General features: G+C 65.5%; 41 protein-coding genes, 1 tRNA gene and 1 riboswitch (1 of these 43 running past the window's edge). Of the genes, 12 read left to right on the forward strand and 30 right to left on the reverse strand.

Annotated features, from left to right (window positions below):
• The 3 genes from H8S61_RS17280 to H8S61_RS17715 all read right to left on the reverse strand — a co-directional run.
• A partial coding sequence (locus H8S61_RS17280) for a hypothetical protein (RefSeq protein WP_222617686.1) occupies positions 1-244 on the reverse strand: 244 nt, incomplete at its 3' end.
• 327 nt (positions 245-571) lie between these two features.
• A complete protein-coding gene (locus H8S61_RS09535; RefSeq protein WP_186938826.1) occupies positions 572-1,927 on the reverse strand; it encodes a diguanylate cyclase domain-containing protein in 1,356 nt (451 codons plus the stop codon).
• Positions 1,928-2,011: 84 nt separating this feature from the next.
• Positions 2,012-3,442, reverse strand: a complete 1,431-nt coding sequence (locus H8S61_RS17715; RefSeq protein WP_186938827.1) for a helix-turn-helix transcriptional regulator — start codon at positions 3,440-3,442, stop codon at positions 2,012-2,014.
• 176 nt (positions 3,443-3,618) lie between these two features.
• On the opposite strand from H8S61_RS17715, the gene H8S61_RS09545 reads away from it, so the two are divergent.
• Positions 3,619-5,265, forward strand: coding sequence for an FAD-dependent oxidoreductase (locus H8S61_RS09545; protein WP_186938828.1), 1,647 nt, complete (start codon positions 3,619-3,621; stop codon positions 5,263-5,265).
• 217 nt (positions 5,266-5,482) lie between these two features.
• Here the strand turns inward: H8S61_RS09545 and hypD are convergent, their stop codons facing one another.
• From hypD to H8S61_RS09565, 4 genes are all read right to left on the reverse strand, one after another.
• On the reverse strand, positions 5,483-6,568 hold the full coding sequence (hypD, locus tag H8S61_RS09550; protein WP_186939043.1) for a hydrogenase formation protein HypD: 1,086 nt from the start codon (positions 6,566-6,568) through the stop codon (positions 5,483-5,485).
• Positions 6,569-6,630: 62 nt separating this feature from the next.
• Positions 6,631-6,882: a HypC/HybG/HupF family hydrogenase formation chaperone gene (locus tag H8S61_RS09555; protein WP_154332736.1), complete on the reverse strand. Its 252-nt coding sequence runs from the start codon at positions 6,880-6,882 to the stop codon at positions 6,631-6,633.
• Positions 6,873-9,302, reverse strand: coding sequence for a carbamoyltransferase HypF (hypF, locus tag H8S61_RS09560; protein WP_186938829.1), 2,430 nt, complete (start codon positions 9,300-9,302; stop codon positions 6,873-6,875). The genes H8S61_RS09555 and hypF overlap by 10 nt, the downstream gene beginning before the upstream one ends.
• Positions 9,303-9,407: 105 nt before the next feature.
• Positions 9,408-11,126 (reverse strand): phosphoglucose isomerase-related protein, encoded by a 1,719-nt coding sequence (locus H8S61_RS09565; protein WP_154332734.1) that lies wholly within the window; start codon positions 11,124-11,126, stop codon positions 9,408-9,410.
• A gap of 237 nt (positions 11,127-11,363) precedes the next feature.
• On the opposite strand from H8S61_RS09565, the gene ngr reads away from it, so the two are divergent.
• Positions 11,364-12,152: a nigerythrin gene (gene ngr, locus H8S61_RS09570; protein ID WP_186938830.1), complete on the forward strand. Its 789-nt coding sequence runs from the start codon at positions 11,364-11,366 to the stop codon at positions 12,150-12,152.
• A gap of 147 nt (positions 12,153-12,299) precedes the next feature.
• Here ngr and H8S61_RS09575 read toward each other — a convergent pair whose 3' ends face one another.
• The 3 genes from H8S61_RS09575 to H8S61_RS09585 form a co-directional block, all read right to left on the reverse strand.
• Positions 12,300-13,013 carry a LytR/AlgR family response regulator transcription factor gene (locus tag H8S61_RS09575; RefSeq protein WP_009305719.1) on the reverse strand — a complete coding sequence of 238 codons (714 nt, stop codon included), beginning with the start codon at positions 13,011-13,013 and terminating at the stop codon, positions 12,300-12,302.
• Between the two features lie 139 nt (positions 13,014-13,152).
• The gene (locus tag H8S61_RS09580) at positions 13,153-14,040 is read right to left on the reverse strand and encodes a tyrosine-protein phosphatase (RefSeq protein ID WP_186938831.1); all 888 of its coding nucleotides are present in this window, start codon (positions 14,038-14,040) and stop codon (positions 13,153-13,155) included.
• A gap of 118 nt (positions 14,041-14,158) precedes the next feature.
• Positions 14,159-15,580: a Sapep family Mn(2+)-dependent dipeptidase gene (locus tag H8S61_RS09585; RefSeq protein WP_186938832.1), complete on the reverse strand. Its 1,422-nt coding sequence runs from the start codon at positions 15,578-15,580 to the stop codon at positions 14,159-14,161.
• Between the two features lie 212 nt (positions 15,581-15,792).
• Between H8S61_RS09585 and H8S61_RS09590 the strand changes: the two genes are divergently transcribed.
• A tRNA-Leu gene (locus tag H8S61_RS09590) sits at positions 15,793-15,875 on the forward strand.
• Positions 15,876-15,980: 105 nt separating this feature from the next.
• Here H8S61_RS09590 and H8S61_RS09595 read toward each other — a convergent pair.
• The 4 genes from H8S61_RS09595 to H8S61_RS09610 form a co-directional block, all read right to left on the reverse strand.
• Positions 15,981-17,354, reverse strand: coding sequence for a serpin family protein (locus H8S61_RS09595; RefSeq protein ID WP_186938833.1), 1,374 nt, complete (start codon positions 17,352-17,354; stop codon positions 15,981-15,983).
• Between the two features lie 76 nt (positions 17,355-17,430).
• Positions 17,431-17,652 (reverse strand): hypothetical protein, encoded by a 222-nt coding sequence (locus tag H8S61_RS09600; protein WP_154332722.1) that lies wholly within the window; start codon positions 17,650-17,652, stop codon positions 17,431-17,433.
• Between the two features lie 188 nt (positions 17,653-17,840).
• Entirely contained in the window at positions 17,841-19,394 is a 1,554-nt protein-coding gene (locus H8S61_RS09605) for a catalase (protein WP_186938834.1), read from the reverse strand.
• 552 nt (positions 19,395-19,946) lie between these two features.
• Positions 19,947-21,434, reverse strand: coding sequence for a helix-turn-helix domain-containing protein (locus H8S61_RS09610; protein WP_186938835.1), 1,488 nt, complete (start codon positions 21,432-21,434; stop codon positions 19,947-19,949).
• A gap of 243 nt (positions 21,435-21,677) precedes the next feature.
• Here H8S61_RS09610 and H8S61_RS09615 point away from each other — a divergent pair, with 243 nt between their 5' ends.
• Complete coding sequence (locus tag H8S61_RS09615) at positions 21,678-23,609, forward strand: FAD-dependent oxidoreductase (protein ID WP_186938836.1); 1,932 nt, start codon at positions 21,678-21,680, stop codon at positions 23,607-23,609.
• 144 nt (positions 23,610-23,753) lie between these two features.
• On the opposite strand, the gene H8S61_RS09620 is transcribed toward H8S61_RS09615, so the two are convergent.
• From H8S61_RS09620 to H8S61_RS09630, 3 genes are read right to left on the reverse strand one after another with little or no spacing between them, the layout of a single operon-like run.
• Entirely contained in the window at positions 23,754-24,023 is a 270-nt protein-coding gene (locus tag H8S61_RS09620) for an ACT domain-containing protein (RefSeq protein ID WP_186938837.1), read from the reverse strand.
• A gap of 18 nt (positions 24,024-24,041) precedes the next feature.
• Positions 24,042-24,611 carry a GTP cyclohydrolase I FolE gene (folE, locus tag H8S61_RS09625; RefSeq protein WP_160940717.1) on the reverse strand — a complete coding sequence of 190 codons (570 nt, stop codon included), beginning with the start codon at positions 24,609-24,611 and terminating at the stop codon, positions 24,042-24,044.
• A 33-nt stretch (positions 24,612-24,644) separates the two neighbouring features.
• Entirely contained in the window at positions 24,645-25,559 is a 915-nt protein-coding gene (locus H8S61_RS09630; RefSeq protein ID WP_186938838.1) for a LysR family transcriptional regulator, read from the reverse strand.
• Positions 25,560-25,880: 321 nt separating this feature from the next.
• Between H8S61_RS09630 and H8S61_RS09635 the strand changes: the two genes are divergently transcribed.
• Positions 25,881-27,566 carry an FAD-dependent oxidoreductase gene (locus H8S61_RS09635; protein ID WP_186938839.1) on the forward strand — a complete coding sequence of 562 codons (1,686 nt, stop codon included), beginning with the start codon at positions 25,881-25,883 and terminating at the stop codon, positions 27,564-27,566.
• A gap of 74 nt (positions 27,567-27,640) precedes the next feature.
• Positions 27,641-28,261, forward strand: coding sequence for a cytochrome c3 family protein (locus H8S61_RS09640; protein ID WP_186938840.1), 621 nt, complete (start codon positions 27,641-27,643; stop codon positions 28,259-28,261).
• A 54-nt stretch (positions 28,262-28,315) separates the two neighbouring features.
• Here H8S61_RS09640 and H8S61_RS09645 read toward each other — a convergent pair whose 3' ends face one another.
• The gene (locus H8S61_RS09645) at positions 28,316-29,173 is read right to left on the reverse strand and encodes an exodeoxyribonuclease III (protein ID WP_186938841.1); all 858 of its coding nucleotides are present in this window, start codon (positions 29,171-29,173) and stop codon (positions 28,316-28,318) included.
• A 173-nt stretch (positions 29,174-29,346) separates the two neighbouring features.
• On the opposite strand from H8S61_RS09645, the gene H8S61_RS09650 reads away from it, so the two are divergent.
• A complete protein-coding gene (locus H8S61_RS09650) occupies positions 29,347-32,691 on the forward strand; it encodes a metallopeptidase domain-containing protein (RefSeq protein WP_186938842.1) in 3,345 nt (1,114 codons plus the stop codon).
• 1 nt (position 32,692) lies between these two features.
• Here H8S61_RS09650 and rlmH read toward each other — a convergent pair whose 3' ends face one another.
• On the reverse strand, positions 32,693-33,163 hold the full coding sequence (gene rlmH, locus H8S61_RS09655; RefSeq protein ID WP_186938843.1) for a 23S rRNA (pseudouridine(1915)-N(3))-methyltransferase RlmH: 471 nt from the start codon (positions 33,161-33,163) through the stop codon (positions 32,693-32,695).
• Positions 33,164-33,372: 209 nt separating this feature from the next.
• On the opposite strand from rlmH, the gene H8S61_RS09660 reads away from it, so the two are divergent.
• Positions 33,373-34,071, forward strand: a complete 699-nt coding sequence (locus H8S61_RS09660; RefSeq protein WP_186938844.1) for an FxLYD domain-containing protein — start codon at positions 33,373-33,375, stop codon at positions 34,069-34,071.
• A gap of 79 nt (positions 34,072-34,150) precedes the next feature.
• Here the strand turns inward: H8S61_RS09660 and H8S61_RS09665 are convergent, their stop codons facing one another.
• The 7 genes from H8S61_RS09665 to H8S61_RS09695 form a co-directional block, all read right to left on the reverse strand.
• Positions 34,151-35,041: a 4Fe-4S binding protein gene (locus H8S61_RS09665; protein WP_186938845.1), complete on the reverse strand. Its 891-nt coding sequence runs from the start codon at positions 35,039-35,041 to the stop codon at positions 34,151-34,153.
• Complete coding sequence (locus H8S61_RS09670) at positions 35,038-35,787, reverse strand: 4Fe-4S dicluster domain-containing protein (RefSeq protein WP_186938846.1); 750 nt, start codon at positions 35,785-35,787, stop codon at positions 35,038-35,040. Before H8S61_RS09670 ends, H8S61_RS09665 begins: the two co-directional genes overlap by 4 nt.
• 216 nt (positions 35,788-36,003) lie before the next feature.
• Positions 36,004-36,681, reverse strand: a complete 678-nt coding sequence (locus H8S61_RS09675) for a TorD/DmsD family molecular chaperone (protein ID WP_186938847.1) — start codon at positions 36,679-36,681, stop codon at positions 36,004-36,006.
• Positions 36,682-36,884: 203 nt separating this feature from the next.
• Positions 36,885-37,763, reverse strand: coding sequence for a dimethyl sulfoxide reductase anchor subunit family protein (locus tag H8S61_RS09680; protein ID WP_186938848.1), 879 nt, complete (start codon positions 37,761-37,763; stop codon positions 36,885-36,887).
• A gap of 2 nt (positions 37,764-37,765) precedes the next feature.
• Positions 37,766-38,338 carry a 4Fe-4S dicluster domain-containing protein gene (locus H8S61_RS09685; RefSeq protein WP_114555434.1) on the reverse strand — a complete coding sequence of 191 codons (573 nt, stop codon included), beginning with the start codon at positions 38,336-38,338 and terminating at the stop codon, positions 37,766-37,768.
• A 1-nt stretch (position 38,339) separates the two neighbouring features.
• Entirely contained in the window at positions 38,340-41,255 is a 2,916-nt protein-coding gene (locus H8S61_RS09690) for a molybdopterin-containing oxidoreductase family protein (RefSeq protein ID WP_160940729.1), read from the reverse strand.
• 822 nt (positions 41,256-42,077) lie between these two features.
• Complete coding sequence (locus H8S61_RS09695) at positions 42,078-42,305, reverse strand: DUF6485 family protein (RefSeq protein WP_186938849.1); 228 nt, start codon at positions 42,303-42,305, stop codon at positions 42,078-42,080.
• A 278-nt stretch (positions 42,306-42,583) separates the two neighbouring features.
• On the opposite strand from H8S61_RS09695, the gene H8S61_RS09700 reads away from it, so the two are divergent.
• Positions 42,584-43,027 carry a MarR family winged helix-turn-helix transcriptional regulator gene (locus H8S61_RS09700; protein WP_186938850.1) on the forward strand — a complete coding sequence of 148 codons (444 nt, stop codon included), beginning with the start codon at positions 42,584-42,586 and terminating at the stop codon, positions 43,025-43,027.
• On the opposite strand, the gene H8S61_RS09705 is transcribed toward H8S61_RS09700, so the two are convergent.
• Positions 43,024-46,824 (reverse strand): SpaA isopeptide-forming pilin-related protein, encoded by a 3,801-nt coding sequence (locus H8S61_RS09705; protein ID WP_186938851.1) that lies wholly within the window; start codon positions 46,822-46,824, stop codon positions 43,024-43,026. The genes H8S61_RS09700 and H8S61_RS09705 overlap by 4 nt on opposite strands.
• A 243-nt stretch (positions 46,825-47,067) precedes the next feature.
• A riboswitch (glycine riboswitch) is annotated at positions 47,068-47,179 on the forward strand.
• 113 nt (positions 47,180-47,292) lie between these two features.
• Here H8S61_RS09705 and H8S61_RS09710 point away from each other — a divergent pair.
• On the forward strand, positions 47,293-48,810 hold the full coding sequence (locus H8S61_RS09710; protein WP_436231607.1) for an alanine/glycine:cation symporter family protein: 1,518 nt from the start codon (positions 47,293-47,295) through the stop codon (positions 48,808-48,810).
• Positions 48,811-49,185: 375 nt separating this feature from the next.
• On the opposite strand, the gene H8S61_RS09715 is transcribed toward H8S61_RS09710, so the two are convergent.
• Positions 49,186-50,667 (reverse strand): response regulator transcription factor, encoded by a 1,482-nt coding sequence (locus H8S61_RS09715; RefSeq protein WP_186938852.1) that lies wholly within the window; start codon positions 50,665-50,667, stop codon positions 49,186-49,188.
• Positions 50,668-50,843: 176 nt separating this feature from the next.
• On the opposite strand from H8S61_RS09715, the gene H8S61_RS09720 reads away from it, so the two are divergent.
• The gene (locus H8S61_RS09720) at positions 50,844-52,664 is read left to right on the forward strand and encodes a flavocytochrome c (RefSeq protein ID WP_186938853.1); all 1,821 of its coding nucleotides are present in this window, start codon (positions 50,844-50,846) and stop codon (positions 52,662-52,664) included.
• A 456-nt stretch (positions 52,665-53,120) separates the two neighbouring features.
• Entirely contained in the window at positions 53,121-53,726 is a 606-nt protein-coding gene (locus tag H8S61_RS09725; protein WP_186938854.1) for a cytidylate kinase-like family protein, read from the forward strand.
• Between the two features lie 137 nt (positions 53,727-53,863).
• Here the strand turns inward: H8S61_RS09725 and H8S61_RS09730 are convergent, their stop codons facing one another.
• Positions 53,864-54,439 (reverse strand): DUF4238 domain-containing protein, encoded by a 576-nt coding sequence (locus H8S61_RS09730; RefSeq protein ID WP_160940737.1) that lies wholly within the window; start codon positions 54,437-54,439, stop codon positions 53,864-53,866.
• A gap of 10 nt (positions 54,440-54,449) precedes the next feature.
• Positions 54,450-57,671, reverse strand: the 3' portion of a protein-coding gene (locus H8S61_RS09735) for an MBG domain-containing protein (RefSeq protein WP_186938855.1). The gene runs 3,216 nt beyond the window's last position; 3,222 of the gene's 6,438 nt are visible here — the last part of the coding sequence; the start codon falls outside the window, past its right edge; its stop codon occupies positions 54,450-54,452.

Raw genomic sequence — 57,671 nt, forward strand, 5'->3', positions numbered from 1 at the left:
TCGAGTAGTCGCAGCGGCCCACGATCACGCGCTTCAGCGGGTCCCAGTCGTTCCAAGAGCTGACTATCTTCGCCATGACAGTCTCCTTTCTCCGGCAACGCTCCCTGCGCTGCCTATTGGATGGCACAACTACAAACTGCAGCTTTGCTGGAGAGAGAGCCGCGGCTTTTGAGCCCGCCGTGGCAAGTCTTTCCAGATTTGCCGATGAGCCAGTTATACCATCTTTTTTGTTCATCTGCAACATGAAATTACGTGGACATTTGAGCAAAACGAATAAGCAAATTGTTCAAATGCACAAAAATGTTAAGCAGCAAGGTTTTCGACTTTATGCAGTTTTTAGCCCGATATTGGATATTATCCGCAATTGATTCCCTCGTTCTGTATAACGATGGAAACAAACGGAAAAGTCATGCACGGAGCGTCTCGAACATGAGTGCGCAACCGAACATATGACATGCACAACCAACTGCACAAGTTCTCCGTCAGGAAATTTTCTTACAATATTTTGTCATCGAAACTTGACCATTCCCGCCCCCGCGAACGAATGTTTCACGTGAAACATCCGGACGGATCAGAGCTGTGCGGAGGCAGACGCCTTTTCCGCGCGCTTGTCGCGATACATGTTCTCGTCCGCGCAATGCAAGAGCGCATCGTAATCCGCGCCGTCGTCAGGGAAGAGCGCGACGCCGATGCCGGCGGTGAGGGAGCGCACGGCCTCGTCCAACGCGATGGGTTTGCCGATCGTCATGCGAAGACCGGCCACGAGTGCGTCCACGTCGTCCGGCCCGACATCGCGCCGCGCCACCACGAATTCGTCGCCGCCCATGCGCACGATGGCGTCGGCATCGTCGAACGCGGCGCGCAGGCGATCCGCCATGTGCACGAGCAACCGGTCGCCTTGTCGATGGCCCAAGGTGTCGTTGACCTCTTTGAACCCGTTGAGATCGAGATAGCAGACAGCGAAACTCCTGCTCTCGTCGGCGCACCAGCGCTCGAGCTCTTCCGCAAGCCACCGGCGATTGTGCAAACCGGTAAGCTCGTCGGACGTGGCCAGCGTATGCAGCACGTGGCGCTTGATCTGCATCTGGCGGACGACGATGGCCAACAGCAGGCTCATGGCCAAGCCAAACAAACCGGTGGCGAGCAGCATGTTGCGATCGAGCCAGCCGTCTTTCGGTACCAGCCGCAGCGTCCAGTCGTGGTTCGGCACGCTCACGCCGTATTCGACCGCATCGTTCCCAGGCGGCACCTGCGAAGACGCGATGGAAAGCCGCTCGCCCGCATCGGAGGAGGTATACAGCTCGTAGTTGTAGCCCGCTTCCTCCAAGTCGGACAAATCGATGGGGTCGAGCGCTTGCGGCAGGTCGAGCACGACCACCACGAACCCCCAGAACGCCTCGTTGTCGCCCTCGCCGAAGAACACCGGGTTGCGTGCGACCAGACCCAGACCTCCCTGGAGCAGCTCGTAGGGGCCGGAAAGCGTGATCTGCCTCGTCTCGACGGCCAGCAGCGCATCCTCACGGCGTTCGGGGTTGTCGAATACGCTCGTGTTGAGCGTCGCCTCGTTTCCCTCGCGTGGATAGACGTACGTCACCACGCCTTCGGGCAGGTATTGGATGGCGCGAACGCCCGTCCCCTCGTTCAGCGATATGGCCAAGCTGGTGAAGGTGTCTTCCGACAACGAACCGCCCTCGGCGATGATCATAGCCTCGAGCACGTCGGTTTTATGGAACAAGCTGGTGAGCACCGACTCGATGCGCGCGCTGTATACCTGATCGGTATGGAGCGCGTCCTCTTTGCGGCGCGTCACGTCGTCCCACGCGAAATACGCTACGACGCAGATGACCAGCGCCGTGCAGATAGCGAAGGTGGCAGGGTGCAACGGCAGCATCCGCTTGCACGATTGCTCGCGTCCCCTTCGCGCCACGTCATCCCCTCCCACACCCCTGCCGTCATGAAAGGTAAGGGTAACACATCTCGCGAGCGAAAGGACCCGCCCGCAGCTCGCGCGTCATCCGTCCCTTTCGGCGGCTTCGGAATCCTCGGCGAGGAGGAGGTCGAACATCTCCTGGCGGCCGTGCACGTTCAACTTGGTATATATATGTGAAATGTGCGTTTTCACCGTGCCCTCGGACAGTACCAGCTCCTCGCTGATGAACGCGCGCGAGCGGCCCTGGGCCAGCATCATGAACACTTCCGTCTCGCGCGGCGACAGGCCCGCCCGCTCGGCAATCTCGCCGCGCCGATCGACGATCAGCTCGGGAGGCGTTGCGGGACGCTCCTCTCCCCCGCCGCGATCGATTAGCCAGATGACAAGCATGACCAGCACGAACGCAACCAACAGCACAGCGGCGTTGCTCATCACGCCCAGGCTGAAGAACCACGCCACCCAGATGATGGAAACCGCGTCGTAGAACCCCGTCGACAGGCCCACCACGCGAAACCTCGACGCGCCTCCCAGGCGGATGGCGGTGACGACCAGCGTCCAGAACAGCGCGTGGGCGAGCGCCTCCACCGCGGTGATGAACACTTCGGCGGCGGCCGAGACGATCCCCTGCGAAGGCGGCGTGAGCGCCGATACGAAAAACGCGATGAGCACCACGAGGAACGCGGGCATGAACCTGCGGTTGAGGTGGATCTTCGTGCGCTTGGCCAGCACGACGTAGGACAGGCCCACCAGCACGGCGATCATGCTGATCGTTCCGACGACGATGGGCATGGCTCCCATGAACTGGTTGAGCGGGTCGCCGAAGAATCCGAGCGGCGTCAGCACGCGCGTGGTTGCCACGGCCAGCGCGGCCGCGAGAATCTGCGGGGCCACGTAGCGATACGAGGCCGGCGCGTCGGGCGCGGGTACCCACTCGTCAAGGTCCGTGCGCGTGCGCGGGCCGCGCTCCCCCGCCTCCGCCAGGGCAGCGATGGCGAACGGCAGCACGATGGCGAGTCCCACCTGCGCAGCCTCGGAAAGCGCGCCGGTGAACACCTGCACGAGCGCCGTCTTCAGGGCAAGGCTTGCCACGATGCCCCCGATGGCGCACGACATGCTCTGCGTCTCCGCCAGGATGCCGCAGAACAGGAAGGTGAACCACGCATAGCCCGCGCCCGCGACGATGATGCCCAGCAGGGCGATCGCCTCGGGTTGGAAAAAGGCCTGCTGCGCGGCGACGGCAAAGGCCATGGTGCCGAACGAGGCGGCCAAGGGCATGCAGAAGAACAGGATGCGCCTCGAGCGCTCGAAGGCGCGCGGGAACGCCGCCATGGCAGCCGACAAAAGCAGCAGCCCCACCAGCCAGTAGATTCTCATATTGCCGAGGCCCACCAGCCCCGAATACGACTGCGCGAACCCTGCCGAATGGCCGAACAGGTCGGCCCACGCGGCCAGCAGGGCCCAGCCCACGGCGATGCACCACGCGGTGCGGTAGTGTTTGATGGCGCTTAACACCGATCCCTCCCAACAGCTTCGGACGCCCCATCATACACCGGCCGACAACCGGCGCACCATCGTCCGTTTTGGGGATGCGCCTCATCAGCCTAAATCTGCCGTTTCGCCGATAGGCAAGGCGCGAGCGAACGGCGATGATCGGGCCGTAGTTGTTCCACCGTACGCAAGGAGGGGTTATGAGCACCAGAGAGAACATGATCGCGGGTCCGGCGCAGACGCGCCGCGGGTTCGTGAAAACCGCCGGCATTGCGCTTGCGGGCGCGGCCGCCATGGGGCTGGCCGGATGCGCGCCGTCGGGCGGCACGGACACAGCCGCAAGCGCCGCCGACACCGGCGCGTGGGACGAGGAGTTCGACGTCATCGTGGTGGGCGGCGGCATCGCGGGACACGCCGCGGCGCTGACCGTCGCGACCGAGGGAAACGGAGCGACGTGCCTGCTCATCGAGAAGGGCGCAACGCCGAGCGGCAACAGCCCGTTCTGCAAGGGCGACGCCATCTGGACGAAGGAGCCCGACGTTTTCGCCTCCTACCTCAAGGAGCTGGCGCACGGCACCACGCCTGACGACGTGCTGGAAGCCTATGCGCAGGGGCTCGGCTGGGTGTACGACTGGGTCATCGAGATGGGCGCCAACAAGGACGAGATGAGCATCACCGAGCCCACGTCCGACCCCGAGGAACGCAACGCCGAATACCACGAGCTTGAGAATTCGTACGCGTTCGGGTACTTCGCCATCGGCAAGAGCAAGGACGTGGAGGTCAAGGGACCCAACCATGTGCAGGTGTTCCTCGAAGAGGCGGTTGCCCAGCACGGCGACGTGGTGGACTACCGCACCGGCACGCCGCTGGTCGACCTCGTGCAGGACGCCGAAACCGGCGCCGTTACGGGCATCGTCGCGGGCGAAAAGGACCGGAAGCGCATCCGCGCGAAGCGCGGCGTCATCATGTGCCTGGGCGGGTTCGAGCACAATCCCGAGATGATGCAGAACTACCTCGGCCAGGGCGAGGCCGTCCCCGCCGCCGGATCGCTGAACACCGGCGACGGCCATCGCATCTGCGCGCAGATCGGCGCGGATTTCTGGCACATGAACAACGTCGCCGGATTCTGGATGGCCGGACGCGACCTCGAGAACACCGCGTACACGAACCCGCCCATCTTCAAGCCCGCGCCCAAGGGCTTCGGCATCACCGTGGGCACCAACGGCCGCCGCTTCTACATGGATTGGGACGGCTACAACGTGCGCGAGAAGTACCCGTACCTGTCCGACATGAGCGTGCACGTGGGCTCGCGCCACGGCCACATGCAGTTCGGCGGCGAATGGCCGCATTTGCCCATGCCGTCGAAGGCGTGGTTCGTGTTCGACGCCGACGGTTTGGCGCAGGGCGCTATCCCGCCGTCGGAGTCGGGTGAAACGCCCGACGAGAAGGGGTACGCGTACACTGCCGACACCATCGAGGAGCTTGCCGCGCTGATGGAAGTGCCGGTCGACGAGCTGGTGACCACGGTCGATCAGTGGAACGAGTGCTGCGAAAACGGCAAGGACATCTTCTTCCACCGCCCCGAAAGCACGCTCGTGCCCGTGAAGACCCCGCCGTTCTACGCGCAGCTGTGCGCGCCGTCGTTCCTCAACACCGACGGCGGCCCCGTGCGCGCTGCCAACGGCGCGATTCTCGACTACGACGGCAATCCCATCCCCGGCCTGTACTCCGCCGGCGAGTTCGGCTCCATCTGGGGCCACTACTACGAGGGCGGCGGCAACGTGGCCGAGTGCCTCGTGTTCGGCCGCATCTCGGCGCAGAGCGCCATCGCAGCGGCAGCCGAATAGGCCCAGGGGCGCCCGGCGGGCCGCACCCTCCCCCTTCGCCAGGCGCCCCACGCGGTCCCCGAAAGCCGCAGCCCCCGAAAGCGACGCTTTCGGGGGCCGGTTTGCTGTTGCAGAACGAATGTTTCACGTGAAACACTCGGCGAACGCGAAACGGGCCCCTCGATGAGGGGCCCGTCGGGATGAGCGGGGCGCAGCCCGGTACGAGAAGCGCCCTCCCTCAGTAGTAGCGGTAGTAGGCGGCGCAGCTGCCTTCGCTGGACACCATGCAGGGGCCCACGGGGTTCTCGGGGGTGCACACCGTACGGAACAGCGGGCACTCGTTGGGGGCCATGATGCCGCGCAGGACGTCGCCGCAGCGGCAGCCTTTCGGGTCCTGCGTGGGCTCGATGTCGGGCTGGAAGCGGCGCACGGCGTCGAACTGCGCGAACTCTTCGCGGATGCGGTAGCCCGAGCCGGGAATCTCGCCCAGGCCGCGCCACAGCGCGGTGCACGTCTCGAACACCTCGTCGATGGCGGCCAGCGCCACGGGGTTGCCCTCGGGCATGACGCCGCGCGCGTAGGCGATCTCGATCTCGGCACGGCCCTCGTGCAGCTGGCGCATGATCATGGCGATGCCCTGCAGCACGTCGACCGGCTCGAACCCGGTGATGACGCCGGGGATGCCGTACTTCTCGGCCAGGAATTGATAGGGCTTGGCGCCGATGATGGTGCTCACGTGGCCGGGCAGGATGAGCGCGTCCACCTTGAGCTTCGGGTCGTTGATGATGGCTTCCAGCGCGCCGGGCATGTTCTTGTGAGCGCCGAACACGCTGAAGTTCTTGAGGCCGACCGCGGCCGCGCGCTTGATGGACATGGCCACAAGCGGCGTGGTGGTCTCGAAGCCCACGCCCACGAACACGATTTCGCGCTGGGGGTTCTGCTCGGCCAGCGTGAGCGCATCGAGCGGCGAGTACACGATCTGCACGCTGCGGCCCGCCGCCTGCTCGGCCAGCAGGCTGGACGTAGAGCCCGGCACGCGCGTCATGTCGCCGAACGTGGCGATGGTGACGTTCGGGACGCGGGCGAGCGCGATGACCGTGTCGATGTCCCTGTTCGAGGTCACGCACACGGGGCAGCCCGGGCCGGACGCGAGGCGCGTGCCCTCGGGCATGAGGTTGCGGATGCCGTTGCGCGCGATGGCGACGGTGTGGGTGCCGCACACCTCCATGAGCGTGGCGCCGCCCTCGGGCGACAGCTTCGCGATGGACTCGATGAGGCCGCGCGCGAGCTGCGGGTCTTTGAACGCCGCCAGCTCGGAGGCCATCGTGGCCGCGTCCACCGTGCGCGCGATATGCGACGCGGTGGCGGCCGCGTCGGCGGTGCCCATCACAGCACCTCGCCGAGGGGGATATCGTCACCCGCCAGCTCGGGGAACTGCTTGATGAGGTCGATGGTCTCCTGAGCGTAGTCGGGATCCACCACCTCGATGGAGAACCCGGCGTGCACGAGCACGAAATCGCCGACGTTCGCCTGGGGCGTGAGGTCGATGGAGATGTCGCGCGTGACGCCGAGGATATCCACCGTAGCCAGGTGGTTGTCCTTCATCTCGGTTACTTTTGCAGGTATGGCTAAGCACATGGCTGTTCTCCTTCTTCGTTGTTCGAGGCCCATGCTACCACAGCTTGGCCGAAGGAAATGCAGCCGTCGTTGGGCGGTAGGTCGCGGTTGACGGCCACCGTGAAGCCGGCGGCCTCGAGCGCGGCCAGCGCATGCTCGAGCAGGTAGCGGTTCATGAATACGCCGCCGGACAGCGCGAGCGTGTCGATGTCGTACAAGCTGCGCACAAGCTCGGCCGCCGTGACGATGGCCTGCACGAACGCATCGTGGAAGCGGCGCGCGATGACGCCGACGGGCACGCCGGCCGCCAGGTCGTCGAGGAGCGCGGCGAACACCGGAGCCGCGTCGAACAGCACGACCGAGGTGTCCTGCGCCGTGCTGGTGGAGGTTGCGGTGTTTTTGAGCACCCCTATTTCGTAGGCGTCTTCCCCTGTTGCGCCGCGCGCGGCATCCGCCGGATCGTCGATGGCCGCTTCCAGCAGGATGGCCGGCTCCCCCTCGTAGGTGGGCTCCACGCAGATGCCCAGCAGCGCGCTGGCCGCGTCGAACAGGCGACCGACGGACGAGGTCATGGGCGTGTTGATGCCGCGGTCGATCATCTGCTCGCACACGGCCGCCTGCTCGCCGAGCGCGGCCAGCGCCTCGGCGGCCCCGGGATGTTCCAGCAGGTCGAACGCCCACAGCACGCCGTAGGCCATGCGCAGCGGATGCTTCACCGCCGCCGCGCCGCCCGGCATGGGCACGTAGGCGAAGTTCGCGAACCGCTCGAACGCGGAGAGGTTGCTGAGCAGCACCTCGCCGCCCCAGATAGCCCCGTCCACGCCGTAGCCCGTGCCGTCGAACGCGATGCCGCACACGGGGCCGGTCAGGCCGTGCTCCCCCATCACCGACACGACGTGCGCGTGGTGGTGCTGCACCTCGGTCACGGGGAGCCTCTGATCGTGCGCCCACTTCGACGTGAGGTACTCGGGATGCAGGTCGCAGGCGATGCGTGCGGGCCTGATCTCGAACAGCGTCTCGTATCGATCCTTGGCCTGGAGCCATGCGTCGTAGGTCTCGGCGTTCTCGAGGTCGCCGATGTGCTGCGAGACGAACGCCTCGGCGTCGCGCGTGAGCGCGAACGTGTTCTTCTGCTCGGGGCCGGTGGCGAAGAGGGAGCCCGCGGCGCAGGCACCCTCGTGCGGCGGCATCGCCAGCGGCAGCGGCGCGTATCCTCGGGCCCTGCGGATGAACTGGACCGCTTCGCCGGCGCTGCCCGCCTCGATGACGCGCACCACCGAATCGTCGTAGCGGGCGCGGATGGCGCGGTTGTGGCCGAGGAACGCGTCGGCCACGCCGAACAGCTTCGCGTAGGCATCCTCGTCGTCGATGACGATGGGCTCGTCATGGATGTTGCCCGACGTCATCACCAGCATCCCGGCACCGCCGGCCTCCGCGAAGTCGTGCAGCAGCAGGTGCTGGATGGGCGTGTAGGGCAGCATGACGCCCAGCTCGGGCAGCGCGTCGGCCAACCCGGGAGCGAACGCGGCGTCGGCGCGCTTGCGCAACAGCACGATGGGGCGCTGCGTGGCCGCGAGGATGCCCTCCTCCGCTTCGTTCACTTCGCAGAAGCGGCGCACGTCCGCCACGTCGCCCATCATCACCGCGAACGCCTTGCCCTCGCGACGCTTGCGCGCGCGCAGCAGCGCCACGGCCTGGGGGTTCGACGCATCGCACACCAGATGGAAGCCGCCCAGCCCCTTCACGGCCAGGATCTTCCCGTCCAGCAGCAACTCGACGGCGCGCGCCAGGATGGCGTCGCTCTCCTCGCGCGTGGCGCCCCACGTCGTCGGACCGAGCGGCGCGTCGATGGCGCCGCCCTCGTGCTCGCGCCAGCTGATGTGCGGCCCGCACTCGAAACACGCGTCGGGTTGCGCGTGGAAGCGGCGGTCGAGCGGGTCGCCGTACTCGCGCGCGCAGCGTTCGCACATGGGGAATTCCTTCATCGACGTGCTCTTGCGATCGTAGGGCAGCTTCTCGATGATGGTGAAGCGCGGCCCGCAGTTCGTGCAGTTGATGAACGGGTAGCGATAGCGCCGATCGTTCGGGTTGAACAGCTCGCGAGCGCAATCGTCGCAGGTGGCGAGGTCGGGCGATACCAGCGTGGTCTTCTCCACCGCGCCCGCGTCGGAGAAGCGGATCTCGAACGAGTCGAAATCCTCCAGCGGCACCTCCTTGAGCGTCACCTCCTCCACGCGCGAGGCGGCCGGCGGGTTCTCGGACAGCTCGATGACGAACTCGTCGAGCAGCTTCGTCTCGGCTTCGGCGTGGATGAACACGCCGTCGGTGGCGTTGAGCACCCAGCCGTCGATCAGGTACTTCTTCGCCAGCCGATAGACGAAGGGGCGGAACCCGACGCCCTGCACGATGCCTTTGACCTGAATATCGAGCGCTTCCTTCATATGCACGCCTCCGCGTTGTACCGTCGCCAGTGTCGTCGTCAATCTACGAGGGCGGCTCAACGGCCGCCCTCGGGGTATAGCGTTATCGTGTCGCGCCGTCATCCATTACGCCGACGGGGCTTCCATCGTTTCCAGGATGCCGCAGATCACTTCGGCAAGCTTGCGCAACGTGACGCCCGAGTTGTCGGGCAGGTGCAGATGCACCACGCGACGACCGCGTTCGGCCAACGTCACGAGGTCGCCCGAGGCCTGCGCCTTCGCCAGCGAGCCCAGGCTTTCGGCCTCGTCCTTCAGCGGGATGTCCTTCAGCTCGTCAGCCGACAGGATGAGGAACACGCCGCAGTTCGGGCCGCCCTTGTGCAGCTGCCCGGTGGAATGCAGGTAGCGCGGGCCCACTTCGAGGCAGGATACCACGCCGCGCTTCTCGGCCACGCCGTGGCGGATGGTTTCCAGCGCCTCGCGTCGGCCCTCGCCCGTGAACGGCAGGAACGCGTTGAGCGCGAAGAAATCGCCCGGCTGGATGCTGCCCAGCAACGCGCGCAGCGCGCCGCGCGTGTCGGTGCAATCCTTGAAGCACGGGGACAGGCGCACCTCGACCTCGCCCATGTGGACGTCGTCGATGAAATCCTGGATGAAATCGGGCTCGGGCTGGCCTTCTTTGAGGATGTCGAGCACCACGGCCTTCGCCGACGCCACGTCGGGCTGGTCGAAGGGGCAGAGCTTCATGAGGTAGCCGCACATGGCGATGGCGTATTCCCACATCACGAAGTGCTCGGCAAGCTCTTCCACCGAATCGATCTTGTAGTTGGCGCGCGGGATGGCCGGGTCGATGTAGGACAGGCTCATCTCGAAGTTGCGACGCTCGTCCCACAGGTCGGTGCGCGTGAGGTACATGATGACGCTGCGGTCGCCCGGGTCCTTCGTCAGCAGCAGCGAGTCGATCTCGATGTTCGGCAGGATGCCCTGGCCGTCCTTGCCCAGGCTCTCGGCCACCAGCTGCTCGATCCACAGGCCCAGCACGCGGCCGCGCTTCGGCGTGAGGAACGTGAACTTGTTGCGGCCCTGCAGGTAGTTGTCGTACAGGAACGACGCCAGGCCGATGGCCGGGTTGTCGATGGCATCCTCGCTGCACTGGCGCTCGGCGTCGATGGCGTGCGCCATGAACTCTTCGAGGTCGATGCCCACGAGCGCTGCCGGCAGCAGGCCGAACACGGAAAGCGCCGAGAAGCGCCCGCCCACCGTGGGCTCGCCGGAGAACACCGCGGCCCAGCCCTCTTCGCGCGCCTGGCGCTCCAGCATGGAACCGGGGTCGGTGATGGCCACGAGGTGCTGCACGAGCTCCTCTTCGCTGATGCGGTCGGCCACCGCGTCGCGCACGGCGCGCAGGGCGAGGCGCGGCTCGATGGTGCCGCCGCTCTTCGAGGAGATCACGAACAGGGTCGTCTCGGGCTTCGCCTCGGCCAGGATGGCGCGCACGCGCACAGGCGAGTCGGAGTCGAGCGTTTTGAACGTGATCTTCGACGAGTCGGGCTTGTTGTATTTGGTGATGGTCATGGGTGCCTGCGTGGAGCCGCCCTGGCCGATGAGGACGACCGTTTTCAGCCCTTGGGCGATGATCGAGTCGGCGAAGTCTTGAATATCACGCAGGGAGTACGGCGGATTGCTGGCAAGATCCGTCCACCCCATGTACTGCTCGGAGCAGGAACGCGCTTCGTCGGAGAAGCCGTACAGGCTCGCATCCTTGTCATGGATGCGGCTGGCAACGCAGTCCTTCACGAGTATTTTCGCGGAAGGATACAGTTTTTCTACATCACCGGATAGCATACAACCTTCTTTCAGCGTAATTCCCTTCATTCTAGCAAACGGCACCGGGGGCTGGCCATCGTGTTTGCGCTTGTGACGGAGTTGTGGACAAAACGTGTGCGCAGAAGGGAGCGGGGCGAAGCGGAACCATGATCCCGTCCGTGGTAATTCACTATTGATTATCATTCTTAATTGATATATAGTATCGATTATCAGATGGGCTGGAGAGGAGCTCATCGGGAAGACGAGGGAGGAATCATGTCCGATATCACGAGAAGGAACCTGCTGAAGGGTGCTGCCGTCAGCGCCGCTTCGATTTCCGCGCTGGGCCTGTTGGCCGCATGCGGCGCCGAGCCGAAGGCCGACGCCACCACCGAGCCCGCAGCCGATACCTCGACCAAGACCGACGCCGGCGCCGGCAGCGAGTACGTCGCCGAGGTGCTTGATCCGCAGGCCATGCCCGATGCGACCACCGCCAGCAACTTCAACATCATCTACGACAGCACGACCACCGTGGGCACCACCTACGAGAACCTCATGACGGCGATCGCGGGCGAGACGGGCGCCACCACGAAGTACGAGGCGTTCTCCAAGGTAGCCAAGAACGAAGGCTTCGACGTGCTGGCCCGCCTGTTCCAGTGCACGGCCGACGCCGAGAAGATCCACATCGGGCTCGAGTACGATCTGGCGAAGGAGATCGACCCCGCCACCGAGAAGCCCGAGCCTCCCACGGTCGAGGAGCACGAGAGCGACATCAACCTGATCTCCGGCGCCAACGGCGAGATCTACGAGACGTCGGACATGTACCCCTCCTTCATCAAGAAGGCGCAGGAAGAGGGCAACAACAAGGCCGTGCAGGTGTTCACCCGCGCCAAGCTCGCCGAAGCCTACCACGCGAAGCTATACATGGACGCGTACACCACCATCGACACCCCCTTCGACGGCAAGTACTACCTGTGCCCCATCTGCGGCTACATCCACAAGGGCGAGAATTTCGTCGCCTGCCCCATCTGCCTGGCCCCCAAGTCGTCCTTCACGGCGTACTAGGCCAACGCCGCCGAAACCGCAAAGCGCCCGAGCAAACGCTCGGGCGCTTTTTCGTGCGAAGACGAATGTTTCACGTGAAACATTCGTTCGTACCTAGCAAAAAGGCCGGCGTCTGCCGGCCTTTGTTCGAGATTCGATGCGGTTTTGTTACAGTCCTAGGGCCTTCTTCAGGGCGGAGACGCGGCGGCGGGAGACCGGGATCTTCTCGTCCACGGCGTTCAGCGTGAGCAGCAGCGTGCCGCCCGACACCGATTCGATCTCCTCCACCATCGACAGGTTCACCAGGTAGCCGCGGTGCACGCGGAAGAACCCGTGGCCGTCGAGGCGCTTCTCCAGCTGGGCCAGGCTGACCGTGGAGAAGTAGCGATCCGTGTCCGTCTGCAGGTACGCGTAATCGTCGCGCGCCATGACGAAGCGGATCTTGTCGATGCCGATGAGGATCTTCTTGCCGCCCTTTTCGACGGGGATGCGCTCGGACTTCTGCGCCTGCACGTGCAGCGACACGTGCTCGCGCACACGCGAGATGGCCTGCGACAGGCGCTCGGTCTCGACCGGCTTCACCAGGTAGTCGATGGCGTTCACCTTGAACGCGTCCAACGCGAACTCGCTGTACGCCGTCACGAACACCACCGCAGGCGGGAATTTGAGGTGCTGCAACGCCTCGGCCAGCTGCAAGCCCGTCGCTTCGGGCATGTTGACGTCGAGGAACATCACGTCGCACGGATATTCCTTCAGCTTCTCGATGGCCTCGCGCACGCTGGCAGCTTCGGCGACAACCTCGGTCTGCCCCAGTTCGTCAAGCAGGAACTTCAGCTCTGAACGCGCAGGAGCCTCGTCATCGACGATCATCGCTTTCAACACCTAAGCCTCCTACCTTCCGTACGTTTTCTTTCGCTCATTATAAGTCATAGAGCGCCGAAACCGGCCAAAAGCCGAAAGATAGGAACAACCAAACCGACGAAAGACCATCAACCGCCGTTGACCATCGGCAAACCTGCCGTTACCCGCGCGGGTCGTCCGTGAGGTAGCGGGCGCGCAGGGCCGCGCGCTTCTCGTCGGTGACGTTCAGCTGGTCGCGCACGTAGGCATCGAGGCTGCCGTACTGCTTCTCCACGGCATCGAGCGCGGAGCGCAAGAAACGCGGGTCGGCGGAGTTGATCACGTGGATGCTCTTGTCCAGCTTGTCGCCCAGGCCGAACGAGGCCAGCGCGTCCATGATGTTCTGCGTCTCGGACTCCACGTACTTGTTCGTGACCAGGTAGTCCTGCTCGATGGCCTCGCGCGTGACGCCCAGCACGTACAGCAGCAGCGCGGCGGCCAGGCCGGCGCGGTCCTTGCCGATGGTGCAGTGCCACAGCACCGAGCCCTCGTCGGTGGCCAGCACGTCGTCGAAGAACTGCGCGAAGCCGCGCTGGCTCTGCTCGTCCAGCATCATGCGCTCGTACACTTCCTCCATGATGCTGGCCGGGTTCTTCTGCACCGTGCGCAGCATTTTGAGCGCCTGCATCATACCGCCTTCGCGCGTGACGCCGAACGTGGAGGTGCTCAGCACCGGCGCATCCACGAAACGCACGCCCATCAGGCCGTCCTCCGGGTCGGGATGCTCCTTGCGCTCCTCTTCGGTGCGCAGGTCGACAACCGTGCGCACGTGGTAGTCGTCCAACAGCACCTCGAGGTCGCGGGTGGTGGCGTGGTCGAGCGCGCCCGAGCGCAGCAGGCGCGCGTGCTTCACGTAGCGGCCGTCGTCCGTGGGCAGGCCGCCCACGTCGCGCGTGTTGGGAAGGCCCTCCAGCACGATGCGGCCGCCTTCCTCGTTCTCGAGGCCTTCGGCCGGAGCGATGCCGATGGCAGGGGCAAAATCGGTGGGGACGGTATCGAATTCGGGCATGCGAACCACCTTTCAAAAGCAGAAACGCCCGAACCGGGCGCTTGTCGGCCGACGGGCCGCCGGGAAGGACGCGGCGCCCCGGCAGCGCGCGGCCGCCGGGGCGCTCGTACGGAAATCGTTACTGCAGGTCGAGCTGCATGAGCTTATCGAGCGTGAGCGCGTAGATCTTGAAGGACTGCTTGAGCAGGTCCTCGCTGACGCCCTCGTCGGGGCCGTGCATCATGCCGACCCATTCCGGATCCTTGATCCACGGCTTCTCGGGGCCGAAGCTGGCGCCGCTCTTGAACTCGCGCGCGTACGTGCCGCCACCCATCGTGAACGGCTTGGCGTCCTCGCCCGTGGCCTCGTTGTAGGCGTTCAGCAGCGCCTGGATCACCGGGCTGTCCGGTTTCACGAGGAAGGGCACCATGAGCAGCGTGTTCTCGAACGTGCCGCCGATCTCGTCGGTGAGCTGGCGCAGGCGCTCGCTGATCTCGTCGGCCGTGATGGATGTGGGGAAGCGGCTGTCGAGCGTCTGCACGAAGCGGTCGTCCTCGATCTTGATGGTGCCGCCGATGACGGTGAGCGGGCCGAAGTACTCGTCGGAGCTCTTGATGCCGATGCCGCTGCCGTCGGTGTGGTTGAGCAGCTTCTGGTCGAGCTCGAAGAACGCGCGCTCGTCGGCGGTGCACAGGTCGTGCTCCAGCAGGTAGTCCACGATGAGCCCGATGGCGTTCACGCCCTCGTCGGGAGTGGAAGCGTGCGCGCCCTTGCCGGCGGCGGTGAGCTTCGCGCGGCCTTCGCCGTCGGCCGTCACGGTGATGCGGTCGGTGTTCGGCAGGCTGGCGGCGTCGGCCTTCACCACGGCCTCGGCGATGCCGGGCACCGCGTTCGTGGCCGCGCCGCCCGTGAACTCGAGCACCACGCGATCGGCGATGGGCTTGCTGGCGATCGTGCCGTCGTAGCCGCCCTTCTCGCCGTAGCACACGGGGAACTCGGCGTCGGGCGTGAACAGGAACGCCGGGTCCTCGTAGTGCTTGTGGTAGTACGCGACGTCGGCCATGCCCGATTCCTCGTTCGCGCCGAACAGGAAGCGGATGGTGTAGGGGAACGGCGGCACCTCGCCGGCGTCCTGCAGATCCTTCCAGAACTTCATGGCGTGCAGCGCCACCACGCTGGGGCCCTTGTCGTCGAGCGTGCCGCGGCCGACGAGGTAGCCTTCCTTGCGCGTGACCGCGTACGGCTCGAAGGTCCAGCCGGGACCGGCGGGAACCACGTCCATGTGGCCGATGATGCCCAGCTGCGTGTCGCTTTCGCCGGGGAAGTCGGCGAACCCGATGTAGCCCTCGGCGTCGTGGGTCGCGAAGCCCATGTCGCCCGCCAGCTTGAGCGCCGCGGTGAGCGCTTCTTTCGGGCCGGGGCCGAACGGCGCGCCCTCCGCTGCCTTGTCCAGCTCTTCGAAGCTGGGGATACGGACGAGCGTCGTGATATCGTCGACCATCGTCTCCCAGTTGTCCTCGAGGTACGCGTCGATTTTCTTGGTCAGTTCTTCGTGCTCCATAGGTGCCTCCCGACTCTCAAGTGCGCGTGCGGTACGTGAAACCGGCGCAGCCACCTGGCCGCGCGGCGAAGATCATTCCATTATGACCGTTGCCGAATCGACACGCCAGGGCATCATGCATATGTTGAGCGATTGTCGCCGAAGGTTTGTCTCCCCTGCGCGGCATTTTGTCCTCGACGGGCACCGGGGCATCCGGTATACTTTCACGGTGCGCCCGAGTGGCGGAATGGCAGACGCGGCGGTCTCAAAAACCGTTGTCCTAGACGTGCGGGTTCAAATCCCGCCTCGGGCACCATCCGCATATGAAAAGCCCCAGTTCATTGAGCTGGGGCTTTTTTGTAGAGCGGGGAGGCTCGTGCGGCGAGCGCGCCCGGGCGGGGCGGAACGGGCCCGGGCGCGCTTACGCCTCCACGGCCGGGTTGCCGCATACGCCGACGAACAGGGGGATGCCCTGCGACGACGTGATTTGGAACAGGAACGGACGGTCGAGCCGCAGCTCCACTTCCTCGCCCTCGGGAGCCATCGCGGACATCTCGCTGATGCCGATGTTCGTGTAGGCGCTGGCTTCGGCGCCCTCTTCGTCCCAGGTGATGTGGCTTTCCTGCTTGACCATGGAGACGTACGCCGGCGTGGACGTGAGGTTCGAGAAATCGGCCCGGTCGTCGAACGCCGCCTGCACGCCCAGCCGCTCGAGCGCCGGGATCAGGTCGAATTCGGTGTCGAACGCGGCTTTCGGCACCACGTAGGTGATGAAGCCGTACTCGTCCTCGTTGGCGTCCACGGCGAAAGCCGCGGCCAGGCGCTGCTCGTCGGACAGCAGGTCGTCCACCGACACGCCCTCGTTCGGCAGGACGAACGTCATCATGGCGCCGCCCGTGAACGCGAGGCTGGCGCGCAGGAAGTCGTCGGTTTGGCGATACCCTTGCAGCGAGTCGATGCGCTGCGTCATGAAGTCGGTTTCGACATCGCCCTCGGCGGCGTGGAACGTGGCGGGCGCGGTGTTCTCCGCATCGAACGTGTCCGTCCAGCTGCCCTTGAAGCACACGGTGTTGATGATGGATAGCAGCAGATCGCTCTCGGTTTTCACCTGGGGCTCGATGGTGCCGCCCGTGTTCTCGGAAATCCACGCGGCCATGGCCTGGTCGGTGGCCTCGGTGCCGAATTCCACCGAGAACGGCGTGGCGTAGAACTGGCCGGTGGCGGTGTCGATGAACGATTGCTCGAAGGGATTGCCCTTCGCCATCCAGATGGAGTTCGCCAGGTCGACCGTGGAGAAGGGATCGGTCGCCAGCACGCGGAACAGGTTGCCGCACTGCTCGGGCACGTTCGCGCCAGCGGGCGCGCCCAGCAGCGCGTCGATCTCGTCGCGCGTCTGGCCCGCGGCGCCTTCGTTGGCGAGCGCCAGGGCGTAGTACAGGCTGAGCGGGGAGTACATGCGGTTCGCCGGATCGATCTCGCCGGCGCCGTTCGCGACGCTGGCGTCGTCGCTCAAAGCGGCGGCCGAGCTGCGGTACGCGAACGTCGACAGCGACTCCACGAACGATTGGTCGAGAGGGTTCTGCTCGAGCGCGTCGAGCCATGCATCGGGATTATCCTCGGACGCTTTCTGCGGCATGACCGGCTGCGCCACCGCGAACTCGCTGGTCGGCTGCTGCGTCCCGCATGCGCTGAGCACCGCGCTTGCCGCCAGCAACGCCACGAGCGCCGCGACCAGCGCGGCTGCCTTCCACGTGAGGCCGTCGCCTCGGTTCGCCTGTCGCTCCTGTCGCTCCATGGTGCTCCCTCCATCCGGCCCGTTCGATCCGTCAAAGGGTACCACGATCGAGCAGGCCGAATTATCGGGAAAGCCGCTAAAAAAGCATGCCCAGGAACGCCGCGATGCCGCCCGTGACCGTCATGATGACCCACACGATAAGCCAGAACAGGCAGCCGAACCAGGCGAACAGCTTGCCGCCCTCGCTCCAGCCCCAACCGTCCTTGCCCATGAACCACGCGGCCAGCACGCCCAGCAACCCGCCGAACAGGCCCACGCAAAAGTAGCCGAACTTGGCCAACCCAGATATTTCGCGCATCGGAGACTCCTTTCACTGATGAAAAGAAGATAGTAGCCCCGACGCACGCCGCGCGGGCGACGATGCGCAATCCGTGACGAAGCCGATCACCCGTCGGTTACCGCCCGAAACGAAACGGGCCGCTTCTGCAAGAGGGATGAGCAGAAGCGGCCGTATGCGGAATAGCTTGGTTGGGTTGCGCTCGAGCGCTAGGCGCGCACCTCGCCGCCCTTCTTGCGGGCGGGGACCTGCTGGCCGGTGGCGGCCATGCGCTCCTCGTGGGTCATCTGCGCCAGCTCGTGCACGCGGTTCGCGTCCACGCCCAGCGCCTCGGCCAGGCGATCGCCGTACTCGGGATCGGCCTTGTAGCAGTGGGCTGCGTGGCGCAGGCGGATGTTCTCCGTGACGCCGTCCATGTTCGCGGCCGTGTTCGAGATGAGCACCGCGCGCTGCGGCTCTTCCATCAGGCGATAGAGGTCGCCCGGCTGGTAGAACGTGTCGTCGGTCGGATCGTCGGCGGGATCCCATGCGTCCATCGGGCCGAACAGGTCCAGCGGCGGCTCGGCCGCGTCGGCCTGCTGCTGCCACTGCCCGTAGCTGTTGGGCTCGTAGCCGATGGTGTCGCCGAAGTTGCCGTCTGTGCGCATCATGCCGTCGCGATGGAACTCGGCGTAGGGGCAGCGCGGCTTGTTCACCGGGATGTGGTTGTGGTTCACGCCCAGGCGGTAGCGCTGCGCGTCGCCGTACGCGAACAGGCGGCCCTGCAGCAGCTTGTCGGGCGACAGGCCGATGCCCGGCACGAGGTGCGTCGGCGCGAACGCGGCCTGCTCGACCTCGGCGAAGTAGTTCTGCGGGTTGCGGTTCAGCTCCAGCTCGCCCACCTCGATGAGCGGGAACTCCTTGTGGCTCCACGTCTTCGTGATGTCGAACGGGTTCTCCTTGTAGTTCTTCGCGGTGGCCTCGTCCATCACCTGGATGGAGAACGTCCACTTCGGGAACTCGCCGCGCTCGATGGCGTTGAACAGGTCGCGCTGGTGGCTCTCGCGGTCGCCCGCGATGATCTGGCCGGCTTCCTCGTCGGTGAGGTTCTTGATGCCCTGCTGCGTGCGCAGGTGGAACTTCACCCACACGCGCTCGTTGTCCTCGTTGATCAGGCTGTACGTATGACTGCCGAAGCCGTGCATGTGACGGTAGCTGGCGGGGATGCCGCGGTCGGACATGACGATGGTCACCTGGTGCAGCGCCTCGGGCAGGCTGGACCAGAAGTCCCAGTTGGCCTGCGCGGAGTGCATGTTGGTGTGCGGGTCGCGCTTCACCACGTGGTTGAGGTCGATGAACTTCTTGGGATCGCGCAGGAAGAACACGGGCGTGTTGTTGCCCACGAGGTCCCAGTTGCCGTCGGGCGTGTAGAACTTCATGGCGAAGCCGCGGATGTCGCGCTCGGCGTCGGCCGCGCCGCGCTCGCCGGCCACGGTGGAGAAGCGGACGAACGCCTCGGTCTCCGCGCCGGGCTGGAACACCTTCGCCTTCGTGTACGCGCTGATGTCGCCGGTCACCTTGAACGTGCCGTACGCGCCCGAGCCCTTCGCGTGCATGCGTCGCTCGGGGATGACCTCGCGGTCGAAGTGCGCCAGCTTCTCGATCATCCAGTTGTCCTGGAGCATCATGGGGCCGCGCTCGCCCGCGGTCAGGGTGTGGTTGTTATCGGCGACAGGGTTGCCCACTTCGTTCGTGAGCTTCGTGGTATCGAATTCGTTGGCCATGGCGTGACCCTTTCCCTCTTGCCGCCTCATGCGCGGCGGGTTGTTTGATGAGGGCTACGATACCGGTTCGATTTCTGAAATGGAATACTAATTGATACTAATTCTCATTAAAGTCATAACTTGTAGTTCGGAGCCGCTAGAAGGGGCGCTGCGGGCATCGAACTTCGGACGGCCATCGCAGGCGTGGCCCCAAATGAGCACCTATGACAATTTTGACTGGTGATTTCGACTGCGTACGCCGCGCTATCGGAAACATCGCTCGCATAAGGCCAGGTCAGAAAATTCTTTCGTTGCTGCGGCGTGAGTTAGCCGTAACAAACTTTGTCATAGCTGCCCATTTGGGGCCACGGCGGACGTTTGCCTTGCGCCACGAGTCGGCGCAGCACGCGCCCCTATCTCCTCAACCGCAATTCTGCACCAGACGAACGAATGTTTCACGTGAAACATCCTGGTATGGCGATCGCAGGCCGCGTGCGTCGAGGATCGGCGGGGGGATCCTTCGGATCGCACGCGCGATCTCGCGCCGCGGGGTGCACCGCAACGCGCCCATCCCTAGTCGCCGCGCAGCATCTCGTCCAGCTCGGTGCGGCTGTGGATGCCGAGCTTCTGGTAGATGCGACGGGTGTGCGACTTGAAGGTGCCGTTCGCGATGTAGAGCTCGCGCTCGATGTCGGCGGCGCTTTTGCCCAGCGCCAGCAGCTGGAACACTTCCTTCTCGCGGGGGCTCAGGCGGTACCGCTCGCCCAGCTCGGTGCAGCGCGCGGCGAATCGGCCCTGCTCGTCGCCGTCCTGCGCCAGCTTCCCCACGCCGAAGAACGACGCGCCCCACCGCGAGTACTCGCGCTCGGACAGCAGCACCATGCTGGCCACCACCACGAGGATCACGAGCGGCACCGACACGGCCGCGTCGTCGGGCATCACCGGGATGACCCCCTCCGCCATGCCAGCCGACACGAGGTGGCCGCCCACGCTGGCAAACATCACCAGCTCCTCGATGCCGCACAGCAGCACGGCCGAGACGCCGTAGCGATGCGACAGGTCGCACAGCAGCACCGTCAGCATGAGGAACATGAGCGCATAGCCCGCCGACACCAGCACGTCGGACACCGCGCTGTTCGACGAGAACGACAGCAGCGTGGCCAGCAACCCGCACACCATCAGCACGAACGGCGTGCGGTACACCCGCGTGAAATCGAACTTGTGCGAGAAGAAGTACGACACGATGAACAGGATGGCCGAGGCCAGCATCACGCCGAAGATGAACAGGTCGTTCTGGAACGTCGGCGCGCCCTGCTTCACGCCCAAGACGAACTCGTACACGCCCAGGACGATGACGAGCTTCCACGGGAAGCGCAGCTTGCCCCACGTGCGCTTCGGCAAATCCACGAGGGGAATCTTCGCGAAACCCACCTTAAGGCACGCGAACGACAGCAACGGCAGCACGAGCAGGGCCACCACCAGGCGCGACTCGCCCATACCGAAGGTCATCCACCCGATGACCGACCCCAGGAAGAACGCGCCCGACACGTACAGCACGATTTGCAGCGAGTTGAGGCACGCTTGCAGCTCGGCCCATTGCAGGATGGACAACGCCGCTCCCACGCCGGCCAAGAGCGCGCTTGCCACGATGAGCGGGAAGGCCGCCGACGCCGACGCGCCCGCAGCTCCCGGCGAGGCGACCGCCAGCTCGTACAGCAGCACCGACGCCACCATGCACGCGGGCGCCACGATCACGACCGCGCGGCGCCGATACAGCGGCGCCAGCTTCCGCGCCGCCACCACGCAGACGATGAACACGGGCAGCATCCCCAGGCTCATGAGGTCTTGGCCGAACCACGGGCTGTCGGGATAGAGTGCGGCGAACCGCGCGAACGATATGTCGTCCCACGCGCGCACGAACGCGAAGCCGAAGAAGCACAGCGACAGATAGCGCAGATCGGCGATGCGCCGTTGCGCGTCGTGCAGCAGGTCGACCGGGGCGTCCTGCTCCCCCGCTCGCTCCCCTCCGCGCTCCCCTGTATGGCCTTCGGCTGTCTGCATGCTGGCATTGTACCAAACGCGCCACCCGGTCGCGCAGCCGGGTGGCGCTTTCTCCAAAAACAGACTCCCACCTGCGCAGTTTACAGTTCGGGTTACAAAGTTCATACGCGGTTTCATCCTCGCAAAGCATTGCCGCGACCGCCGGGCGGGCGTACCTTCTGGTCATTCGCCAGGGAGGGCGACGGCGGCCGGCCGGAACGCAGGTCGGCCGAACCAATCAGGAGAGACAGGAAGAGGAGCATCATGAACGAACTCGGACTCACGCGCCGCAGCTTTATGAAGACCCTGACCGTAGCCGGCGTATCGGTTGCCGTCTTCGGCCTTTCGGGCTGCGCGCCCACCGCCAGCGCGTCGACGAAGGGCTTCAAGGCCGGCACGTACACCGCTTCGGGCCAGGGCAAGTTCGGCCCTGTGCACGTGGAGACCACGTTCAGCGAGGACGCGTTGACCGCCGTCGCCGTCACGAAGCACGAGGAGACGAAGTTCATCTCCGACGCCGCCATCGAGCGCATCCCCGCGGCCATCGTGGAGCACCAGTCCCTCGACGTCGACGTCATCACGGGCGCGTCGCTGACCAGCATGGCCATCAAGAACGCCGTCACCGACTGCGTGAAGCAGGCCGGCGGCAAGAAGAACGCGCTAGCGGGATCGTACGTGCCGCCCGCGCCGTCCACCGCCGTCGAGGAGCTTGACGCCGACGTGGTCATCGTGGGTTCGGGCGCTTCGGGAACCGTCGCCGCGCTGACCGCCGCCCGCCTGGGCGCGAAGAAGGTCGTCGTGCTGGAGAAGAGCTGCACCATCGGCGGCAACGCGCTGGTGTCCGGCGGCTATCTGGAGTACGTCAACGCCCCCGACGAGCTGCGCGAGAAGATGACCGACAGCTACACGAACGAGCTGGCCGACGAGCTGGCGCAGGCCCCCTCCGTGATGACGCCCGAGCAGTTCGCGCTGCTCCAGGCCGATTACGATGCCTGGAAAGCCTCGGGCAGCGACAAGGTGTTCGACTCCATCTACCTGCACGCGCTGCAGTACAAGCTGCAAGGCGAGGGCGAGTACGACGAGATGCTGCGCACGGCCGAGAACATCGCCGACCTCGACGACTGGCTGGTGTCCGAAGGCTTCCAGTTCAAAGACCTGTGCGGCATCGTGGGCTACTCGTGGCCGCGCTGGACGTCGCCGAAGGAAGGCGTGTGCGGCCAGGGTTACTTCATGTTCTACCAGGACACTATCGAGAAGAACGACTACCCGGTGGAGATCTACCTGAACACGCCCGCGAACGAGCTGATCATCGAGAACGGCGAAGTGGTGGGCGCCGTGGCCACGGGCCCCGACGGCACCACGTACCGCGTGCGCGGCGAGAAGGGCGTCATCCTGGCGACGGGCGGCTTCTCGGGCAACCCCGACATGCTGCGCGAGTACAACACCATGTGGCCGTTCAAGGAAGGTACCGACATTCCTACGACGAACGCATACGGCCACACGGGCGACGGCATCACGATGGGCCTGGCCGCAGGCGGCACCGTGGCGCTCATGGACACCCAGATGCCCTTCCCCTTCGCCGACTGCAAGAACTCCACCGACGAGACCACCGTGGGCGACGACATCGACTGCGCCATCGTCAACAAGGAGGGCAAGCGCTTCATGGACGAGGTGAAGGACCGCTACACGATGACGCAGCACATCATGGAGCAGACCGACCAGATGATGTTCATGATCTCGGATGCCGACACTTGCCGCGTGAACGGCGACGTCAACCGCTACGGCCACAGCCTGCAAAGCCTCATCGACCAGGGGCAGCTCTACCGCGCCGACACCATCGAGGAGCTGGGCGAGCAGATCGGCTGCGGCGGCGCGGCGCTGGCGGCAACCATTGAGCGCTACAACGAGCTATGCCGCGCGGGCGAGGACCCCGACTTCGGGCGCACCACGTTCTCCGAGGAGAGCCCCATCGAGAACCTGCCGTTCTACGCGAGCCCCCGCACCTGGGCCATGCACATCACCGTGGGCGGCCTGAACGTGGACATCTACGATAGCTACCAGGTGCTCGACGAAAGCGGCGCAGCCATCCCCGGCCTGCGCGCCATCGGCGAGACCATCATCGGCAGCTGCGGCATCGGCGTGCAGGGCGAGGGCTTCGCCGTGGCGAACGCCCTGTTCGGCCCCGCCGCCGCGTAGCCGCAACCCCGCTTACCCGCGCGCCGCGCACCACGGCGCATCCCCTCCCGAAGCGCATCGACCGGGTCCCCCAGGACCGGGCCGATGCGCTTTTTGCGTGTGGGGCACGGAGGGGGGCTCACGTCCCTCCCGCGTTTCCGTGCGCTAGATCTTGTACATGAACTGGAAGACGTCTTCGCGTTGGATGATGATCTGGACGCCGAGGGACTCGCCCACGGCCTCGAGCTTCTCCTGCACCGCGTTGAAGTCGGCCTTCTCGGGGTCGAGCGTGGTCAGCATGGTCATCGAGAAGATGTCGTCCAGGATGGTCTGGCTGATGTCGTCGATGTTCGCGCCGCATGCGGCAAGCGCCGCGGCAACCTCGGCGACGATGCCGCTGCGATCCTTGCCCAGAACGGAGACTACACACTTCATTGGTTGGTTCCTTTCCGTTTAATGTCTGCGTGCGAAGATGAGCGACAGCGCTTCGGCGCGCGTCGCCTGGCTTTTCTCGAAGGCGCCGCGAACGGCGCTCGTCATGGTTTTCGCGCCCGGCTTCTTCACGCCGCGCATGCTCATGCACATGTGCTCGGCCTCCAACACCACGATCACGCCCTGCGGATGCAGCTGCTCGATCAGAGTGTCGGCGATTTGCGAGGTCAGGCGCTCCTGCACCTGCGGGCGCTTCGCGAATGCGTCCACCAGGCGCGCGAGCTTCGACAGGCCGCAGATGCGCCCGTCGACCGCCGGGATGTACGCCACGTGCGCCACGCCGAAGAACGGCACCAGATGATGCTCGCACATGGAATAGAACGGGATGTCGCGCACGAGGACCATTTCCTCGTGATGCTCGTCGAACGTGGTTTCGAAATGCTCGGCGGGGTCTTCGGTGAGCCCGGCGAACACCTCCTCGTACATCTTCGCCACGCGCTCGGGGGTTTTCAGCAGCCCCTCACGCTGGGGATCCTCCCCCACGCCCTCGAGAATGAGCCGCACGCCCTCTTCGATTTTCGCTCTATCCATGACCATCTTTCTATCGTCGTGTGTCGCCGTGCATCATACCACGAGCGGGCCGTCGGCTTCGCTTTCTTCGCTCATGAGCACAATGCCGTCGAAGAGCTGCAACACGCTCTCGTTCTCCTCGTCCTCGCGACGAACCACGCACACGTCGAACGCATCCGACCGATCGTCGAGCGGCCGGACGACGATGTCGCCGCCGTAGCGCGCGTAGCCGGGGAAGTGGACGCCGAACACCAAGCCGTCTTCCGAGCTGGGAAAGCACATCGCCCCCGCCTCAAGATGCTCCAAACGGGCCGCGATGCCGTGCCCTCGGCACACGCGCAGCACGAACTCGTGATAGGCCTCGCGCTCTTCCTCGGGATAGGTCAACAGGTGCTCGTTCACCATATCGCGGAACAACAGGGGCGATTTCTCAGCGAGCGGGTGCGCGCTATGGCACGCGATGCCGAAGGGCACGTCGAACAAGTGCCGGTAGCATAACCCGGCGACATCGTCTTCGTAGCGGAACGCCAGGGCGATATCGGCGCGCCGGTCAAGCAGGCGCTCGTGGCAATCCCGCACGCCGGTGTCGGCCATAACCAGCCGCACGTCCATACCCCGTGCGCACAGACGCGCTTGCGCCATCGTGGCAAGCGACAGCATGTGCTCGTTGATGAGCGGGCCGACAACCCGGACGGTCGTCTCGGAATCATGCTGGCGGCTGCGTCCCTCGCGCACGGCGGTATCGTACTTCTCGACCACGTCGCGCAAGCCGTCGATCCACAGTTCGCCGCCCGCAGTCAGTTCCACCCGCGACGTCGTACGGTCGAACACGCGGAAGCCGATCTCGCGCTCAACCGCCGCAACGTGCTTGCTCAGCGTCGATTGCGTGATGTACAGCCGCTCGGCAGCCTTGCTGAAATTCAGCTCGTCGGCAAGCGTGATGAGTTCGCGACAATACGAGATATCCATGGTACCTCCCCTTGAAGGCACGTCCGGCCCGAACCCGGACCGCCCTCTCATCGCACGCGGCGATTCCCCTCGCTCCATGATACACGACCGCATGCGCTTCGTGTCGCCAAGCGCGCCGTTGGGGTTATTCCGATTCGGCTTCGGCTTATGACCGTTCGGAAAGAAACGTGGAAACCCAGTTCCATCTGGCATTATTCCGCCATTGCCTCAACCCATGCCCCATCGTCGCTTCCGCTCCCGCGGGGGCGCTTGGTACGGTGGGGACATCGGGATCGGGTCGGCGGCAGCTGCCTCGATCAAACCGAACAAAAGGAGGAAGGTATGAGCACGAGGGAAAGCAAGCGAAACCAGGGGATATCGCGTCGCAGCTTCTTGATGGGAGGCACCCTTGCAGCGGCAAGCGTCGCAGCGGCGGGACTCGCCGGGTGCAGCGGGGGCGGCAGCGCGGGGCCGAACGGCAACCTGCCCGAGTCGTGGGATGTCGAAGCCGACGTGGTGATCGTAGGGCTGGGCGCCGCCGGGCTGTCTGCCGCCATCGCAGCGAAGAACGCGGGCGTCGAGCACGTCCTCTGCCTGGAAGTGGCGCCCGAGGAGCTGTCGGGCGGCACCACGCGCGTATCCGGCGACATGCTGATGATCCCCGAAGACGTGGAGAGCGCCATCACCTACCAAACGGAGCTCAACGCAGGATACAAGGTTCCCGAAGACTGGATGCGCGCATGGGCCGAGGGCGTATGCGGCAATATGGAATGGCTGACCGACGAGCTGGGCTACGACCTGCAGCCCGCAACCGCAGCGGCACCCGAGTTCCCCGGCATCCCCGGAGGCGACAAGGTCAAGACGTACTACGTGGACGGCATCTGCGGCATGTCCTCGCTGTGGATCCCCCTGCGCGACACCGCCGAAGAGCTGGGCATCGAGGTCATGTACGAGATGCGCGCCACCGAGCTCATCTACCACTACGAGACGAAGGAAGTGTACGGCCTCGTTGCCGGCGACAAGTACGTGAAGGCCAAGAAGGGCGTCGTGCTTGCGTGCGGCGGTTTCGCCGCGAACCCCGAAATGATGTCGAACTACGGGGTGTCGCTGGGCTGCGCCAACTCGCTTGTATGCGGCAGCCCCTACAACGTGGGCGACGGCGTGAAGATGGCGCAACAGATCGGCGCTGACCTCTGGCACATGAACAGCTACGCGGCGGCCAGCACCTGCGTACGCGCGGTGTCGCCCGATTCGACCATCTGCAATATCCCCTACCCCATGGGCTACGACTACATCTACGTCGACGGCGAGGGCAAGCGTTTCATGTACGAGGAAACGCGCGGCCTGGCGCGCCACGGCAAGATCAAGGAGCGCGGCGTGTGGCCGCTCATGGTGGTTCCCGACAAGTCTCATCTGATTCTGGGCGCAGGGGCCGGATCGAAGGACATCTTGGGCGCCATCACGTACATGGCCTGGTCGGTGATCATGGAAACCGGCAAGACCACGAACCAGGAGCTCATCGACGCCGGCATCATGGTGAAGGCCGACACCGTCGAAGAACTGGCGAAGAAGATCGACCAGCCGGTGGAGGTGCTCAAGAACACCATCGAAACGTACAACCAGCACTGCGCCGAAGGCAAAGACCCAGACTTCGGACGCGGCGAGGCGGTGCACGACGACTACTTCTTCAACGCCTCGGATGCCTCGACGGCCTACGGCGAGGGCGAAACGTCCAGCGACGACACCGTCATCATCAAGCCGTTCGACCTCGTTCCGCTCGAGCCGCCGTTCTACGCCATCGAAATCGGCCTGGGCATGCTGAACACGCAGGGCGGCGCGAAGCGCAACGGCGCGTGCGAAGTGCTCGACCTCAAGGGCGACCCCATCCCTCGCCTGTATTCAGCTGGCGAGTTCGGCACCATCTACGGCTACATGTACAACGGCGGCGGAAACATCAGCGAAGCCGTCGCTTCCGGACGCGTTGCCGGCCAAGGCTGCGCCGCGCTCGACGCATGGGATGCCAAGTAGACACCCCGCCCGCCAGGAGGCCGGCGAACCTCCCTCCCTCTCGTCGGCCTCCTGGCATATCCGAAGGAGTTTCCATGACCGCATTCACCCCACCGATCCGCCGAACCGCCGTGCTGACGCTCGTCGTCTGCGGACTGACGCTTTGCCTGGTCGCGTGCGCGCCACAAGGAGAAGGCGCGCCGCCAGCCAGCGACGACGCCGCCCCCACGGCGGCCGAATTCACCTGGTCGAAGGATAGCGATTGCGCCACCTGCCACGAGACCGACGTCGCATCGTTCGACGATGCCGCATGCGCAGCCTCGCAGCACGCCTCGCTCAAGGACAACTGCCTGACCTGCCACGACGACGTTGCCGGACTCGAGGAGGCCCACCAGAAGGTGACGCTCGACTCGCAGAAGAAGAAGGCGACGCTCAAGAAAACCGCCGTGTCGGAAGACATCTGCCTCACCTGCCACGACAAGACCGAGCTCGCCGTCGCAACCGCGGCAAGCACCGCCCTCACCGACAAGAACGGTCTCACCGTGAACCCGCACGATCTGCCGGTCAACGACGACCATGCCGAAGCCGGCACCACCTGTTCGTCGTGCCACAAGCTGCACACGTCCGAAAGCGCGACGGAAACCGCGCCCGCCGTGTGCCGCAACTGCCATCACGCCGACGTCTACGAATGCAACACCTGCCACGCCGAGAAGTAAGCAAGGAGCCCCGCCTGGGGCTCCTTTTCGAGCAGCTTCACATCGATTTCGCCCCTACAGCTCCAGCTCGATGCCAACCGGGCAGTGGTCGCTGCCGTAGACTTCGTCGTAGATGCAGGCGCTGGCGATCTTCGGGGCCAGCTCGTCGCTGACCAGGAAGTAGTCGATGCGCCATCCCGCGTTCGTCTGGCGCGCCTTGAAGCGGTAGCTCCACCACGAGTACGCGCCCGTCACGTCGGGATGCAGGTGGCGGAACGAGTCGACGAACCCGACTTCCAGCAGGTCGGTGAACTTGCCGCGCTCCTCGTCCGAGAAGCCGGCCTTGCCGCGGTTCGGACCCGGGTTCTTGAGGTCGATCTCCTGGTGCGCCACGTTGAAGTCGCCGCACATGACGACGGGCTTCGGGTCGGCCGTCTCACCCGGCTGCGTCAACGGCAGCTCGGAGATGGTCACGTGCCCCTCGCCCTTCGCCGGACGCTCCACCGGCACGCCGGCGGGCAGCACGCCCTCTTCGAGCCCCTTGCAGAAGTCGCGGAACGCGTCGTCCCACTCCATGCGGTGGTCGATGCGCGCCAGCTCGTTCTGCGCGTTCGGCGTGTACACGTCCACGAACCAGAACTTCGGGAACTCGAGCGCCACGATGCGCCCCTCGGTGTCGAGATGCGGGAAGCCCAGGCCGTGCAGCGCCTGCAGCGGCTCCTCCTTGCAGAAGATCGCGGTGCCGGAGTAGCCCTTCTTCTCGGCATAGCTCCAATACTCGCGGTACTGCGGCAGGTCGAGCGTCGCCTGGCCCTCTTGTAGCTTCGTTTCCTGCAAGGCCACGATGTCGGCGTCGATGTCGCACACGATGTCCTCGAAGCCCTTGTTGAGCACGGCGCGCAGGCCGTTGACGTTCCACGAGATGAAGCGCATAGGTTCCTCCTCCGTCGCCCCGCGACGATTCCCGGTTTTGCGACCAGTATAGCGGAACGACGGCGCGCATCCACCCGCGCGCGGACGCGCGGCCGATCCTCGATGGCGCAGTGGTGAAAGCATGAGCATTCGCGTACTATATACGGGATCGTCATACGAACGAAGGAGATCGCATGCTTCGAACCGTACGCCTCGCGACGCTGTCGGCCGCCGCCTCGATCGTCATCGTCCTCGCGAGCCTCACCGTGCCGCTGAGCGCCTACGCCTCGGAAGAGCCGCTCTCGCCGTGCGTCGCAACCGACGAGCAGCGCACGACGTATGCCGAGGACGGCACGCTGGAGGAGCGCACCGCGTTCCAGGAAGGCCTCGACAACGACGAGCCCACCGCGGGCCTCATCCAGCAGGCCATCGCGCGCGAGCAGGCGAGCAACGGCATCGCCACGAACGCGGTTCCCGGCAACGACGGCGGCATGGCCACCGTGGGCAAGGCGCACGTGCTGGCGCTGCGCGTGTCGTTCCCCGACAAGAAGTTCGAGGCGGGCGACACGCTCGAAGCGCTCCAGGCGCTCATCGGCCCGCGCAACGAGGGAGAAGCCGCGCTGCCGAGCGCCGGGCCCTACCCCTACGAGAGCCTGCACGCCTACTACCAGCGCGCATCGTACGGAACGCTGACCATCACCGGCGAGGCCGTCGACTACGAGGCGCAGCACGAGCGCGACTACTACACCGCCAACATCGGGCAGCTGTACAAGGAAGCGCTCGACCATCTCGAGGCCTCGGGAGTCGACCTCGCGCAGTTCGACGCGAACGGCGACGGCCGCATCGACGCCGTCTACCTGCACTTCGCGGGCGCCGATACCGGCTGGGGCAGCGTGTGGTGGAGCAACGAGCAGGTGCTGAACGTGCCCGACACCACGTATGCGAACGGCACCGTGCAGCTGTGGAACGCCGTCGCGCTGGCGAACCCGTGCGACACGGCATGGGCCGCGCAAACCATGATCCACGAGACAGGGCACGTGCTGGGCCTGCCCGATTACTACCAGTACGCCAGCCAGCAGGGAGGCTCGACGGGACGGACGGGCATCCTCACCTTCGACATCATGATGCTGAACCAGGGCGACCACAACGGCTTCTCGAAATGGATGCTGGGATGGCTGCCCGAGAGCAAGATCACCCGCGTGTTCGCGAACGAGGACGGCATCGACGTCAAACGCGACGGCGCCGTGGTGCAGCACGTGGACCCCGCGGAGGACGGCAGCTCGTCCGTGGAGCAGGCGCTCGCGGCGTTCACGTCGGACGACCTGCGCGAAACGGGCGGCATCATCGTGGTGGCGAACGAGGACGAGAGCATGTTCTCGTCCTACTATCTGCTGCAATACGACCAGTTCGCCAGCAACCAAAGCGTGTACTACGGAGGCGCGCAGGGCACCGAGAACATCCCGCTCCCCTCGGGATTCCGCCTGTACCGCGTGCAGGCCGAGGTGGGCTCCGGCGGAGGCTACCTCGTGCACTCGAACGCCTACGGCACCACGCACGACCAGCTCATCGAGCTGGTCGACCCCGACATGAGCGAGCCCCATACGGAAACCAGCTCGCTCATCCCCTCGGCCATCGGCTCGGACGAGTACGGTTGCATGCTCTACGAGGGCGACGGGGTGTCGCCGCAGGGGTATCCCTCCACGAACTTCTACGAGAACGCCAACGTCGGCTTCACCGGACTGACCATCTCGGTCACGGAAAGCGAGGCCGCCCAGGGCACGGTTGCCATCTCGTACTCGAACGCCGACAAGCCCGCCGATCCCGTCGACTTCACCCTCACGCCCACGTTCGACGCGGTGTCGAACGTCTGCACGCTCACCTTCGAAGCCTCGCTCGCGCCGAGGCTGACCACGCCGCTTCCGGCCGCGACGCAGCTCATCGTGGACGGGCAGCACCACGCCCTCTACGACATCGCGGTGGACGGCACCACCGTGAGCCTTTCCTGCCTGCTCGACGCCGGCAGCATCGGGCCGTCGTCCACGTGCGAGATCGTCTTCCCCGCCGGCCTGTTCACGCTGTCCCGCACGAACGAGGGCACCATGTACTCGCCGGAGATTCGCCTGCCGCTCAAGGCCGACGCATCGCTGACCGCCGTCAGCCGCTCGGGCGCCTACCAGGGCACCGAGTACACCGATGGCCTCGTTGCCACAAGCAACGTGTTCACCAGCCCGAACGGCACGAAGCGCTTCTTCCAGATCGCCGACGGCACGCTGCGGCTGCACACCCTCGACGCCGACGATCCCGTGCGCGTGGCCTCGCGCACGATCGAGGGGGTGAGCATCCCCGCAACGATCGAGCGCGCATCGATCAACGCCACCCCGCTGTCCGACACCAGCGCGTTCGCCATCGTGTCCGCGCAGTACGGACCCGGCACGGGATACTGGATCGACCTCGAAAGCGGCACGGTGACGGCCTCGCATCCCTTCGAGCAGACCTCCACGCAGCCGTGCACCGCCAGCGGCACGACCGTCCTCGTGGTCACGTACCATTACGGACCGGAGCGCGGTCAGCTGGTCACCGCGCTGACGCCGCGTGAAGACGGCTCGGTGCAAGCGCGTTACGGCTGGACGAACGCGCAATCGACCGCCTCCGTCGACGCCGGCACGCTCGCCTTCGGCTTCGCGAACGCGCAGGGCGACACGATGGAAGAAGCGCGGATCGTGCCAACGGGAACCATCGTCGAAGCGCTGCGCGACGGCGCCACGAGCCCCGAAGACGCTCCGTTGGCGGGCGAGCTGTGCACGCCCGAGCGCGCAGAGGCCACGCTGCCGCTGCACGAGAGCCGCGCGATGCAGGACGTACAGCGCGCCGGCGCTCGCTACTACGCGCTGATGGGGCCGGAATTCTCCTCCACGGCGGAGACGTCGAACCTGCTCATCCGCTTCGACGACGGGGGTGTCGAGCAGGCGCGCGCCGACGTCAAGGCAAGCGGGGGCGCACAGTACCAGCAGCTGAGCGTCGCCCGCTACGGCACCGTGGCGCTGACGGCGCGCACCGAGCTGGCGAAGCCGAAGGTCACACGCTCCGACGTGCTGTTCTGCGACGCGAACCTGCAACCGCTCTCCACGCTGACCACGGCGTCGAACGGCGTGGGCGCTTGGCTCGACGACGGAAGCTGGCTGAGCGTGGGCCTGAGCCTGGAAGCGTCTTCGGGGCCCAAGGGGTCGCCCGAGGAAGCGGAGGCCGTCGGGGCGACCGAAGGCGGGGGAACCGACGACCGCCTGCGCGTGATCTACGCGATCACTGAGCAGCTGGACAAGGAGCCGGCGAAGCCGGACGACCCGGACGACCCGGCGAAGCCGGAGGAGCCCGCGGGGCCGGGCGAGGACCCGCAACCGCTTCCGAAGCCGGACGGCGCGGGCGACGATGCGGCGCACAAGCTCGCGCCCACCGGCGACCCCACCGGCCCGCTCGCGCTTGCAGCGCTGGTCGCGACGCTGGTTGCCGGCGGCGCGCTCGCGCGCGAACGCTCCCGGTAGGTCACTTGTGGTACGGCTCGCCGCGCGAGATCTTCTGCGCGCGGTAGAGCTGTTCCAACAGCACGACGCGCGCCAGGTTGTGCGGCAGCGTGACGGGGCCGAACGACAGCGTCTCGTCGGCGCGCTGCCGCACCGCGGCGCTCACGCCGTCGGAGCCGCCGATGACGAATGCGATGTCGCTCGTGCCGTTCAGCTTGAGCGCGTCGATGCGCTGCGAGAAGCCTTCGCTCGAGCGCTGCTTGCCGTCGATGGCCAGCAGCAGCACATGCGTCGCAGGCGCGAGCGCGGCGAGGATGGCGGCGCCCTCGCGGTCGCGCGCCGCGTCCACCCCGCCCGCGCGAGCAGGGTCGATGTCGGCGATCTCGCGCACCTCGGTCTTCGCGTACGGTTGCATGCGCTTGAGGTACTCGGCGCACGCGTCCGTCCAGAACTTCTCCTTCAGCTTCCCCACCGCCACAATGGTGAACTTCACGCCGCACCCCTTCTCCCGCCCGCCCCGCGCTTCAATGCTAGCCATGATACCCGAACGGGGGCGGCATGGACGGCGACGCAAACGCGTTTGGGATGGTTCTGCTTTCGCCGAATCGCCAGCTGCGGGGCTTGACGGCTCTCCTACGATGAGCGGGTCATGTCGATACGCGCCCTCGCACGAGCGGCGCTGCTACCCTTCGAGGAGGGACTATGAAGAGAATCGTCGCATTGGGAGCGGCGGCTGCCCTGGCCGCAACGCTGGCCGGCTGCGCGAGCCCATCCGGTCAGGAACCCGCCGACAGCGCTCCGAACGCGTCCGAGCAGCAGGCGAACCAAGCCCCTGCGCAGGAGAACAAGCTGACGGTGGTGGACTCGGGATGGTCCGCCGACGAGCAAGGCTACGTCCACTACGGCATCATCATCAAGAACGAGGGCGCCCAGGGCGCGCTGTTCCCCGTCATCAAGGTGACGGGCAAGGATGCCGACGGCGCCGTCATCTCGTCCGACGAGCAGACGCTCATGAAAATCAACCCGGGCCAGGAGCTTGCCTGGGGCGGCCAGGCGGGCAACGGCACCGCGCCGGCCACCGTCGAATTCGAGCTGAGCGTCGGCTCGAGCAACTGGCAGGATGCCGATGCGGCCGAGCCGATGTTCGAGGTGAGCGGGCTCAGCGCGCAGGACAGCGGCTACGGCACCGTGAACTTCGTCGGCGAGGTGACCAACCTGACCGACGCCGACAGGGACCAAGCGGCCGTCGTCGTGCTGCTGCGCGATGAAGCGGGCGCGATCGTCGGCGGCTACACCAGCTTCGTCTCCAACGTGCCCGCCGGCGGCACCACGTCCTTCGACGTGCTGGGCTACGGCGTGCCGGCCTACGACGCGATCGAAGGTTCGGCGCAGCCCTGGTAGGGCGCCCCGCGTCGTCGCGCCACCGATCGCACCGAAAGCCGCCCGCGGGCGGCTTTCGTGCGTTGAGGAGGGAATGCGCCTAGCGCTCGATCGCAGGCTCTTCCGGGTCGAGCGCTGCGGGGGACGCCTCCGGCTTCGGGGCACCCGCCTTCAGCTTGATGGACTTCGTGGGGCAGTTCTCCACGCAGTCGAGGCAGAACGTGCAGCTGTCCAGCGTCGCGGTGCCGGGGTGCGCCACGTCGATGTCCTCGGGGCACACCGTGGAGCAGGTGCGGCAACCCTCCTTCGAGATGCAGGTGGAGCAGTCGGCCTGCGGACGGGCGCCAAAGCCGAGCTTCGCGCGCGCCTTGCCCACGAGCCCGAAGAAGAAGCCGAGCGGGCAGATGGACGAGCACCAGCGCTTGAACAGGAACAACTCCGCCAGCAGCATGAGCGGGAAGACGATCAGCTCCCAGCCCGGCTGCAGCAGCACGAACACGCGGTTGAGCGCCCACAGCGTGCCGAACACAAGCCCGATGGGGCACAGCAGGCAGAACACGGGAAACCCGACGGCTATGGACACGACGAGCAGGACGGCCAGGACGAGGCCCTGGGTCCTCAGGCTCGCACCCGACGCGGAAGCGCACGATGCGCAACCCGCCGCTCGGTCGCTCAGGGGCGCCTTGCCGCTTCTGCCGAGGATGCCGCGCGGCGTGTGGCCGCCGAAAATGTTCTTGAGCAGCTGCGAGGGGCACAGCCACGAGCAGAACGCGCGCCCGATGAGGAACACGATGACGAGCACGGCCAGCACGCCCGGCAGCAGGCCCCAGGGAACGGAGCCGGACGCCGCCGCGATTTGCACGAACCCCACAGGACACAGCGCGCACAGCGTGCCGATGGCGGCGCTGCCGTCGAGATGCGCGGCCACGACCGCCAGGACGAGCACGCCCGCGGCGACGAGGATGCGGATGGTGCGCATGCGCGTCTTCATGAGATGCCTCCCGCCTCGCGCGTCGCGTCCGGCCCGTCGGGATGGACGCCCTTCGTATGGGGAGCGGCCTCGCTGCCCCGCGGCACCGCGACCGTGCGCTTCGATGCCAGTTCGGCGCTGGGCACGGCGCCCGTCGCCTGCGCCGCCTCGCTCGCGCGCGACACCACCACGATGCCGCGGTCGGAGGCCGCCGCGTTGTACGCGCGCAGCGACGCCGAGGGGCACACCTGCTCGCATTTGCCGCAGCCGTCGCAGTACTCGGGATGCACGACCGGGCGGTCGTGGTCGTCGAGTGTGATGGCCCCTTCGACCGGGCACTCGTCCTTGCACACGGTGCAGCCGGCCCAGTCCCAGGCCACGCACGCGTCCTTCACCACCACGGCCACGCCGAGGTCGCGCTCCGCCGGACCGCCGTACGCGAGCGCGCCGGTGGGGCACGCATCGACGCACTGCATGCAGAAGTCGCAGCACCCGTTGCGGAACGACAGCATGGGCGTGCCGTACGCCACGAGGCTCTCCGCCAGCGGAACCGGCGTCACGATGCCGTACGGGCACGCTTGCAGGCACTTCTGGCAGCGGTCGCACGCAGCAACCACCTCGGCGCCCGAGGACGCGCCGGGCGGCCGCACGAACGCGGCGTCGGCCTGGCGCGACACGGCGCCGAACCCGCCGACGCCCACCATCGCCGCGCCCACGGCCCCCGCAGCGAAGAACCCGCGCCGGGAAATCTGCTCCACTCCGATCATCCCCTCACGTACTTACTTGCAGCTTCGATGTTTCACGTGAAACACGCTCGACCGTCGGTCGGATCGGCCGAATCTGGCACAAATTTACGGTTTAGGCGCAAATTCCGTCCGCTTTCGACTAAAAATGAACCGCAAGTCCGCATAATGCCTGGTCGCCATTTTTCACTCGTCTTTTTACGTGCCCAAACCGTAAATTTGTGCCACGAACGCAGGACGCTACTCCACCACATCCGCGAGGGCGGCCGCGTCGGCACGCAGGTACGCCTCGGTGAACGTCGCCAAGTGGAAGTAGAAGCCGCCCTCGGCAGCTTTCCGCACGTCGGCGGCGAAGCGCTCGATCCAGTTCAGCAGATGCTCTTGCACGAACGCGAGCTGCACCCGCAGCTGGCGCTCGGCCCCCGCCTCGTCGCCGGCGCGCAGCGCCTCCACGGCGCGCCCGCACAACAGCGCCATGAACGCGAGCTCGACGGCCAGGTGGTCCTCCGGCTCCTTGAACCCGGGGTTCTTCGCGAAGCCCGCCCCGCGGTAGACGCGCAGCACCTCGCTGTAGGCATCCTGCATCATGAGGCCGCCCTCGCTCGTGTACACCGACTCGTACGGGAAGGCCTTCTGCGCCGTGCGCGGGCCCATGCCGAAGAACGCGCGGTCGAACACGACGGCCAGCTGCTCGAGCGCGTCCTCGTCGCAATCGGCGAGGTCGGTCTGGAGCGCGGCGAAGCCGTCGGCCAGCGCCGGGTCGTCGGAGGCGAGCGACGCCTCCCCCGCCAGCGTCTCGGCGAACGCGGCGTCGATCTCGGTCTCGTAGCAGCGCGACAGCAGCGCGTACACGCGGCTGCGGTTCTCGCAGAAGTCGATGAGGTTCTCAACGAGTTCGGCAGGCATGGTCTGGTTCATGATTGGTTCTCCTCTTTCTCGTTCTTGGCGCGCTACGGTCTTGCGCACTGGCAGTGCCTCGCGCGCCGACCGTCCAACCCGCAAGTCGTTCGATCGGCGCGCAGCGGCGAAACTCCGCCGACAAGCCAGCCTTCGGGCGCGCCACAGAAAAGGGCGGCGCGCCGGGGAAGGGAGGGGAATCCCCGGCGCGCCCCGGCCCTACATCAGTGGTAGATGAACTGCTCCACGCTGGTTCCCACGGCATACATCACGATGCGCAGGACGATGGTGCCGATGGCGGTGCAGGCGCAGGCGGCGAACATATACATCGCCAGCTGATTCGGCGACACGGTGCCCGAGGAGCCTTCGCCCTTCGTCGCCTGGACGCAGGCGAGCACGGTCAGCGCAACCGGCACCACGATGCCGATCACCACGACGCCGGTCCAGAACATCAGCGCCATGTCGCCCGAGATCAAACGCTCGATGGAGCGCGAGGGGGCCTGGTACGGCGCGATGGCGATCCACACCACGTACGCAACCGCCGTCACCGCCATGATGATGACTCCGGCCAGCGCCAGCTTCAGCGCGAAGCCGCCCTCTTCGGAAGCCTTGCCGCGCAGCAGCACGAGGCCGGCCATCAGCGTCATGCCCAAAGCCAGGCCGGCGCCCAAGAACATCAGCGGCAACGCGACGCTATCCCAAGCGGGACGCGCGGCGATCAGGTACGACGCGCCCGCCACGAACGGCAGCACGAGGCCGATGACGCCGCCCAGGATGCCGAACACCTTCGACACGCCGGGGTAGTCCTTCTTCGCCAGGATGAGGTACACCAAAGCGACGATGCCCATGATGGCGACGACGAACAGCTCCTTCGACAGCCCGGAGCCCAGGTTGCCCAGCAGATGCGTCGCGCGCTCCGGGTGCCCCATGTGCAGCACCGACACGCAGCCGCCCACGGCCAGGCAGATGAAGGCGATCAAAGCCCCCGTGAACCGCACTTCGCGAAACTTGCCGCGCAGCTCGCCCACGGCCAGGAATACGAACGAACCCGACGTGACGCCCAACAGCACGCTGAAAATCAGAAGTGGCCACTGGATTTCCATGGTTACTCATCTCCCTTCCAGGCGCACTTGTCCATGGCGTAGTCCACGCCCGGATGGTTCCCCACGTCCTTCAGCTTGTAGGTCTTCTTGGACGCGCGCAGCTTCGACACGTCGGACTCGGGATCGTCCAGATCGCCGAATTTGCGCGCCTGTCCGGGGCAGTGCTTCACGCACGCCGGCTTCTCGCCCTTGTCGATGAGGTGCGCGCACATCGTGCACTTCTCGATGACGCCCTTGTCCTTGCCCTCGTCGTAGGTGCGCACGCCGTAGGGGCAGGCCATGACGCAGTACTGGCAGCCGATGCACTTGCTGTGGTCCACCAGCACCACGCCGTCCTCGCGCTTGTAGCTGGCGCCGGTGGGGCACACGTGCACGCACTCCGGGTCGTCGCAATGTTGGCACGACACGGGCAGGTAGTACATCTCCAGGTCGGGATAGGTTCCCGAAGGGCCCACCGTCAGCACCTTGTTGTAGAACGTGCCCAGCCCCACGTTGTTCTCCTGCTTGCACACGACGGCGCAGGAGTGGCAGCCGATGCAGCTATCGAGGTCGATATCAATAATGTGGCGAGTCATGTTACTTCGCACCCCCCTTCGTCACCTGCGTCACGCCGTCCTGCTGGTCGTCGGCGGCCAGCGCCTCAGCGGTCAGCGGCAGGAATATCTTGAGGTCTTCCGAGTTCATGCAGATGTTCTTCGGCGCACCGTCGTCGGCCTTGTACACCTTGCACAGGCCGCCGAAGTTGTCGGTGCCCACGGCGGGGTCGTAGGGGCCGTTGTTCTCGAACAGCACGTTGCAGTTGCTGTCGAACGCGCCATGCAGATCGTCGGTGGCCTCGCGCTCGGGGAACCACCAGTCGTGCTCCACGTGGATCATGCCCGGCTTGATGGCCTCGGTGAGGTTCGCGCGCTGCTTGATGCGGTCGACGTACGTCTCGATGTACACCCAATCGTCCTGCTCGATGCCGTGCTCGGCGGCGGTGGCGGGGTTGATGTCCATCGTCGGGAACATGTGCACCTCGCGCAGCCACGGGCTGTTGCGGTATTCCGTGTGGAAGAACGCGTGGCTACGGCCGCCGGTGATCAGCGTGTACGGGTACTCGTCCAGCAGGTCGGGGCGCGACAGCTTCGTGATGGGCGGCTCGATGTACATGGGCAGGGCGCCGTTTCCGTACAGCAGCAGGTCCTCGCTCCACAGCTCCATCTTGCCGTTGTCGGACTGCGGATGCGGAGGGATCACCTTTCCGTCCGGCGTCTGAGCGCCGGGGAAGCGGTAGACCGAGCCCATCTTGTTGCCGCGGTACATGGTGTTGAAGCCGGGGCGGAAGTCGCTCGTCTTGCGCATGAAGCCCGTCTCGTACTTCGGCGCGTTCTTCACCGTGGCCATCTCCACGCCGGTCACGCTGACGCGCTCGCGGAAGTCCTCGAAGCTCGCGCAGCTCAGCTGCGGCGGAAGCGTCTCGGGGCCCTTCACCATGTAGTCGAAGAACTCGTACTTGTCCTTCCAGTACATGTCCACGCCCATGTACTCGGCGAACTCGAAGCAGATGTCCATGTCGTCGCGGCACTCGCCGAGCGGCTCGTGGAACGGCTGGCGGATGAGGTAGGTGTGGCTGGTCGGGTAGCCGTGGCCGGAGTGCGCCCACTCCACGCGATCGACCTCGTTGGGATGCGCGGCCGGCAGGATGATGTCGGCCAGCTCGCCCGACGGCGTCATATACAGGTCGACGTTCACGAAGAAGTCGAGGTTCTTGAAGCCTTCGACGATCTCGTGGCCGCCCTCGATGGAGAGGATGGGCTCGGACGTCTGCTGCCAGTAACCGTAGATCTGGAACGGGTCGCCCTTCGCCATGGCCTTCGTCGTGGCCGCGCCGAAACCGCCCTGCTGGCCGTAGATGACCTGGCCGCCGGAGTTCTGCTTCGTCTGCTTGAGCTCGCCGGTGGCGTCGTCGGCCACGAGAATGTCCTGGTAGCCGGTGTTCTGGCACACGGACAGCTTCTTGATGTTCATGGCCGTTTCCTTGCGGCGCTGGCCCATGCGGCCCTTCTGGTTCGGCACGACGTCGAACATGAAGGAGTCGTAGCCGGTGGCGGGCTCGCGGCCGATGTTCTGGCCGCCCTTCGAGTCGAAGTTGCCGGCGAGCGCCATCATGATGGTGAACGCCTGCGAGATGCCAGACGTGTTGATGGAGAACTCCACCTTCTGGCCGCGCGTGAAGCATGCGTGCGGACTGGCGCCGATGTAGGCGTCGATGGCTTCCTTGATTTTGTCCTCGGGAAGCTCGCAGAATTCGGCGGCGCGCTCGATGGTCCACGGGGTGACGTGCTCGACCAGGATATCCCAGCTCGTGCGGTACGTCTTGCCGTTGATCTCGTGGCTGCCGGACAGCGCGGGCTTCGCGTCGGCCACGATGTTGCCCTCGGCGTCGAGCCACTGGAAGGCCTTCGGACCGCCCACGCCCTTCGTGTTCTGCCAGTCGCCGGACCAGAAGATCAGCTGGTCGCTGTTCTCGTCCCACGCGGCGTACAGCTCTTCGTTGCCGTCCTCCTTGAGGTACGATTCGCGCAGCTGGTAGCCCGTGCCGTTGCCGTCGGCGTCCTTCTCGTCGATGAAGAACGGGGCGTTCGTGTACATGCGCGCGAACTCGGTGGCGCACTTGTCCGACTTGATGATCTCGTTGATGAACGCCAGCACCAGCGCCATGTCGGAGCCGGGGCGGATGGGCAGCCAGATGTCGGCCTTGGAGGCGGTGCAGGTGAAACGCGGGTCGACGCAGACGATCTTCGCGCCGCGCTCCTGCGCGCGCTTAACGGTGAGCCAGTCGTAGTAGCCGCGGCTGCGCTCCTGGCGGCACCAGATGACGATGCAGTCGGTGTTGTTGCCGTCCCAGCCGGTGTACTGCGTCTCGTCGCCGTACAGGCGCTGGCTGGAGAAGTACGAGCCCACCCAGCACAGATTGCCCACGCCGAACGTGGCCGTGGAGCCCAGCTCAAGCCACAGTTTGTTGATGGCCTGGAACTGCAGCATGTCGCGGCCCGTGCCGTACTGGTGCGCGATGGTGTGCCAGCCGTGCTCCTCGCCGATCTTGGTGAAGCGGTCGGCCGCTTCCTGGTAGGCCTCTTCCCACGTGATGCGCTTCCACTGGCCGGAGCCCTTCTCGCCAACGCGCTTCTGCGGGTAGCGCACGCGCAGCGGGTTGTACAGCTCCTGCGGGATGGCGAAGCAGCGCCCGCACAACGTGCCCTCGCTGAAGAGGTCGGGGTTGCCCTCGATCTTCACGAGGCGGCCGTCTTTGACGTGCCCGAACAACGCGCAGCGGCCGTAGCACTGACGGCACGCGCTCGGGATGATCTTCACGTCGTCGGACGAGGTGGTTGCGCCCGCTGCCTCGTCGGCTGCGGCGGTGGTGGCCGACGCGCCGAGCAGCAGCGTGGAAGCGGTCGCGACGGCCGAAGCCTTCACGAAGCCTCGGCGGCTCATCTTTAGTGACATCTCTCCTCCTTTTGCCTCACTCTGCATGGTGGGTTCGGAGAGTTGGATGGGGCGTGCGCCGTCGAAGAAATCCCCCCTCGAAGCGCCCCCGCACTGCAAGTTCCCCCGCTCGTCCCCCATTACTTGCATTGCTAACTATATCAGGTGATATTATTAGTGCAATGATTTTTAGCTATCTTTATAAAGAATAGTCGTGAGCACGGTGAAGAGAACGAGTTAACCGTAGCGAACAGGTAAAACCGCACAGATGTTTCACGTGAAACATCCGTGCTCGCCGTGCGGGGAGGGGCCCCTTTGTTCGCGCGGGCCGATCGCGCGCGGCGCCCGTTGCGAGTCGGTGCCGAACGCGCCTCCCGGCTCGCAAGCGCCGTCCGCGCCAAGAGGGAGCATCGTACGGATGTTTCACGTGAAACATCCGGGTTGTCATCCTGAGCGAGCGAAGCGAGTCGAAGGATCCCGCGCGGCCACAACGGGGGCGTCACGGCTGGCGCCGCGCGAGGCATTCATTCTGGTCGATTCTTCGGCGCGAAACCCGCTTGCGAGCGAGCGCAAGACGCTTCGCGAGCGCCCGCGCCAGCAAAAACGCAAATGATGGCAGTTTTTGCACGATATTCGCCGTCCCTCAAGGGTTTCGTCAGCAAGCGACATACTTCGCAAGGGACAGACCAGGGGAAACCCTTCAAGCCTTAATCCGAAGGTCTCGCCGAACCCATCGCCGACGCTCCAAAACGGCGAATATCGTGCAAAAACTGCCAAATATCGGGAATTCTCTGGCGCGGGAACCGAAGCCGAACGGCTTTCCGAATCACCGATGTTCTCGTTCTACTCCGCAGCCGCTTCCGCAGGATTCGCGTGGTGCTTCAGATAGAAGTCCACGAATCCCTGCAGCGAGAAATCCCGCACGTCGTCCACATCGTCGCTGACCGCCTTGAACATGCAGGCGGGCATCTTCCCTTTCTCCAGGTTGTCCTTGATGCACGGGTCGCATCCTTCGTCGTGATTCGACGGATGGCGGGGGCATTGCACAACAGGGCAGGTGCAGAAGCTCATGGTCGTCCTCTCTTTTGATCGTGGACATAGTGTATTGCATGATGGACCCCATGCGAAAAAGAGGACATTCCTGAGTTTCCCGGTGTTATTTCGTCGTACCGGCGGCGTGGTTTTTGGGCGCACGGGGCGCAAAGAAGTTGACGGATTATTGTCAGTTGTGATTAATTGAGCAGGTACTTTATAGTCCTTATCGCCGTTCAGCGTGGCCAGCGCAGCGTGCGGAGCCCTTCCGCTCGCCCCTCCCCACCTTCGCGCGACATGCCAGAAGCAGGTCAAGAATGATCAACCAGCATAACAGCCTCATCGGATTCCTCGTATACGACGCCCAGCGTGCCATTGCCAAATCGCTTGAAACCGCTTTGAAGCCCTACGACATCACGCCTGGCCAGTGGAACCTCATCAACCAGCTGGACAGCGCGGGCGAGCTTTCGCAGAAGCAGCTGGCCGAACGCACGCGCAAGGAGCAGGCCACCATCACGCGCTACCTGGACACGCTCGAGCGCAAGGGCCTCGTGGTGCGCAACCAGCACAAGTCCGATCGGCGCGCCCACGCCATCTCGGTGACCGACAAGGCGCACGAGCTGGTCATGGCCGTGCAACCGATCACCGTCGACGCGGCGGACCGCCTGATCGAGGGCATCGACCAGGCGGATATAGACACGTTCGTCGCCGTGCTGGCGAAGCTCAAAGAGAACGCCGACAACTTCACTAAGGACAACTAGCGGCGACGGGCTCGACGGCGGGCCACCAGCAACGCCGTGGCGAGAGCGCCTACCGCGAGCGCGCCCAGCACACCCAGCACCGCGAAGGGAACCGCGTCACCCGTGCGGGCGATTGAGGCCATGGGCGAAATCTTGCTGGGCGGATTCGACGTCGACGGTTGCGTGGTCGACGGAGTGCCCGGCGTCGTGGGATTCGTCGGGTCGGTGGGATCGGTCGGATCCGTAGGGTCGACCGGGTCCACCGGGTCGGGCGGCACCGGGGCGTTCTTCATGGTGAGCTCGGCCTTTGACGGCTGACCCACCGCCACGGCGAATTCCACCGGCGTTTCGTCGAGGACGTAGCCCTCGGGGGCGGCCGTCTCCACGAAGCGGTAGGAGCCGACCGGGAGGTTCGCGACCTCGATGATGCCCTGCTCGTCGGTCACGAGGGCGTCGTGGCCGTCCACCACGGCCCACGTGTCGTCAGCTAGGCGCTGCTCAAGCTTGAACGTCGCGCCGGGAAGCACGGTCGCCGGCTCGTCGGCATCGACCTTCGTGAGCAGCGCGCCGCCCAGCACCGGGGTCTTCTTGTTCGTGGCCGTCACGGCGGCCGTGTAGTCGGGCGTGTCCTCGGCCAGGGTGAACTCCACCGGGGCGGTTTCCAGCTCGTAGCTCTCGGGCGGCGTCAGCTCGATGAAGCGGTACGCTCCCATCGGCAGGTCCGTCACCGTGATCAGGCCGTTCCCGTCGGTGGTCAGGCGCTCCGAGCCCTGCACGACCTTCCAGCCGTCGGCCGTCCGGGCCTCGAGCTTGAACACGGCGCCCGGCAGAACGGTCGTCGGCGAATCCGCGTCGACCTTCGTCAGCACCACCTTGCCCACCGGCGGCTCCTTCGCGTTCTCCGCCGTGATGTTCACGACGATGGGCGCCGGCGCCGCGGCATCGATGGCGAACTCGCGCGGCGTCTCGTCCAGCACGTAGCCCTCGGGAGCGGCGGTCTCCACGAAGCGGTACGAGCCCACCGGGAGGTCGGCCACCGTGACGAGGCCGTCGCCGTCGGTCACGAGGGCGTCGTGGCCGGGGACCGTCTCCCAGGAGTCGTCGGCGAGCCGCTGCTCCAATTTGAACGTCGCGCCGGGAAGCGTGGCGTCGGGGTTCTCTTCGTCCACCTTCGTCAGCACCGCCTTTCCGAAAACGGGGGTCTTGGTATTCGTCGCCGTCACGGCGGCCGTCAGCTCAGGCGCGTCCGCCGTCAGCTCGAACTCCACCGGGGAGGTTTCCAGCTCGTAGCCCTCGGGGGCCGAAAGCTCGACGAAGCGGTACGTCCCCATCGTCAGGTCGGCGACCTCGATCAGGCCGTTCCCGTCGGTGGTCAGGCTCTCCGAGCCCGCCACCGGCTCCCAGCCGTCGGCGGTCCGGGCCTCGAGCTTGAACACGGCGCCCGGCAGAACGGTCGTCGGCGAATCCGCGTCGACCTTCGTGAGCACCACCTTGCCCACCGGCGGCTCCTTCGCGTTCTCCGCCGTGATGTTCACGACGATGGGCGCCGGCGCCGCGGCGTCGATGGCGAACTCGCGAGGCGTCTCGTCGAGGACGTAGCCCTCGGGGGCGGCGGTCTCCACGAAGCGGTAGGAGCCGACCGGGAGGTCCGTCACCGTGATCAGGCCGTCGCCGCCGGTCACGAGCGCGTCGTGGCTCGGGACCGTCTCCCACGTGTCGTCAGCCAGCCGCTGCTCCAGCTTGAACGTCGCGCCGGGCAGCACCGTCCCCGGCGCGTCGGCGTCCACCTTCTTCAGCACGGCTCCACCCAGCACCGGGCTCTTCGCGTTCGTCGCCGTCACGGCAACCTCCAGCCCCGGCGCGTCCGCCGTCAGCTCGAACTCCACCGGTTCCGTCTCCAGCTCGTAGCCCTCGGGGGCCGACACCTCCACGAACCGGTACGTCCCCATCGTCAGGCCTTCCACCGTGATCAGGCCGTTCCCGTCGGTCACCAACGCGTCGTGCCCGGGCACGTCAACCCACGAGCCGTCGCCAGCGCGTTCCTCCAGCTTGAACGTCGCGCCCGGCAGCACGGCCCCCGGCGCGTCCGCGTCCACCTTCGTGAGCACCACCTTGCCCAGCACGGGGCTCTTCGAGTTCTTCGCCGACACCGCCACGGTGTGGTTCGGCGTGGCCGACGTGATGGCGAACTCAACCGGCTCCGATTCCATGACGTAGCCCGCAGGCGGCTCCAGCTCGACGAAGCGGTACTGGCCCAGCAGCAGCCCCGTCACCGTGATCAGGCCGTCGGGGTCGGTCGTCAAGCGCTCCGAGCCGGCAACCGTCGCCCACGAGTTATCGGGCTGCATCTTCTCCAACTTGAACACCGCGCCCGGCAGCGTGATGCCGGCATCGCCCGCGTCAACCTTGGTCAGCACGGCCTTGCCGTCCCTGACCTCCACGCCGCCCGAGATCACGGTAAAGTGCGCGGCGCCCGACGACTGCTCCGACGAGCTGTCACCGTACGTCAGCGTGGCGGTGTTGTCGTACTGGCCGGTTTCGGACGCGTCGGTGCGCAGCTCGATGATGAACGACGTGAAGTCGCCCTTGTTCGGGCCCGACGCGCTGAAGTACTTCATGATGATGGCCTTCTGCGCAGGCGTGACGCCCTTCTGGTCAAGGAGCTGGGAAAGCCCCAGCTCGCCCTGGCCGTTCAGGATCTTGCCGATGTTGAGCGCGCTCGAGCCGTCGCCCGTGGGCACGTTGCCGAAGCCGATGTACACCACGCGGTTCTCCCACACGCCGATGGTGGGATCGGCCGCGAACCGCACGCTGTTGGCGAACTCGTCCTGCGTCATGCCGTCGGCCGCCGACTTGTCAACCAGCGCGAACAGGTCGGTGAGGGGGTACGCCGCATACTGCTCGGTCTGCGCCTCGCCCGCATCGGTCGTGGCCACGATGGGCATGTACACCACCACGCCGCTTGACGTGATGGCCTGGCCGCCCTGCAACTCGTCGGTCAGCAGCAGGTTGCGCTGCTGCGGCGAGGGATCCGAGCCGCCCGCCGCGTAGCCCGCGTACGCGTTCACGATGTTATCCAAGTTCACGCCGATGTCCCATACAATCTGGTTCTGGCCTGCAACCTGCGAGCCGTACTTCAGCAGCGGCGTCCCGGGCAGCGGCCCGGTCGAGGGCGGATCGACGTTGATCGACGGCAGCAGCTCGCCGTTCACCTCGAACACGATGTCGTCGCCCGTGCCGGTCACGTAGCCCTCGAGCGAGAAAAACCCGCTGTGCAGCGACGGGAACTCCGCGCCCTCGGCCGAAAGCGTCGTGACGATGGTGATGGCTTTGCCGGGAATCATCGAGCCGTTCGCGTCGCGGTTTCCGTTGACCACGTACGAGCCGATGACTTTCGACGTGCCCGGATCGACGAGGTCGACGGGCCCGAAGTCGCTGGCGAGGAAGTGGTCCTCGCCGTTGATGGTGAAGGTGAACGTGTCGTTCGCATTCACATCGGTCATGTCGGGAATGCTCCAGTCGATGTAGATGCGCACGTACGCTCCGCTGGTCAACGTGGTGCCAGCAGGAATATCCTGCCAGGTGCTGCCCGATTTCTTCTGCAGCTTGATGCCGTCGATGGAAACCTTGTCGGTGACGTCCATGGCCGCGCGCGGCGTGGGCGTGTCGTCGGCGACGTCGGGCGTCGCTTCCTCGGCGAACGCCGGCGAGCGGAACGCCAGCAGGCACAGGACGACCAACCCCATCAGCACGAAGAACGCGCGCAAGCGCCCCGCGCGCGAAGGCGGACAGGTGGGAACAGTCGGCTGGGGAGCCATACAGGACCTCCTCTTTGAAATGTTGTATTGGCAGCAACAATACGGAGGACGGTCCCGTCCGCAGCTGAGGCTCGCGAACGGTGCCCTGCCCGTAGCGGCCCCGCAACCATCCCGCAACAATTCCCGATTTCCAGAAATGTCAAACAACGGCTTAACAACGGATGCGTTCCTTGCTACAATCAGCTGCACAATTTCATAGCGTCACCCCGTTGATGCGTCCTGGATCGAAAGAAACAGGGCGTGGAAGGGGCCTCTGGAGAATCCCGACCATCGGATCGGGTGCCGAAGGGGCAAGGCGCATCGCCGCGAAGGCGATGCCGCTGAAACTCTCAGGCAAAAGGACAGAGCAAAGCTAGGCTTGTCGCGCGAGCATGAACGCACGCCTTCCCTCACATCCTCCAGAACAGCCACGTCGTACACGGGTTTCGCAGAAGTTGCCCGTACGAAGTTGGTTGAAGGAGGAACGTGGTGGAAGGCTTTTTTAGTATGATCAACGATGGGCTCGTCGCTATAGACGACTTCATCTGGGGCGTGCCGCTCATGGTGTTGATCCTGTTCGGCGGCATTTTGCTCACCGTTCGCCTGCGAGGCGTGCAGTTCCGGCAGCTGCCGCGCGCGCTGCGCTACATGATCAAGAACGAGACCGGCGGCGAAGGCGAAGTGACCAGCTTCGGCGCGCTGTGCACGGCCCTGTCAGCCACCATCGGCACCGGCAACATCGTCGGCGTGGCCACGGCCATCGTGGCCGGCGGCCCCGGCGCGATGTTCTGGATGTGGCTGGCAGCGCTGTTCGGCATGGCGACGAAGTTCTCCGAGGGCCTGCTTGCCGTGAAGTACCGCAGCGTCGACAAGAAGACCGGCCACGTGCTGGGCGGCCCGTTCTACTACATCGAGCGCGGCATGGGCAAGAACTGGCGCTGGCTGGCGAAGGTGTTCGCGTTCTTCGGCATGTGCGTGGGCCTGTTCGGCATCGGTACGTTCACGCAGGTCAACTCTATCTCCAGCGCGATCACCGGGTTCTTCGACCCCGAGAAGAGCGCAACCGTGAACATCCTGGGCATGGACTACTCCATCTTCACCGTCATCGGCTCCATCGTGCTGGCCGTGCTGGTGGGCCTCGTGGTCATCGGCGGCTTGAAGCGCATCGCGAAGGTGTCCGAGCGCGTCATCCCCGCCATGGTGGTGCTGTACGTTGGCTTCTCGCTGATCCTCATCGTCACGAACCTCGACAAGATTCCCGGCGCGTTCGCCACCATCTTCCAGAGCGCGTTCGGCCTGCAGGCAGCCGCGGGCGGCATGCTGGGCGCCATCATCATCGCCATGCAGAAGGGCATCGCGCGCGGCATCTTCTCGAACGAGGCCGGCCTGGGCTCCGCGCCCATCGCCGCCGCTGCCGCGCAGACGAAGGAGCCGGTGCGCCAGGGCCTCGTGTCCATGACCGGCACGTTCCTGGACACCATCGTGGTGTGCTCGATGACCGGCCTCGCGCTGGTCATGACGGGCGCGTACCAGATCCCCGGCCTCGAAGGCGCGGCCGTGACCACTGCCGCATTTCAGGCGGGCCTGCCGTTCATCCCCGGCGAAGTGGTATCATTCGTATTGATGGCGTGCTTGGTGCTGTTCGGCTTCACCACGATCCTGGGCTGGGACTACTACGGCGAGCGCTGCCTCGAGTACTTCAGCAACGGTTCGATGAAGGCCGTGAAGACGTACCGCTGGCTGTACATCGCCGCCGTGTTCATCGGCCCCTACATGACCGTGGCCGCCGTGTGGACCATCGCCGACATCTTCAACGGCCTGATGGCGTTGCCGAACATGATCGCTCTCATCGCGCTGTCCGGCGTGGTGGTGAAGGAGACGAAGGACTACTTCGCGCGTCTGGCCGCCGCCGGCAACGAGGACGAGATGGCGCCGCATCTGCCCGGCGACAACTGGGACATCCCGCCCATCGACCCGCTGGACGACCGTTTGGGAGCGGCCAACTAACCCACTCCGCGCGTCAAGCGCGCAACAGCAGAGAGCACCCCCTCGGATCGCAACCCCGAGGGGGTGCTCTTGCGTTGGGGGGGGGGCGAAGCGCGCAGTTCGACACGCTCGACACGCAAATTCCCGCGAAGTAACCAATTTTGACGTTTTGCGACCTTTTGGCCCTGTCACGGGGCCGACCACGTTTTGCGTTATCCGCAAAACAGCAGGTCATTCGCACATGTGATAAAAGCGGCCGTGTTCATTCGGAGTTCAAAGGCTCATGAAAGGTCGCAAAACGTCAAAATTGGTTACTTCGCGGGAAATCCCGTGCCGAACCACGCGCGCCCCCACGCGAAGCGTTCGTTCGCGAAGCAGCAAACGCGCTCGACGCCCCTACCCCGTCTGCTGTTCCTCGTCCTCCCAGCCTTGCGAGGCGGGGCGGCGGCCCTTGCGCACCGGCTTCTCCACGTCGTTGAGCAGCTCGAACAGCTCGTTCTTGCTGTGGATGTTGAACTTGCGGTAAATATGGTTGATGTGCGCCTTCACGGTGCCCTGCGAAACGTACAGCACGTCCTCGATCTCGGCCACGGTGTCGCCCTGGGCGATAAGCTGCAGCACCTCTTCCTCGCGCGGGCTGAGGTTGTACGCGTGCGACAGGTCGGACACGCGGATGGCCATCCGCCCCTCGGCCGACGCGCTCCCCATCGGGTCGTCCTTCAGCACGATGCCCCACTTCGCCGACAGCCCGCGTTCGGTGAAGAAGATCACGACGAACGTCAGCACCACGGCAACCGCCACGCCGCCGTACAGCACCGACGTGGCCTCCTCGCCCAGGTTCGCCGACGCGCCGGCGAACGCGAGCCATCCCACCAGCTCCACCACGTAGCGGATGCCGCGCTCGATGCCGTTGATCCACACCGCGTTCACGCCGAACCGGTACGTGATGTTGCTCATGACGATCATGATGTACATGGACAGCATGGTGTAGCCCGCGTCGTAGCACAGCGCCATGATCTGCGCGTTCGTCCCGAACGTGGGCATCACGAACAGGAAGCCCACGATGAACAGCGGAAACGCCAGCTGGTAGATAGTGTCGAAGTTGAACCAGCGCGAGGCAGACAGCACGCCGAAGAACACGAGCGCCGTCACGAACATCGCGCCCAGCACGTTGCCCGGCACCAGCAGCTGCGTCGGCAGCGCGCCGAAGCCGCCCGCGAATGTGCACACCGCCATCAGCAGGATGGGCTTCCAGGGGATGGTCTTCGGGTCGCCCTCGTTCATGGCCGGCGGCAAGTCGCGCTCGGGCAGGCGCCGCATGCTCGAGCGCACGCACGCGAGGCACACGAGCGGCAGCACGATGGAGAAGAACGCGAGGTACGGCACCGACATGCCCATGAACAGCCACTTCACCACTTCGCCCACGAAGATGGCCATGGCGTGGTACAGCGCCACCCGCATGGGGTTGAGCGAGCCGTAGAACTCGGCCCACATGAGGATGAGCGACCCGAGGCCACCGCCCGCCGCCAGCAGGCCCGCCACCTTGAGCGCCGGCGACGGCACCACGAAGCACGCCAGCACGATGAGCGCCGATCCGCCCACCATGCACGCGCCCGTCAGCAGCACCGCCGTGCGGTTCGCCCATAGCGGCGTCACGCGGCGCGCCGCGAAGGCCAGCGCCAGCGACACGATGCCGATGGCCCCTTCGAACAGGAAGTAGTCGAACACCGAGATGGTGGGGAACGCGTCGTAGCGGAAGAACGTCGCGAGCCATGCGCGGTAGAACCCCACCCCGAAGAACACGAAGGGGATAGCCGCCACGCGCAGCAACACGGCTTTCCACCGATCGACGAACCCTTGTTGCGCTTTCTGAGCCACGCTCCTCCCCTCAATCGCCCTCCCATGATACCCAAGAAAGGCCAGCTTGCAAGAGGGTTATAGCGCGGGTTAAGCATTTAACCCGGACGGACAATTGTCCGAAACCTCCAAACGCGTAGGCTGGCATCAGCGCTTGATCAGGGATAAGGCGCACCAACGTAAGGGAGGAAAGTATCATGGAACGTTTTTCTCGTAGGCAGTTCATCACCGGCGGCGCCGTGGCCGTATTGGGCGGCACGCTCGCTTTGGCCGGGTGCGCGCCCAGCGGATCGTCCGACGCGAAGGGCTCGTCGAACGGCTCGGGCGCAGGCAGCTCCGCCGGCGTGGGATCGGGCATGGGCAAGCACGGGCAGTTCGACGTGGAGGTCATGGTCACCGACGGCAACCTCGACCGCATCACCGTCCTCAACTCGCGCGAGACGCCGGGCATGGGCGACGTGGCCATGGAAGAGCTCACGCAGCTGATCGTGGACAACCAGACGCTCAACGTGGATACCGTGTCGGGCGCCACGCTGTCCAGCATGGCGTTCATCGGCGCCGTAGGCGACGCGCTCGACCAGGCCGGTCAGAAATCGAGCGACTGGAAGAAGCGCGACAAGGCCACGCCTGCGCAGGCCGAGCTGCCCGCGTCCACCGACGTCGTGGTCATCGGCGGCGGCGGTGCCGGCTTCGCGGCGGCCATCACGGCGGCCAACGAGGGCAAGAACGTCGTGTTGCTGGAGAAGATGGGCGTGTTCGGCGGCGACACCGCGCTGTCCGGCGGCGAGATGGCCGCGCCCGGCAACTGGATACAGGTGCAGGAGGGCATCGCCGACAGCCCCGACGCGCTGGCGAAGGACATGCTGGACGGCGGCGACAACGCGGGCGACCCGGCCCTCGTGCAGATCATCGCCGAAGGCGCGCTGGACAGCTCGCAGTGGCTCACGTTCGAGGGCGGCATCTCGTGGAAGCACGACCTCATGCAGTTCGGCGGCCACAACACGAAGCGCTCGATCATCCCCATCACCCACAGCGGCAGCGAGATGACCACGAAGTTGACGAAGCGCGCCGGCGAAATCGACACGCTGACGCTGGCGAAGAACACGCCCGCCGTGGAGCTGGTGAAGAGCGGCGACGCCATCACCGGCGTGAAGGTGAAGAACAACGTCACCGGCGCCGAGTCCACCATCGCGTGCAAGGCCGTGGTGCTGGCCAGCGGCGGCTTCGGCTCCAACATCGACATGCGCGTGAAGTACAACCCGGCGATGGACGACTCCATCCTGTCCACCGACTCGGTGGGCGCCACGGGCGACGGCATTACCATGGGCGAGGCCGCGGGCGCGAACCTCATCGACATGCAGTACATCCAAACCTACCCGGTGTGCGACCCCGAAACCGGCTCGCTGCTGTACGTGGGCGACGTGCGCCTCGAGAGCCGCGCCATCATGGTGAACAAGGAAGGCGACCGCTTCGTCGAGGAGCTCGACCGCCGCGACGTGCTGTCCAACGCCATCGTCGAGCAGACCGACGGCAAGGCGTACATGCTGTTCAACCAGTCGAACGCCGACGAAACGGGTCTGCTGGTCACGCACGAGGACGAGTACGAGAACCTCGAGGCCCGCAAGATCATCGTGAAGGGCGACACGCTGGAAGCCGTGTGCGAGCCCTTCGGCGTGGACGCCGCCGAGCTGGCGAAGACCGTCGAGAAGTGGAACCAGTACTGCAAGGACGGCAACGACCCCGACTTCAACTTCCGCGGCGACTTCAACGCCATCGAAGACGGCCCCTACTACCTGATGGCCTACAAACCCGCCGTGCACTACACCATGGGCGGCCTGCACATCAACACCGACGCGCAGGTGCTCGACGACGCCGAGACGCCCATCGCGGGCCTGTACGCAGCCGGCGAAGTGGCCGGTCACAAGATGGGCACGAACCGCCTGGGCTCCTGCTCGATGTCCGACATCTACACGTTCGGGCGCATCGCCGGCAAGAACGCCGCGGCATTCACGGCGTAGCGCCACCCTCTCTCAAGATCCCGCGCTTTGCGTCGGACCTACCCCTCCCTGGCCGCGCCCTCCCTCCGGGCGCGGCCGCTTGATCTTCCCGACGATTGGGCGCGCGCATCCGCACATTCCAAGCAATTTTGACGTTTTGCGACCTTCCGCCCCCGCCTCGAAACCGACCGATTCCTGCACCGCATACGAAACAGCAGGTCAGTCGCACGCACGTCAAAAGCGGCAAGCATCAGCGGGCAGTGTTCGAGAGTGTTTGAGCGCGTAAAGGTCGCAAAACGTCAAAATTGCCTACTTCGCCGGAAATCGCGTGCCAGTCGCGCTTGCTTCGCGCAAAACGCTCGTTGCTGCATCCGCCGCGAGAGCAACCCGCGCCCTCCCTCCGGACGGGGCCCTTTTTCGGGTACAATGACGGCAGCGCATTCGCGTCGAACCCGCAGGAACACAGAAGGGACCAGCATGGACCAGCATCTCGTCTTCGCGATCAGCAGGGAGTACGGAAGCGGCGGCCGCGAGATCGGCGAACGCCTCGCAAGCGAGCTGGGCATCGCGTACTACGACAAGCTGCTGCTCAAGCGCATCGCCGAGGAGAGCGGCCTCAGCGGCGACGTGGTCGAGGACTTCGACGAGAAACCCATGCGGCCACTGCTGCTCAACCCCAACAGCTTCTTCTGCGGCACCGACATCGAGCATCCGGTGGCATCGCGCATCTACAAGACCGAGGTAGACATCCTGAAATCCATCGCCGACGAGGGGCCGTGCGTCATCGTCGGCCGCTGCGCCGACTACGTGCTGAACGGCCATCCCGGCCTCGTCAGCTTGTTCGTCAGCGCGCCCATGGAGGCGCGGATCGCGCGCGTCATGCGCCGCAACGACCTCTCCGAAGCCGACGCGCGCAGCCGCATCGCCCGCGTCGACAAGAACCGCGCCAACTACTACCGCTACTTCACCGACGAGAACTGGGGCCAGGCGCGCAACTACGACCTCTGCATCAACTCCGGCGACCTGGACGCACTCGGAGCAGTCTCCGTGATCAAGGCGTTCGTACAAGCCCGGGGGAAGTAGGGGGCGTAATGCGCCTCCCGCATTGCGCCTCTCCCTGTGGCGCCCGCGCAAGCGCGTGCGGACCAAAGAGCTTTTCGCGGGCGCAATGTGGAGGAGGAGGCGCAAAACGGCCCCGCCATTAGCCGGGGCCGTTCGCTTTAGGCTGCTTGCTCGAGCGAGGCCAGGATGCTTGCCAGCTCCTCCGGCGTGTCGAAGGGGCGCTCTTCCTTCGTTTCCACGATGAATACCTCGCCCTTCCACGTCTTCTGCTCGATGTGCGGCTCCGCCGCATCGGCGGATGCCCGCTCCTCGACCTCGGCCGATTCGGCATCCTGCTTCTCTTCGGCGTCGAACTGCTTCGTGCGCACGAAGTACTTCACGGTGAACCGATCCTTGTCCGGGAAATCCTCCCTCGAGAAATCGTACTTCAAGTTCTGCAAGATCCCGGCAATCACCTCGGGCATCGGCTGGGAGCCCTCGATGGCCGCCAAGCCCCGCTCGCTGTTGAACGTTGCCTGATCACCGACGTACACGGTGCGAACGCGCTGGCGGCGCGTGCGCTCCATCTTCACGATGACGGCGATGGCGACCACGATGACCGCCCACCACACGATGGACAACACGAGGTCGAGCGGCTCGTCAACCTGGTTGAGGCCCAGGAAGAACCAGAGCCACAGGAAGAACGCCGAGGCCAAAGCCAGCAGGACGAATACGATCACGTTGCTTTTCTTCATGATGAAACCCCTATTCGCCCAGACCGGCGGCCAACGTCGCGCCAGCCGGAGCGCCCTTCGGCATAACCGGCGCCGTCGCGTCGTCGTTGGCCGACGGAGCGCCGGGAGCGGGGTCGCCGCCCCCGGTCAGATCGTCTTCGTACGTCTTCAGCTTGTGCGAGAACAGCCCACGACGCAGCGCCACGCATGCGGCGTAGAGAGCCGTCACGATGATGCCGAGGATGATGTACCAATGCACCCAGCACCACGCGTGCGAACCGGAGGCCAACGGCGTGCCGTCGTCCTCGATCTCGGTTTCACGCGGCTCGCCTTGGGCAAGCGGCGTCTCGTTGTCGCCGATGACCGTCTCAACAGCCCCCTGCAGCGCATCAACCACGGGCGTGACGATGGGCGTCAGCGGGTTGTCGGCCAGCGGCGTGCCCGGCGCTGCCGGAAGCGGCGTCGGGGCGACCGGAGCGGTCGGCGTCGTGGGAGTCGTGGGCGTTGTCGGCGTGGTCGGGCCCGTGGTGCCACCAGCCGTGATGGTGAACGTGCCGTTGACCACCTGCACCGCGTAGTTCGGGTTCGCCGTGAACTCGGCCGTAAGCGCATCGGCGTACACGCCAACGGCCTCGTCCGTGCCCGTGCGAACGTACGTGACGACGCCCAGATCGTCCGGGTTCACCAGCTGCTGAGACAGCGCGCCCGTGAAGGCGGGGTCAGCAGCGCCTGCAACCTTGGAAGCGTCGGCAACCGTGATGACCACCTGCATGGGATCAACGCGCAGCGTGCCGGGCTCGACATTGACGGTCGGGTAGTTGGCCGTCACGTCCTCGCCCGCCGCATTGCGGATAAGGTAGCTCGTGATGGTGCCTTCACCTGTGCCGGCCTCGGTCTGCGAGCCGCCGTACACCACTTCGACGGTATCGCCCGGGGCCAAGCCGATGGGATTGAACCCGGTGGGCTCGAGCGGCGTGCCGTCGTACGTCTTGCTGCCGTCGTTCACGATAAGCGTCACTTCGCCGGCCGGCGCGATGATGAAGCGTCCCGGAGCCGTCTTGGCGGTATAGTTGCTGCGCTCGCCCAGCTGCACGTCGCTCACCGTGATATCGTACGTGCCCGCATTCTCGCCAGCCGCACGGGTCACCACGTAGGAGCCCTCGAACGTATCGCCGGAAACGAGGCCCGACACGGAAGCCGTCAACGCAGGATCGCCGTCGCCGTAGCGCTTGCCGGTATCGTCGGCCGTAATCACAAGCTCGGCCGGCTCGATGGCGAAGCTGCCAGCTTCAACCTTCACGTTGAACTGATCGCTCACGATGTTGCCGTCAGCGTCCTTCACCACGGCACCGCCCTCAACCGGAACAGACGTGACGGAATCGACCACATCGGTGCCCGAAGCATGGGAGAGCAAGCCCGACACGTAGTAAGTTTGGCCGTCAACCTGAACCGGCACGCCCTGGGCAGTCTGATCGACGAAGCCGTCGATCGCGTGCTCAGCGCCGTCGTACGTGAACGTGCCGGACTGGGCCGTCACCGTGGCCTCGTAGCGAGCGTCGCGGTTCCCGACGGACAGCTGCCCCTCGGTCTTGCTCACCACGTAGTTGTCGAGGTTCGTGCCGTCGTTCACCTTGATGACGAAGGAGTTCGGAGCAGCCGCACCGGGCAGCGTCACCGAGCCGGTGAACACATAGTATGCGCCTTCGTTCGCAGCCCAGCCGTCCTCCACGGCAAGCGGGGCAGAGCCGTTCGTCAGAGGCCTGCCGTCATACATCTTGGAATGGCTAGCCGATCCCAGCGTCAGCGCGCGCTTCTCGATGACGAGCGAGCCGCTTTGCGTATTCACGGCGAACTGGCTGGTCACGTCGTTGCCGCCGGCATCGCGCACGACGGGGATACCACTCACCGTCGCCACGTAGGTACCGGCGTCGGTGCCCGACACGCCGGCCTCGAGACCGCTGATGTAGTAGGTACGGCCATCGGCCTGCACCTCCACGCCCCGGTCGGTCTGGTCCTGCAAGCCGGACACGACATGCTCGGCACCGTCATAGGTGACCGTCGCGGAATTCGCCGTCACCGTAACCGCGTACTGAGCCTCGCGGCTCATCACCGCGAGCGAGCCGTACCGCTTGTCGATCTGGTAGTTCTCCGCCTTCGCGCCTCCGTTCAGCACGTAGTCGAACGTATTGTCCGACGTGCCGACCAGCTTCTGCGAACCGGTGAACGCGTAATCGGCACCCTCGTTCGTCGCCCAACCATCGCCCGACACGGCAACCTCGCCGCCGGTGAGCGGTTCGCCGTCGTACATCTTGCTGGCGGAAGAGCTCTGCAGAACCACGGAGCGCTTGTCCACGACAAGCTTTCCGGGCTCAGGCGTGACGGCAAACTGCTTGCTCACGTCGTTGCCGTCGGCGTCGTGCACCACCGGGGTGCCGTCAACGCGCGTAACGAACGTGCCAGCATCGGTGCCGACGGCGTTCGCGGTCAGGCCGGAGACGTAATAGGTGGCCCCGCCCGCCTGGACGGGAATGCCCCGAGCGGTCTCGTTCTCGAAGCCGGTAACGGAGTGCTCGTCACCGTCGTAGAGCGCCGTTGCCGACGAGGCCTTCACCGTCACGTCGAATGCGGCATCGCGGTTGGTCACCGTCAGGAGGCCCTCGATAAGTTTAATTTCGTAGTTCGACGCCTTCGTGTTCTCATTGAGCACCATCTCGAAGTAGTTCGGCGACGACCCGACGAGTTTCTGCGACCCGGAATAGGTGTAGCTCGCACCCTCGCCTTCGGCCCAGCCCTCGCTCGCTTCGATGACGCGATGCGCCACCAGGGCTTCGCCGTCGTACTCCTTGGTATCGGAAGCGCTCGTCACGCTCACCTTGCGCTTCTCAACCGTCAGCGAACCGGCGACGGCCTCGATGCTGAACTCGCTCGTCACATCGTTGTCGTCGGCGTCGCGCACCGTCGGGTCGCCCATCACGTTCGACAAGACGGTGTCGACGTCGGTCAGCTCGGCAGTAGCCCTAAGGCCGGTGATGTAATAGGTGCGACCTTCCGCCTGGACGGCTATGCCCTTCTCAGTTTCGTTTTCGAATCCGGACACGGTTTTCTTCTCGCCGTCATAGGTATAGGTGGCCGACTTGGCTTCCACCTTCACCTCGTACTCGGCGTCGCGGCTCGTCACCGTCAACATACCTTCGCGCTTGTCGATCTGGTAGTTTTCGGCCTTCGTATTGCTTGCCAATTCGTACGTGAAGGC

This window comes from Eggerthella hominis (genome assembly GCF_014287365.1).
Taxonomy (GTDB): Bacteria; Actinomycetota; Coriobacteriia; order Coriobacteriales; family Eggerthellaceae; genus Eggerthella; species Eggerthella guodeyinii.

Coding starts and splice junctions, on each gene's coding strand:
- H8S61_RS09600 (WP_154332722.1), bottom strand. CDS start 17,652: ATGCGCGAAATATCTGGGTTGGCCAAGTTCGGCTACTTTTGCGTGGGC.
- H8S61_RS09565 (WP_154332734.1), bottom strand. CDS start 11,126: ATGCTATCCGGTGATGTAGAAAAACTGTATCCTTCCGCGAAAATACTC.
- H8S61_RS09595 (WP_186938833.1), bottom strand. CDS start 17,354: ATGGAGCGACAGGAGCGACAGGCGAACCGAGGCGACGGCCTCACGTGG.
- H8S61_RS09675 (WP_186938847.1), bottom strand. CDS start 36,681: ATGAACCAGACCATGCCTGCCGAACTCGTTGAGAACCTCATCGACTTC.
- H8S61_RS09685 (WP_114555434.1), bottom strand. CDS start 38,338: ATGACTCGCCACATTATTGATATCGACCTCGATAGCTGCATCGGCTGC.
- H8S61_RS09705 (WP_186938851.1), bottom strand. CDS start 46,824: ATGGCTCCCCAGCCGACTGTTCCCACCTGTCCGCCTTCGCGCGCGGGG.
- H8S61_RS09635 (WP_186938839.1), top strand. CDS start 25,881: ATGAGCACGAGGGAAAGCAAGCGAAACCAGGGGATATCGCGTCGCAGC.
- H8S61_RS09720 (WP_186938853.1), top strand. CDS start 50,844: ATGGAACGTTTTTCTCGTAGGCAGTTCATCACCGGCGGCGCCGTGGCC.
- H8S61_RS09620 (WP_186938837.1), bottom strand. CDS start 24,023: ATGAAGTGTGTAGTCTCCGTTCTGGGCAAGGATCGCAGCGGCATCGTC.
- hypF (WP_186938829.1), bottom strand. CDS start 9,302: ATGAAGGAAGCGCTCGATATTCAGGTCAAAGGCATCGTGCAGGGCGTC.
- H8S61_RS09730 (WP_160940737.1), bottom strand. CDS start 54,439: ATGAAGAAAAGCAACGTGATCGTATTCGTCCTGCTGGCTTTGGCCTCG.
- H8S61_RS09700 (WP_186938850.1), top strand. CDS start 42,584: ATGATCAACCAGCATAACAGCCTCATCGGATTCCTCGTATACGACGCC.
- H8S61_RS09630 (WP_186938838.1), bottom strand. CDS start 25,559: ATGGATATCTCGTATTGTCGCGAACTCATCACGCTTGCCGACGAGCTG.
- H8S61_RS09585 (WP_186938832.1), bottom strand. CDS start 15,580: ATGGAGCACGAAGAACTGACCAAGAAAATCGACGCGTACCTCGAGGAC.
- H8S61_RS09670 (WP_186938846.1), bottom strand. CDS start 35,787: ATGATCGGAGTGGAGCAGATTTCCCGGCGCGGGTTCTTCGCTGCGGGG.
- H8S61_RS09580 (WP_186938831.1), bottom strand. CDS start 14,040: ATGCCCGAATTCGATACCGTCCCCACCGATTTTGCCCCTGCCATCGGC.
- H8S61_RS09690 (WP_160940729.1), bottom strand. CDS start 41,255: ATGTCACTAAAGATGAGCCGCCGAGGCTTCGTGAAGGCTTCGGCCGTC.
- H8S61_RS09665 (WP_186938845.1), bottom strand. CDS start 35,041: ATGAAGACGCGCATGCGCACCATCCGCATCCTCGTCGCCGCGGGCGTG.
- H8S61_RS09545 (WP_186938828.1), top strand. CDS start 3,619: ATGAGCACCAGAGAGAACATGATCGCGGGTCCGGCGCAGACGCGCCGC.
- H8S61_RS09680 (WP_186938848.1), bottom strand. CDS start 37,763: ATGGAAATCCAGTGGCCACTTCTGATTTTCAGCGTGCTGTTGGGCGTC.
- hypD (WP_186939043.1), bottom strand. CDS start 6,568: ATGGCCTCCGAGCTGGCGGCGTTCAAAGACCCGCAGCTCGCGCGCGGC.
- H8S61_RS09650 (WP_186938842.1), top strand. CDS start 29,347: ATGCTTCGAACCGTACGCCTCGCGACGCTGTCGGCCGCCGCCTCGATC.
- H8S61_RS09605 (WP_186938834.1), bottom strand. CDS start 19,394: ATGGCCAACGAATTCGATACCACGAAGCTCACGAACGAAGTGGGCAAC.
- H8S61_RS09615 (WP_186938836.1), top strand. CDS start 21,678: ATGAACGAACTCGGACTCACGCGCCGCAGCTTTATGAAGACCCTGACC.
- H8S61_RS09645 (WP_186938841.1), bottom strand. CDS start 29,173: ATGCGCTTCATCTCGTGGAACGTCAACGGCCTGCGCGCCGTGCTCAAC.
- H8S61_RS09555 (WP_154332736.1), bottom strand. CDS start 6,882: ATGTGCTTAGCCATACCTGCAAAAGTAACCGAGATGAAGGACAACCAC.
- H8S61_RS09640 (WP_186938840.1), top strand. CDS start 27,641: ATGACCGCATTCACCCCACCGATCCGCCGAACCGCCGTGCTGACGCTC.
- H8S61_RS09695 (WP_186938849.1), bottom strand. CDS start 42,305: ATGAGCTTCTGCACCTGCCCTGTTGTGCAATGCCCCCGCCATCCGTCG.
- ngr (WP_186938830.1), top strand. CDS start 11,364: ATGTCCGATATCACGAGAAGGAACCTGCTGAAGGGTGCTGCCGTCAGC.
- H8S61_RS09725 (WP_186938854.1), top strand. CDS start 53,121: ATGGACCAGCATCTCGTCTTCGCGATCAGCAGGGAGTACGGAAGCGGC.
- H8S61_RS09660 (WP_186938844.1), top strand. CDS start 33,373: ATGAAGAGAATCGTCGCATTGGGAGCGGCGGCTGCCCTGGCCGCAACG.
- folE (WP_160940717.1), bottom strand. CDS start 24,611: ATGGATAGAGCGAAAATCGAAGAGGGCGTGCGGCTCATTCTCGAGGGC.
- H8S61_RS09610 (WP_186938835.1), bottom strand. CDS start 21,434: ATGCAGACAGCCGAAGGCCATACAGGGGAGCGCGGAGGGGAGCGAGCG.